The sequence below is a fragment of the Vibrio sp. R10-SG3-ISO3 genome, assembly GCF_059834225.1.
In genome coordinates this window covers 1-57671 of sequence record NZ_JCBDHE010000044.1, presented here as the reverse complement: position 1 = coordinate 57671, position 57671 = coordinate 1, and the positions used below count along the sequence as shown (strand labels likewise).

Annotated in this window: 55 protein-coding genes, 1 pseudogene, 1 riboswitch and 1 other annotated feature (1 of these 58 running past the window's edge); of the genes and pseudogenes, 23 read left to right on the top strand and 33 right to left on the bottom strand. The window is 49.6% G+C overall.

What is annotated here, in order from left to right; translation table 11 throughout:
* The 6 genes from AC6R1A_RS12670 to AC6R1A_RS12645 all read left to right on the top strand — a co-directional run.
* Nucleotides 1-248: the end of a response regulator gene (locus AC6R1A_RS12670; protein WP_500632480.1), read on the top strand. It extends 250 nt beyond the left edge of the window; 248 of the gene's 498 nt are visible here — the last part of the coding sequence; its start codon lies beyond the left edge, outside the window; the stop codon is at nt 246-248.
* A 188-nt stretch (nt 249-436) separates the two neighbouring features.
* Complete coding sequence (locus AC6R1A_RS12665) at nt 437-988, top strand: hypothetical protein (RefSeq protein ID WP_500626877.1); 552 nt, start codon at nt 437-439, stop codon at nt 986-988.
* A gap of 219 nt (nt 989-1207) precedes the next feature.
* Entirely contained in the window at nt 1208-2350 is a 1143-nt protein-coding gene (locus AC6R1A_RS12660; RefSeq protein ID WP_500632481.1) for an ABC transporter substrate-binding protein, read from the top strand.
* Between the two features lie 24 nt (nt 2351-2374).
* Nucleotides 2375-4117, top strand: a complete 1743-nt coding sequence (locus tag AC6R1A_RS12655; RefSeq protein ID WP_500632482.1) for an ABC transporter permease — start codon at nt 2375-2377, stop codon at nt 4115-4117.
* Entirely contained in the window at nt 4083-4721 is a 639-nt protein-coding gene (locus AC6R1A_RS12650) for an ATP-binding cassette domain-containing protein (protein WP_500632483.1), read from the top strand. The genes AC6R1A_RS12655 and AC6R1A_RS12650 overlap by 35 nt, the downstream gene beginning before the upstream one ends.
* A 2-nt stretch (nt 4722-4723) precedes the next feature.
* Nucleotides 4724-5338: a CDP-alcohol phosphatidyltransferase family protein gene (locus tag AC6R1A_RS12645; RefSeq protein ID WP_500632484.1), complete on the top strand. Its 615-nt coding sequence runs from the start codon at nt 4724-4726 to the stop codon at nt 5336-5338.
* A gap of 97 nt (nt 5339-5435) precedes the next feature.
* On the opposite strand, the gene AC6R1A_RS12640 is transcribed toward AC6R1A_RS12645, so the two are convergent.
* From AC6R1A_RS12640 to AC6R1A_RS12630, 3 genes are all read right to left on the bottom strand, one after another.
* Nucleotides 5436-6320: a class I SAM-dependent methyltransferase gene (locus tag AC6R1A_RS12640; protein WP_500632491.1), complete on the bottom strand. Its 885-nt coding sequence runs from the start codon at nt 6318-6320 to the stop codon at nt 5436-5438.
* A gap of 76 nt (nt 6321-6396) precedes the next feature.
* Nucleotides 6397-7089 (bottom strand): TIGR01621 family pseudouridine synthase, encoded by a 693-nt coding sequence (locus tag AC6R1A_RS12635; protein WP_500632485.1) that lies wholly within the window; start codon nt 7087-7089, stop codon nt 6397-6399.
* Nucleotides 7090-7196: 107 nt separating this feature from the next.
* Entirely contained in the window at nt 7197-8624 is a 1428-nt protein-coding gene (locus AC6R1A_RS12630; RefSeq protein ID WP_500631601.1) for a sodium-dependent transporter, read from the bottom strand.
* A 422-nt stretch (nt 8625-9046) separates the two neighbouring features.
* Between AC6R1A_RS12630 and cls the strand changes: the two genes are divergently transcribed.
* Both cls and AC6R1A_RS12620 read left to right on the top strand, forming a co-directional pair.
* Nucleotides 9047-10501 carry a cardiolipin synthase gene (cls, locus tag AC6R1A_RS12625; protein ID WP_500646184.1) on the top strand — a complete coding sequence of 485 codons (1455 nt, stop codon included), beginning with the start codon at nt 9047-9049 and terminating at the stop codon, nt 10499-10501.
* A 77-nt stretch (nt 10502-10578) separates the two neighbouring features.
* Complete coding sequence (locus tag AC6R1A_RS12620; RefSeq protein WP_500632608.1) at nt 10579-11781, top strand: cystathionine beta-lyase; 1203 nt, start codon at nt 10579-10581, stop codon at nt 11779-11781.
* Between the two features lie 87 nt (nt 11782-11868).
* Here AC6R1A_RS12620 and AC6R1A_RS12615 read toward each other — a convergent pair whose 3' ends face one another.
* The 4 genes from AC6R1A_RS12615 to AC6R1A_RS12600 form a co-directional block, all read right to left on the bottom strand.
* A complete protein-coding gene (locus AC6R1A_RS12615; protein WP_487902069.1) occupies nt 11869-12630 on the bottom strand; it encodes an iron ABC transporter ATP-binding protein in 762 nt (253 codons plus the stop codon).
* Between the two features lie 10 nt (nt 12631-12640).
* Nucleotides 12641-13591 (bottom strand): iron chelate uptake ABC transporter family permease subunit, encoded by a 951-nt coding sequence (locus tag AC6R1A_RS12610; RefSeq protein WP_500632609.1) that lies wholly within the window; start codon nt 13589-13591, stop codon nt 12641-12643.
* Entirely contained in the window at nt 13584-14540 is a 957-nt protein-coding gene (locus AC6R1A_RS12605) for an ABC transporter permease (RefSeq protein WP_500631605.1), read from the bottom strand. Before AC6R1A_RS12605 ends, AC6R1A_RS12610 begins: the two co-directional genes overlap by 8 nt.
* A 69-nt stretch (nt 14541-14609) precedes the next feature.
* Nucleotides 14610-15518, bottom strand: coding sequence for a siderophore ABC transporter substrate-binding protein (locus AC6R1A_RS12600; RefSeq protein ID WP_500631695.1), 909 nt, complete (start codon nt 15516-15518; stop codon nt 14610-14612).
* Between the two features lie 270 nt (nt 15519-15788).
* On the opposite strand from AC6R1A_RS12600, the gene AC6R1A_RS12595 reads away from it, so the two are divergent.
* Both AC6R1A_RS12595 and AC6R1A_RS12590 read left to right on the top strand, forming a co-directional pair.
* Nucleotides 15789-16754 (top strand): LysR family transcriptional regulator, encoded by a 966-nt coding sequence (locus AC6R1A_RS12595; RefSeq protein WP_500632610.1) that lies wholly within the window; start codon nt 15789-15791, stop codon nt 16752-16754.
* Between the two features lie 141 nt (nt 16755-16895).
* Nucleotides 16896-18878 carry a TonB-dependent receptor domain-containing protein gene (locus tag AC6R1A_RS12590; RefSeq protein WP_500632611.1) on the top strand — a complete coding sequence of 661 codons (1983 nt, stop codon included), beginning with the start codon at nt 16896-16898 and terminating at the stop codon, nt 18876-18878.
* Between the two features lie 177 nt (nt 18879-19055).
* On the opposite strand, the gene AC6R1A_RS12585 is transcribed toward AC6R1A_RS12590, so the two are convergent.
* The 7 genes from AC6R1A_RS12585 to pspA form a co-directional block, all read right to left on the bottom strand.
* Entirely contained in the window at nt 19056-19628 is a 573-nt protein-coding gene (locus tag AC6R1A_RS12585; RefSeq protein ID WP_500631608.1) for a DNA-3-methyladenine glycosylase I, read from the bottom strand.
* Nucleotides 19629-19662: 34 nt separating this feature from the next.
* Nucleotides 19663-22812, bottom strand: coding sequence for an efflux RND transporter permease subunit (locus AC6R1A_RS12580; protein ID WP_500632612.1), 3150 nt, complete (start codon nt 22810-22812; stop codon nt 19663-19665).
* Nucleotides 22799-23893 carry an efflux RND transporter periplasmic adaptor subunit gene (locus AC6R1A_RS12575; protein WP_500632613.1) on the bottom strand — a complete coding sequence of 365 codons (1095 nt, stop codon included), beginning with the start codon at nt 23891-23893 and terminating at the stop codon, nt 22799-22801. Before AC6R1A_RS12575 ends, AC6R1A_RS12580 begins: the two co-directional genes overlap by 14 nt.
* A complete protein-coding gene (locus tag AC6R1A_RS12570) occupies nt 23893-24924 on the bottom strand; it encodes an efflux RND transporter periplasmic adaptor subunit (RefSeq protein ID WP_500632614.1) in 1032 nt (343 codons plus the stop codon). The genes AC6R1A_RS12575 and AC6R1A_RS12570 overlap by 1 nt, the downstream gene beginning before the upstream one ends.
* Nucleotides 24925-25136: 212 nt before the next feature.
* Entirely contained in the window at nt 25137-25526 is a 390-nt protein-coding gene (pspC, locus tag AC6R1A_RS12565; protein ID WP_334550740.1) for an envelope stress response membrane protein PspC, read from the bottom strand.
* Nucleotides 25519-25752 (bottom strand): envelope stress response membrane protein PspB, encoded by a 234-nt coding sequence (pspB, locus tag AC6R1A_RS12560; protein WP_334550742.1) that lies wholly within the window; start codon nt 25750-25752, stop codon nt 25519-25521. Before pspB ends, pspC begins: the two co-directional genes overlap by 8 nt.
* 90 nt (nt 25753-25842) lie before the next feature.
* Nucleotides 25843-26517 (bottom strand): phage shock protein PspA, encoded by a 675-nt coding sequence (gene pspA, locus AC6R1A_RS12555; protein WP_500631611.1) that lies wholly within the window; start codon nt 26515-26517, stop codon nt 25843-25845.
* A gap of 188 nt (nt 26518-26705) precedes the next feature.
* On the opposite strand from pspA, the gene pspF reads away from it, so the two are divergent.
* The 7 genes from pspF to AC6R1A_RS12520 all read left to right on the top strand — a co-directional run bounded on the left by pspF (nt 26706) and on the right by AC6R1A_RS12520 (nt 33947).
* A complete protein-coding gene (pspF, locus tag AC6R1A_RS12550) occupies nt 26706-27740 on the top strand; it encodes a phage shock protein operon transcriptional activator (RefSeq protein WP_500632615.1) in 1035 nt (344 codons plus the stop codon).
* A gap of 139 nt (nt 27741-27879) precedes the next feature.
* Nucleotides 27880-29493, top strand: coding sequence for an ABC transporter substrate-binding protein (locus AC6R1A_RS12545; protein WP_334550748.1), 1614 nt, complete (start codon nt 27880-27882; stop codon nt 29491-29493).
* The gene (locus AC6R1A_RS12540) at nt 29493-30455 is read left to right on the top strand and encodes an ABC transporter permease (RefSeq protein WP_500631613.1); all 963 of its coding nucleotides are present in this window, start codon (nt 29493-29495) and stop codon (nt 30453-30455) included. Before AC6R1A_RS12545 ends, AC6R1A_RS12540 begins: the two co-directional genes overlap by 1 nt.
* Complete coding sequence (sapC, locus tag AC6R1A_RS12535; RefSeq protein WP_500631614.1) at nt 30442-31329, top strand: putrescine export ABC transporter permease SapC; 888 nt, start codon at nt 30442-30444, stop codon at nt 31327-31329. Before AC6R1A_RS12540 ends, sapC begins: the two co-directional genes overlap by 14 nt.
* A complete protein-coding gene (locus AC6R1A_RS12530) occupies nt 31329-32327 on the top strand; it encodes a peptide ABC transporter ATP-binding protein (protein ID WP_334550754.1) in 999 nt (332 codons plus the stop codon). Before sapC ends, AC6R1A_RS12530 begins: the two co-directional genes overlap by 1 nt.
* Nucleotides 32324-33109, top strand: coding sequence for a peptide ABC transporter ATP-binding protein (locus tag AC6R1A_RS12525; protein WP_500632616.1), 786 nt, complete (start codon nt 32324-32326; stop codon nt 33107-33109). The genes AC6R1A_RS12530 and AC6R1A_RS12525 overlap by 4 nt, the downstream gene beginning before the upstream one ends.
* A 28-nt stretch (nt 33110-33137) precedes the next feature.
* Nucleotides 33138-33947, top strand: a complete 810-nt coding sequence (locus tag AC6R1A_RS12520; protein WP_500632617.1) for a DUF2927 domain-containing protein — start codon at nt 33138-33140, stop codon at nt 33945-33947.
* Nucleotides 33948-33966: 19 nt separating this feature from the next.
* Here AC6R1A_RS12520 and AC6R1A_RS12515 read toward each other — a convergent pair whose 3' ends face one another.
* Together AC6R1A_RS12515 and AC6R1A_RS12510 are read right to left on the bottom strand one after the other, a co-directional pair.
* Nucleotides 33967-34341, bottom strand: a complete 375-nt coding sequence (locus tag AC6R1A_RS12515; RefSeq protein WP_500632618.1) for a DUF2750 domain-containing protein — start codon at nt 34339-34341, stop codon at nt 33967-33969.
* Between the two features lie 73 nt (nt 34342-34414).
* The gene (locus AC6R1A_RS12510; protein ID WP_500632619.1) at nt 34415-35320 is read right to left on the bottom strand and encodes a manganese-dependent inorganic pyrophosphatase; all 906 of its coding nucleotides are present in this window, start codon (nt 35318-35320) and stop codon (nt 34415-34417) included.
* A 191-nt stretch (nt 35321-35511) separates the two neighbouring features.
* Between AC6R1A_RS12510 and AC6R1A_RS12505 the strand changes: the two genes are divergently transcribed.
* Both AC6R1A_RS12505 and AC6R1A_RS12500 read left to right on the top strand, forming a co-directional pair.
* Nucleotides 35512-36237 carry a transporter substrate-binding domain-containing protein gene (locus AC6R1A_RS12505; protein WP_500632620.1) on the top strand — a complete coding sequence of 242 codons (726 nt, stop codon included), beginning with the start codon at nt 35512-35514 and terminating at the stop codon, nt 36235-36237.
* Nucleotides 36238-36400: 163 nt separating this feature from the next.
* Entirely contained in the window at nt 36401-37606 is a 1206-nt protein-coding gene (locus tag AC6R1A_RS12500) for a putative manganese transporter (protein WP_500632621.1), read from the top strand.
* Nucleotides 37607-37693: 87 nt separating this feature from the next.
* On the opposite strand, the gene hisIE is transcribed toward AC6R1A_RS12500, so the two are convergent.
* The 9 genes from hisIE to AC6R1A_RS12455 all read right to left on the bottom strand — a co-directional run bounded on the left by hisIE (nt 37694) and on the right by AC6R1A_RS12455 (nt 46854).
* Nucleotides 37694-38329, bottom strand: coding sequence for a bifunctional phosphoribosyl-AMP cyclohydrolase/phosphoribosyl-ATP diphosphatase HisIE (gene hisIE, locus AC6R1A_RS12495; RefSeq protein ID WP_500632622.1), 636 nt, complete (start codon nt 38327-38329; stop codon nt 37694-37696).
* Nucleotides 38326-39099: an imidazole glycerol phosphate synthase subunit HisF gene (hisF, locus tag AC6R1A_RS12490; protein WP_500631620.1), complete on the bottom strand. Its 774-nt coding sequence runs from the start codon at nt 39097-39099 to the stop codon at nt 38326-38328. Before hisF ends, hisIE begins: the two co-directional genes overlap by 4 nt.
* The gene (gene hisA, locus AC6R1A_RS12485; RefSeq protein ID WP_487902056.1) at nt 39081-39818 is read right to left on the bottom strand and encodes a 1-(5-phosphoribosyl)-5-[(5-phosphoribosylamino)methylideneamino]imidazole-4-carboxamide isomerase; all 738 of its coding nucleotides are present in this window, start codon (nt 39816-39818) and stop codon (nt 39081-39083) included. The genes hisF and hisA overlap by 19 nt, the downstream gene beginning before the upstream one ends.
* Before the next feature lie 13 nt (nt 39819-39831).
* On the bottom strand, nt 39832-40446 hold the full coding sequence (gene hisH, locus AC6R1A_RS12480; protein WP_334550767.1) for an imidazole glycerol phosphate synthase subunit HisH: 615 nt from the start codon (nt 40444-40446) through the stop codon (nt 39832-39834).
* 11 nt (nt 40447-40457) lie between these two features.
* Complete coding sequence (gene hisB, locus AC6R1A_RS12475) at nt 40458-41531, bottom strand: bifunctional histidinol-phosphatase/imidazoleglycerol-phosphate dehydratase HisB (protein WP_500632623.1); 1074 nt, start codon at nt 41529-41531, stop codon at nt 40458-40460.
* 59 nt (nt 41532-41590) lie between these two features.
* A complete protein-coding gene (gene hisC, locus AC6R1A_RS12470) occupies nt 41591-42664 on the bottom strand; it encodes a histidinol-phosphate transaminase (protein ID WP_500632624.1) in 1074 nt (357 codons plus the stop codon).
* 3 nt (nt 42665-42667) lie between these two features.
* On the bottom strand, nt 42668-43966 hold the full coding sequence (hisD, locus tag AC6R1A_RS12465) for a histidinol dehydrogenase (protein ID WP_500626909.1): 1299 nt from the start codon (nt 43964-43966) through the stop codon (nt 42668-42670).
* 5 nt (nt 43967-43971) lie between these two features.
* Complete coding sequence (gene hisG, locus AC6R1A_RS12460; protein ID WP_500631623.1) at nt 43972-44868, bottom strand: ATP phosphoribosyltransferase; 897 nt, start codon at nt 44866-44868, stop codon at nt 43972-43974.
* A gap of 49 nt (nt 44869-44917) precedes the next feature.
* Nucleotides 44918-45053 (bottom strand) — a sequence feature (His leader region).
* 199 nt (nt 45054-45252) lie between these two features.
* Nucleotides 45253-46854 (bottom strand): Na+/H+ antiporter NhaC family protein, encoded by a 1602-nt coding sequence (locus AC6R1A_RS12455; RefSeq protein ID WP_500632625.1) that lies wholly within the window; start codon nt 46852-46854, stop codon nt 45253-45255.
* 111 nt (nt 46855-46965) lie between these two features.
* Nucleotides 46966-47147: riboswitch (Lysine riboswitch) on the bottom strand.
* 622 nt (nt 47148-47769) lie between these two features.
* Here AC6R1A_RS12455 and AC6R1A_RS12450 point away from each other — a divergent pair.
* Complete coding sequence (locus AC6R1A_RS12450) at nt 47770-48177, top strand: H-NS family histone-like protein (RefSeq protein WP_334550775.1); 408 nt, start codon at nt 47770-47772, stop codon at nt 48175-48177.
* Between the two features lie 51 nt (nt 48178-48228).
* Here AC6R1A_RS12450 and AC6R1A_RS12445 read toward each other — a convergent pair whose 3' ends face one another.
* Both AC6R1A_RS12445 and AC6R1A_RS12440 read right to left on the bottom strand, forming a co-directional pair.
* Nucleotides 48229-49533 carry an inosine/guanosine kinase gene (locus AC6R1A_RS12445; RefSeq protein WP_500631625.1) on the bottom strand — a complete coding sequence of 435 codons (1305 nt, stop codon included), beginning with the start codon at nt 49531-49533 and terminating at the stop codon, nt 48229-48231.
* A gap of 134 nt (nt 49534-49667) precedes the next feature.
* Nucleotides 49668-49940, bottom strand: a complete 273-nt coding sequence (locus tag AC6R1A_RS12440) for a hypothetical protein (protein ID WP_487902049.1) — start codon at nt 49938-49940, stop codon at nt 49668-49670.
* Between the two features lie 330 nt (nt 49941-50270).
* Here AC6R1A_RS12440 and mnmA point away from each other — a divergent pair, with 330 nt between their 5' ends.
* The 3 genes from mnmA (at nt 50271) to purB (ending at nt 53583) form a co-directional block, all read left to right on the top strand.
* Entirely contained in the window at nt 50271-51392 is a 1122-nt protein-coding gene (gene mnmA / locus AC6R1A_RS12435; RefSeq protein ID WP_500632626.1) for a tRNA 2-thiouridine(34) synthase MnmA, read from the top strand.
* Between the two features lie 48 nt (nt 51393-51440).
* Complete coding sequence (gene hflD / locus AC6R1A_RS12430; protein WP_500632627.1) at nt 51441-52058, top strand: high frequency lysogenization protein HflD; 618 nt, start codon at nt 51441-51443, stop codon at nt 52056-52058.
* A gap of 154 nt (nt 52059-52212) precedes the next feature.
* Nucleotides 52213-53583 carry an adenylosuccinate lyase gene (gene purB, locus AC6R1A_RS12425; protein ID WP_500632628.1) on the top strand — a complete coding sequence of 457 codons (1371 nt, stop codon included), beginning with the start codon at nt 52213-52215 and terminating at the stop codon, nt 53581-53583.
* Nucleotides 53584-53701: 118 nt separating this feature from the next.
* Here purB and AC6R1A_RS12420 read toward each other — a convergent pair whose 3' ends face one another.
* The 6 genes and pseudogenes from AC6R1A_RS12420 to AC6R1A_RS12395 all read right to left on the bottom strand — a co-directional run.
* A complete protein-coding gene (locus tag AC6R1A_RS12420; protein ID WP_500632629.1) occupies nt 53702-54235 on the bottom strand; it encodes a DUF3833 domain-containing protein in 534 nt (177 codons plus the stop codon).
* Nucleotides 54232-54795: a chalcone isomerase family protein gene (locus AC6R1A_RS12415; protein WP_500632630.1), complete on the bottom strand. Its 564-nt coding sequence runs from the start codon at nt 54793-54795 to the stop codon at nt 54232-54234. Before AC6R1A_RS12415 ends, AC6R1A_RS12420 begins: the two co-directional genes overlap by 4 nt.
* Nucleotides 54779-55303 (bottom strand): DUF2878 domain-containing protein, encoded by a 525-nt coding sequence (locus AC6R1A_RS12410; protein WP_500626915.1) that lies wholly within the window; start codon nt 55301-55303, stop codon nt 54779-54781. The genes AC6R1A_RS12415 and AC6R1A_RS12410 overlap by 17 nt, the downstream gene beginning before the upstream one ends.
* Nucleotides 55304-55306: 3 nt before the next feature.
* Nucleotides 55307-56569 carry a class I SAM-dependent methyltransferase gene (locus AC6R1A_RS12405; protein WP_500632631.1) on the bottom strand — a complete coding sequence of 421 codons (1263 nt, stop codon included), beginning with the start codon at nt 56567-56569 and terminating at the stop codon, nt 55307-55309.
* 100 nt (nt 56570-56669) lie between these two features.
* Nucleotides 56670-57455, bottom strand: a complete 786-nt coding sequence (locus tag AC6R1A_RS12400; RefSeq protein WP_500632632.1) for a DUF1365 domain-containing protein — start codon at nt 57453-57455, stop codon at nt 56670-56672.
* A pseudogene (locus AC6R1A_RS12395) lies at nt 57455-57671 on the bottom strand (FAD-dependent oxidoreductase); the annotation flags it as partial. The pseudogene AC6R1A_RS12395 and the gene AC6R1A_RS12400, both read right to left, overlap by 1 nt.

Genomic DNA, 57671 nt, shown 5'->3' with positions numbered 1-57671 from the left:
CGACGCGAAAATTACTTCTCACCGGACAAGCGGGGCTAGAAGATACCGTGGAAGCGATTAATCACTCGAGCCTCGACTTTTACATCGCGAAGCCCTGGCGCGGAGAGGAGTTGCGAAGCGTGATCAAAGAGCAACTCACCCAATTTGTAATCGACAATGAGCCCAATCCGCTCCACTGGGCATCGACGCTCGATACAGAAGCCATCTTTGCCGCGATAGCGAAAAACCGTTTGGACTTGGGTGAATAAACGACCACGTTAGCCATTCACTGGCTAAATCTTGGCATATCACTTGCTAAATGCTAGATATATCGACAAAACAATGACATTTAGTGTAGTGGCATTCGCTATGATGCATTATTATGTTGACACATCGTCATAGCGACACTCTCGCTAAAGACCAAGGAAATTAACAAGATAAAGGTTTATCGTCCATTATGCGTAAAACAATTTTAGCAGCGGCGCTAGTGCTTGCATCTGGCCAATCATTTGCTGAGGACCCAAACAGCCCAGCGGTTATGAGTAACTTTAGTTACGACTACTTCGAAGCTCGTATCGGCGCAAGCCCAGTGACCTTCGGCGGTGGCGTGAGCAAGTCCATCCACCCTAACGCACACTTTATTGCTCGCATTGACTCAGAGTTTGAAGGCGATTACGACTCAGCGGTCGGTCTTGGCTTTCACGCACCGATCAACAACTGGGCGGATCTGACCGGTTCGATGCTCTTCCGTATGGTGGATTTCAATGGTCGCAACAACAAGAGCACTGAAACAGGCATGCAGCTTAACTTAGGCGTTCGTCAGTGGCTTGGGCCACAACTTGAAGTCGGCGGTGGCGGCGGTTACTTATCGCTCGACGATAAAGACCAATGGTTAGGCTCTGTCTACGCACGTTTCCACTCCACCGAATTGTTCTCTCTCGGTGCAGAAGCTCGAATCAACGACTTCTACGGCGACCAATTGATGTTTACCACGCGTTTCAAGTTCTAACACATCACGCTCATCAACGTGTATTGATAAGCAGCGCTCAAAGCGCTGCTTTTTATTGTCCGCAAGTTTTATTTCCAACGCAGCGCCTTGATTTAACCCACATTTCTCTTTCGCCCGTAAAACTTTTGTTTTTTTTCGTTCATAATGAATGAATCGCAATGCGGCTCCGGTCTACTTGTTTATCGCAACCATTCAATACGTTCATCAGAAAGGATACTCATGACAAGGTTTATCACACTCTTCACCTCGCTTCTTGTGGCGTTTAGTAGCCTAGCGGCCGACAACTGGAATCAGGTAGTTGAAAAAGCCAAAGGGCAAACTGTCTATTTTCATGCTTGGGGTGGCAGCCAGGAGATCAACAACTACTTGCGCTGGGCAAGTTCTGAACTAGAGCGTCAATACGGCGTGACTCTGAAACACGTCAAAGTGACGGACATTGCCGAGACCACGACTCGCCTGATTGCTGAAAAAGCGGCAGACAAAAACAGCGGGGGCAGCGTTGATATGGTGTGGATCAACGGTGAAAACTTTAAATCGATGAAAAACAACGCTCTGCTTTATGGTCCATTTGTTGAATCGCTGCCCAATTGGCAGTATGTCGATAAATCACTGCCCGTTGACAGTGATTTTTCAGAGCCAACACTTGGCCTTGAAGCACCTTGGGGGGTAGGACAGCTGGTGTTTATCCATGACACCACCACACTGAATAATCCGCCCGCCTCTTTTAATGAACTGCTAAGCTACGCTAAGGCCTACCCTAATCGTGTCAGCTACCCTCGCCCACCCGAATTTCACGGCACAAGTTTTTTAAAAGCGCTGTTGATTGAACTGACTAACAATGATCCATCGCTCGCCAAGCCCGTGTCTGAGGCCCAGTTTGATGCAGTGACGGCATCACTTTGGCAATATCTCGATGAGTTTCATACGGTTGCGTGGCGTCAAGGGAAGCAATTTCCATCAGGTACCGCAGAGACTTTGCAATTGCTCGACGACGGACAGTTAGACTTGGCGATTACCTTTAATCCCAATGCGGTTTTTTCCGCTCAAGCAAGCGGAAAGCTGGCCCCAACCACGGCGGCCTATGCGATGGAGAGCGGCGCCTTGTCTAACATTCACTTCTTAGCGATTCCTTGGAACGCCAATGCGCCCGAGGGCGCCAAGGTGGCGATTAACTTCTTACTCAGCCCAGAAGCGCAATCACGCAAAGGAGATTTGAATGTGTGGGGCGATCCGTCAGTGCTTAAGAATGAGGTGTTACAGGGCAGCGCGAAAAATACAACGCTGTTTAAATCTGTGGCGGAGCCGCACCCAAGTTGGCAATCCGCACTCGAAGTCGAGTGGCAGAAACGCTACGGCCAGTAGCCAGCAAACCAATACGAGAGCCAGATGTTTAGAGCGACGTATTTCATTGTTTTACTGATCTGCATCATGCCCATTATGCCCGGCATATTGGGTGTGATGCTCTCTTCTTTGGGGTATATGCCGGTCATCGGCTTTGACCAAATCACATTAGCTGCGTATGACACTGTGTTGCAATGGCCGGGAGTGGGACGCGCCATCGGCAGTACCCTGACCAGCGCACTGGTGAGTACCTATCTTGCCTGCGCCATCACCTTTGCTATCTTACAAAGTTTGTGGATGAACAAACATTGGCGCAAGGTAGAACTGCTGCTCTCCCCCTTATTGGCGATGCCCCACGTCGCGTTTGCCATTGGCTTTGCCTTTCTCTTCTCACCGACCGGCTTGCTGGCACGATGGGCGAATCAATGGTTGATGATGAGCAGTGATACGCACAATGCAGCATGGTTGATCCATGACCCTTACGCCACAGGCCTAACGATAGCTCTCGCACTCAAAGAGGTGCCCTTCTTACTCTTAATGAGTATCCCGGTACTTGGCCAGCTTAACCTTCCTAAGCTCGCCCAGGTGTCTCATTCGCTCGGATATTCGTGCGCACAAATGTGGTGGAAAGTGGTGCTACCACAATGGCTGAGAAAAATGCGCTTCCCTCTGTTTGCCGTGATCGCCTACGGCGTATCCGTAGTCGATTTAAGCCTGATTTTGGGGCCCACCAACCCGCCCACCTTTGCGGTGATGATTTGGCAGTGGTTTAACGATCCTGATCTCAACGTCTTACCTCGCGCCGCTGCGGGCGCCGTCACCCTGTTTGCCATCGCATCAAGTTTGCTGCTTGCCGTGGTCGTGATTGAAAAAGCGATCACGCAATTCTGGTCTGGCTGGCAATATTCTGGCCGCGCCGGATTGGCTTTACCTGGCAAATCTGTGTGTACCCTAAGTGCGCTGCTTGCCGCGTCAATGCTGCCCATCATGCTGGTGTGGAGCGTCGCACAGCGTTGGCGTTTTCCGGACTTATTGCCCACGTCTTGGAGTGGCCGATTTTGGCACAATGAGTGGCAGAACGTGTTGCCAACCATCAGCGATAGCTTACTCCTAGCGCTTACCGCAACCACCATTGCCCTAATAGCCGCCTTGGTGTGCCATGAGTACCGGCTGCGATCGCGTTTGCATGTGCCTGGATTTGTCATCGCCTTGCCGATGTTGGTCCCACAGCTCTCTATCTTGTTCGGCTTACAAGTGGTCACCCTATCGATCAACAGTGACCTCTACTGGGTATGGACAGTCTGGGCACACGTGTTCTTTGCGTTTCCTTTTGTCTACCTCGCCCTCGATGGGCCTTGGAGAAGCTACAATCTCAACTATACCAAGGCAGCGTTGTCACTGGGCAAGTCGCCACTGAGCGTCTTTTTCACCATCAAGGCGCGACTGCTGTTTCCTGCAATCTGTTACGCTTGGGCGGTGGGGGCCAGTGTCAGCCTCGCCCAGTATTTACCGACCTTGATGCTCGGCGCAGGTAGAATCGCGACGATCACCACCGAAGCTGTGGCACTTTCCAGTGGCTTTGATCGCCGTGTCACCGCCATTTACGCAATCTGGCAAGCCTTACTACCCTTTGTCTTTTTTAGTGGTGCCTTGCTGTTGAGCCGCGCTGTCACCCGGAGAACAACACGCCGAGTATCAGAAAGCGCCGTAAGCGCCACTATCACATCCAATGCTGTAAAGGAAGATTCCACTCATGACGCTCTATCTCAAAAACCTCGCCATCCATAATCGACAAGGAGAGGCACTACTGCATGACCTTGATTTAACGATAGAAAATGGTGAAGTCGTCTGTGTCATGGGCCCTAGCGGCTGTGGAAAGTCGACACTACTGAATTTGATTGCGGGTCACCTCAGTGATGACTTTCAGGCGCAAGGAGAGATCATTCTTGATGAGCGAGAGATCAATCAGGTTGAGGCCCACCAGCGAGAAGTAGGGATTTTATTTCAAGATGATCTCTTGTTTCCTCACCTTAATGTTTGGCAAAACCTCGCCTTTGCTCTGCCCAATCAAATTAAAGGTCAGCAACGAAAAAAAGACGCACTGCAAGCCCTTCAGAGTGTCGGCTTGGACGCGTTAGCGAACCAATATCCTGAGCATATTTCTGGTGGTCAGCGTGCTCGTGTCAGCCTGATCCGCATGTTGCTGGCCAAGCCTAAATTGGCGCTACTTGATGAGCCGTTTAGCAAACTCGATCAACAACTCAGAGTCCAGTTTCGTGACTGGGTCTTTTCACAGCTAAGCAAAGCGCGCATCCCCACGCTACTGGTCACCCACGATGAACAAGATGTGCCGCCAGAGGGACGTATTTTGCATTGGCGTTGGGGGAAATAATCATGCTCGATAGAGTGAGTATTCGCGTGATACGCACACCGCTAACCCTTGCGGCTAAGGGATTGGATAAGCTTGGTGTAACGGCCAACCAAACCACACTATGTGGATTTTTACTTGGCGTTTTGGCTTTGCCAGCGCTGATCGTTTCTCGCTACGACTTGGCACTGTTTTTCATCGTCCTCAATCGACTCTGTGATGGCTTAGATGGCGCGCTGGCACGTAGACAAGGGATCACCGATGCGGGTGGATTTTTAGACATCAGCCTCGATTTTCTGTTCTACTCTTTAGTGCCATTTGGTTTTGTATTGGCCAACCCAGAACAGAACGCCGTTGCGGGAGCGTTTTTGATTTTCTCATTCATCGGCACCGGCTCAAGTTTTCTCGCCTTCGCCGTTTTGGCAAGTAAACGAGGTATTGAGAACCCGATCTACTCTCACAAGTCGCTCTACTACATGAGTGGGTTAACGGAAGGTACAGAGACCATCGCCTGTTTTATTCTGTTCTGCCTATTACCTGAACACTTCGCCCTGATAGCCTATGTGTTTGGCGCAGCATGCTGGTTTACCACCTTCACACGGATTTATTCTGGCTTCCATACACTGAAGTCAGCGCCATAAAGCAGGCATCTTGAAGTCATCAACTTACTGCGAACCCTCGCTTGAAAATCAGGGCTTCAATGACCGTTCGATAGCTCTATTATTCGATAACTAGGCGTTAGCGAAAACGCAGTACTTTCAGCGCGGCCTCATCGTCGACATCGGCAAATTCAGGCGGGTTCGCTAGGCGCTCAACAAACGATAGTTGCGGCGCCTCACTTTGCATACCATCAATAAGGAATTGGCTTGTGACTTGCGGTGAGTTGACACACGCCAGCACCTCACCGTCTTGCGCCAATAAATCGGGCAAGCGACGCAAGATCTTTTGGTAATCTTTCGTCAGTGCGAAACTGCCTTTTTGAAACGAAGGTGGATCGATAATCACTAAATCAAACGGACCACTTTTCTTGATTTTTCCCCACGATTTGAAGATGTCATGGGCCAAGAACTTCACTTGATTGAGATTGTGGCCATTGAGTCTATGGTTATCTCGTCCTTTGCTCAATGACGCCTTAGCCATATCGACGTTGACCACGTGATCGGCGCCGCCTTCTATAGCGGCGACGGAGAAGCCACAGGTATAAGCAAACAAGTTAAGCACGTTTTTATGGCGCGCGTTCGCTTTGACCCAATCCCGGCCAAAGCGCATATCGAGAAACAACCCGAAGTTTTGATTTCGACCAATATCGAGCTGATACTTCAGTCCAGATTCCACCACCACAGGGTGACGGTCTAACTCACCGAACAACACTTCCGTAGGCGCACCTTCACTGTATCGGTGTTGAATCACCACTGAACGCCCGCATTTTTCACGCCAAATATCGCGCTCGGCCATGGCGATAAGCGCCGCTTTAAGTGCCTGCAAACTCTCGTCGCTGACAGGTTTAAACAGGTTCACCATCAACTGACCATTGACCCAATCACAGGTGATTTGCTCTAGCCCTTCATACTGACGTCCGCGACCGTGAAATAGACGTCGAACTTCATCGCTCGCCTCTGACATCGCATGGGTCAACTGTGTGATCAATGATTCAATGGGCAGTAATTGCATAGGTCGTTATCCGTTATTTGATTAGCCGTTATTTAATGGTTGGCCAGTTGAGTGTCCAAGGCGTAAGCCAAGCGTCGATAGTTTGTGATACTGGTGCCTCACGCCATTTATTCCCCAGCGTCTCGTGCTCGCGTGGGTCACAGACAAACTGGTAGCGCTCACCTTGATAGTCAAAGCCGAGCGCAAACGCGTGTAAGTAGCCTCTATCGGCTTGGGAGCTGGCATTATAGATTGGATCACCCACAATGGCCGAGCCAATAGATTTTAGCGCTACCCGAATCTGATGAGTTTTTCCAGTATGTGGCTTACACAAAAACAGACGCTCGCCAGGCATCGCCGCGGCAGAGAAAAACTGTGTCAGCGCTGGGTTACACTGTGTATTGATTAACTTCCAACTTGCTCGGCGCGATCGCGTCATGTCACCACTGATCAATCCCTGCTTCTTTTTTGGTTTTTTGCTGCCGATTGCCAGATAAAACTTACTCACCGTTCGTTTCGCAAACAGCGCTGATAGCTCACTCGCGGCCTGACTGTTTCTACCTAGAAGCAATAACCCGGAGGTCATCTTGTCAAGGCGATGGATAAGATAGAGTTTGTCATCCCCCGAGAGACTCGCGATAGCTTGCAGAAGCAGCGTATCACCGTCGTCTTTGTGTACGGAGACACCGGGGTGTTTGTTGATGATAAGAAAGTCTGGGTGAGTGTGTAGAATATCAAACATAGACGGGCCTTTACTTGGAAAGGCGAGTATACCGATTTGAGGCGAAAGCGAAATAGCAAAAAACCTCCCAGAGGGAGGTTTTTGTTTATCAGGTCAACGCTTAGCGATTACAACTTCTTAGAGAAGATACCCGCCAATGCGATGATACCGATACCCAGCAGCATGATTTCGCCTTTACCGCTATCAAAACCAGATTTGATACCCATGAAGGCAACAATCGCGATAGCAACAGGGATAACGAATTTCACTAGGTTGTACCATAGACCGAATAGTGGGAAAGACACTTCGCCATCGTTGGTGATTTCTTTCTTCAGGTCGTCACGGTTCAGTCTCCAGCCTGCGAAGATACAGATCAACATACCACCCACTGCTAGGAAGATTTTATCCGTTAGTAGATCGAAGATGTCAAACGCACCGGTATCAAACAGTGTAGGACCGACGCCACCAAGAGAAAGCGATGCAATGATGCATAGTGTCGCCATTACAGCGCCTGAACCAATTACCGCTGTTGAACGCTTCAGACCTTTTTCATCGATAAGGTAAGACACAACCACTTCAAGTAGAGAAACGGAAGAAGTCAAAGCCGCCACTGTTAGACCAATGAAGAACGCCAGAGCAAGCAATAGACCTACGACACCACCCATTTCAGCAAACAGTTGAGGTACAACCACAAATACTAGACCTGGGCCCGCTGCTGGCTCCATACCGAAAGCAAACATTGCTGGGAACATGGCGATACCGGCAAGGATAGCAACACCGGTGTCCATCGCAGTAACGATAGCCGTGTTCTGTACTAGATTCTCTTTCTTCTTCAAATAAGAGCCGTACGTCAGCATTGCACCCATACCCAAGCTGAGCGAGAAGAACGCTTGACCTAGTGCTGCAAGTACTACGTTGCTGTCAACTTTCGAGAAATCAGGGCTAAATAGGAACTCAAGACCCGCTGTCGCGCCTGGTAGCATAAGGCCACGCACCGAAACCACGATGAGGATTAAGAAAAGCAACGGCATAAGAATTTTGCCTGCTTTTTCGATACCACCAGAGATACCTTTGATAACGATCATGATGTTTAGGAAAAGGTAAACCGCCATCCAAAGGAGAGGCTGAACAGGATCAGAGATGAAACCACCAAAGCTGCTGCCAATCGCGTCCGGTGTGCTCAGTAGACCACCACCGACTTTAAACACGTATGCTAACGCCCAACCACCAACGACTGGGTAGAAGCCCATGATCAATAGACCACTGAACACACCCAATACGCCGGTAAAGGCCCAGCGACGGTCTGTTGACTTGAACGCGCCAACCGCAGAAAGACCCGTCTTACGACCGATCGCAAATTCTGTCAGCATGACGCTGAAACCGATAACAATAACGAACACTAGGTAAATCGCAACGAACGCGCCGCCGCCGCTTTCCCCAGCAGTGTAAGGAAACTTCCAGATGTTACCCAAACCAACAGCAGAACCTGCTGCGGCCATGATGAAGCCTAATTTAGACCCCCACGTATCACGGGCTGATGAACTTGATGTAGCCACGGTTACTCCATTAAAACTTGATTGATGTTGTGTATGCTTCTGTTAGGCGTCTTTAAAAGTTATGTGTATATTATTTTTTACACTTTTAAGAATTTAGAGTGACGCTAACGTTGTGGTAAGTAAACCAGTTTACCAGTAAAATTGGAAGCCCTGCCAAGTACAAATTACCAACATATTTGTAACTTGCGCAGTTAAATGCTGCTTTTTTGACCTAGCGCGCATGCTTGTGTCTTCGTTTTACAATTCTCTAACACAATCGTTCTGTTTCGCTATACGAAACCAGTCTGGTATATAAGCCGTTCTCTACCCTATTACACATTCATAAATGTTATGCATTTGTGTCCATAGCAAACTTTCAAACGCTTGTTGGAAAACGGGGCTCGAAGTAAGATGGACAAGCTATTGCAGTCTTAGGTTAATTGATGGATAAATTTTACCAGTTCCTCACCCTCGCGGGGATCGTACTCTATTGGATACTTGTTGCTGGCGTCACGCTTCGTGTCGTCCATAAACGGCGCGCTGTCAGCGTATCGTTAGCATGGTTGATGATCATTTATATTCTTCCCGTGGTGGGCGTTGGGTGCTATTTCTTGTTTGGCGAACTTAACTTAGGTAGAAAACGCGCCGAACGGGCGAAAGAGATGCTCGCTCCCTTTGCAACTTGGTTCTCAAAACTCAATGATTGCCATGCACACTCCCCTGAGATGTTTGGCCGCCACATCACCCGCATTGACGAACTGTGCAATAATCGCCTCGGTTTGCCCGCCTTATCAGGCAACTCATTATCTCTGCAGAGTTCACCCAATGAGATATTGCGCTCCATCATAGAGGATATCGAACACGCTCAATCGAGCATTCGAATGGTGTTTTACATTTGGCACCCCGGTGGGCTCGCCGACTCTGTCGCCTCTGCCCTTATTCGCGCGGCAAAGCGAGGCGTAAATGTCAAAGTGTTGCTCGATTCCGCAGGCAGCCCGCGCTTTTTTAGCAGTGATTGGCACACCATGATGAAACAAGCAGGCGTCGAGGTGGTTCAGGCGCTCGAAGTGAGCCCGTGGCGTATTTTTCTGCGTCGCCTCGATTTGCGCCAACATCGCAAGATCATCGTTATTGATGAAAAAGTGGCGTATACCGGTTCGATGAATCTGGTCGATCCTGCCCATTTCAAACAAGATTCCGGTGTCGGTCAGTGGATCGACATCATGATCCGCATCACTGGCCCCACCGTCAATGTCCTCTCTGCCATCCATTGCTGGGATTGGGAAGTGGAAACCGGCCAGCGCAGCTTACCCTCCATTCCAGAATGCCGAATAGATGACAGGCAGACCCAGCACCCTGTGCAAGTGGTCCCTTCTGGTCCCGGGATGCCTGAGCATTTGATCTCCCAAGTTTTAACCTTGGCGATCAATCAAGCCAACCAATCCGTGCGCATTACGACGCCTTACTTCGTCCCGAGCGCCGATTTGTTGGAAACCTTGAAGATGACCGCTCAGCGAGGCGTCAAAGTAGAACTCATCATTCCACACAAAAATGACTCACTGATGGTGCAGTGGGCATCTCGCGGCTTCTACGCTGAATTGATGCAAGCGGGTGTGTCGATTTTTGAGTTCTATGGGGGGTTATTGCACACCAAATCGGTCGTGATCGACGAGCAGTTCTGTTTGGTTGGCACCGTCAATATGGACATGCGCAGCTTATGGCTTAACTTCGAGTTGACCCTTGCCATCGATGACGTGGCGTTTACTAAAGAGATGTATTGGTTACAGCAAAGCTACATCGAGAGTGCCTATAAGGTGGAGTTAGAGCAGTGGAACGAGCGCTCTCTCTATTCCCGCTTCTTAGAGCGTATCTTCTACTTGTTTAACCCACTGTTATAAGGCTTGATCATTGCCGCTCGCCATGTTTTAAATAGAGGTTCGTTTCATTGGCAACGCAGCAAAGACAAGGACTTAAGATGTCAGAGGGCAAACAAACAAAATTCGTCACCGCAGGTCGTGACAAAAAATGGACCAACGGCGTGGTCAACCCACCCGTGCAACGCGCCTCAACCGTGGTGTTCGACACCGTTGCGGAAAAACATCACGCCATGGTCAACCGCGCGAACAAAACCCTCTTCTATGGTCGTCGTGGTACTCACACCCATTTTGCCTTTCAAGATGCGATGGTCGAGATTGAAGGTGGCGCAGGGTGTGCGCTGTTCCCCTGCGGTACGGCCGCCATCTCCAACGCGATTCTCTCTTTTGTCGAGACTGGCGATCATATTCTTATGGTGGATACCTGTTACGAACCGACACGTGATTTCTGTAACACCATCATGAAGAAGATGGGCGTCTCGACGACCTACTTTGACCCTATGATTGGCGAAGAGATCGAATCACTTATCCAACCTAACACCAAAGTGCTATTTCTCGAGTCTCCAGGCTCAATCACCATGGAAGTGCAGGATGTCCCGACGCTCGCCGAAATTGCGCATAAACACGATATCATTGTGATGCTCGACAACACTTGGTCAGCGGGCGTCCACTTCTCACCGTTTGAACATGGGGTCGACATTTCGATTCAGGCGGCAACCAAATACATCGTTGGTCACTCGGACGTCATGCTAGGTACCGCGGTGGCAAATGAAAAGTACTGGGATCAGTTACGTGAGCAAAGCTATTTGATGGGGCAATGTGTCTCGCCGGATGATGCTTATCTAGGTCTGCGCGGCATTCGCACGCTGGATGTGAGACTAAAACAGCATGCGCAGAACAGTCTGAAAGTCGCCCAGTGGCTGGCCAATCGTCCAGAAGTGGATCACGTTCGCCACCCTGCGCTCGATACCTGTCCGGGTCATGAGTTTTTTGCCCGTGACTTTACCGGCGGCAACGGGTTGTTTTCCTTTGTACTCAAAACCAGTTACCCAAGAGCCACCACCGCCCTACTCGATGGAATGACGCATTTCAGTATGGGCTACTCATGGGGTGGATTTGAAAGTTTGATTTTAGCCAACGAGCCAAAGAGTTTTAACAGTTTACGCACGGTAGCCAACCCGAACTTCACTGGCACCTTGATTCGTGTCCACATTGGTCTTGAAGACGTTGACGATCTGTTGGCCGATCTGGAGGCGGGTTTTCAGCGCTACAATGCTCTCATTGCCGAAAAAGCGGCTCAGTGACAAATACCAAGCAGCCAATATGACAAAAGCGCCACGAAGGCGCTTTTGTTTTATGGATGATGCAGCGAGAGTGATTCACTAAAAGTGTCATCCTTGATAATACATACAAATACGATTGCCATCGACTTCACGAATCGTGAAAGGCAGCTCGTAAATATCACTTAATACCGACTCTTGAATCACTTCCTGCGTTGGGCCGCTTTTCACCACATGCCCCTTTTTCATCGCAATAATGTTATCCGAATAGCAGGAAGCGAAATTGATATCGTGAATCACAATCACAATCGCTTTGTTATTTTTATGCGCGAGACGCTTCAATGACTGCATCATATCGACCGAGTGTTTGATGTCGAGGTTGTTCAGTGGCTCGTCTAAAAATACGTAGTCGGTATCTTGAGCAACGACCATAGCGATAAACGCCATCTGACGTTGCCCGCCTGACAGCTGATCGATAAAACGATCTTGAATATCAGTGATCTCCAATTGCGCCAACGCATCGTCAATGACCGACTGATCCGCTTTGGTCAACCGTCCTTGTGAGTAGGGGAAACGGCCAAAGGCGACCAACTCACGCACCGTAAATCGCATATTAATGTTGTTGGATTGGCGCAGCACCGCAAGATGCTTAGCAAGCTCTTGGGTTTCCCATTGATTGAGTGGCTTGTCGCCAATCACAACCGTTCCAGCATCACTGTCGGTCAAGCGGCTCGCCATAGCAAGCAGCGTACTTTTTCCCGCTCCATTTGGGCCGATAATGCTCGTCACCTCCCCGAGAGGGAACAAAGCATCAGCATTGTTGACCACATACTGTTCGTCGTATTGTTTACTTAATCCACGGATGGTAATCATTTTGCTCGCCTTAACTGAGTTTTTCTCTGCTCAACAACATTAAGAAATAGGCACCACCGACAAAGTTGATGATGACACTAATCGTGGTTTGAAAATCTAATAGGTTCTCAACCATCCACTGCCCACCTACCAACATGACAATCGACAGCAAACTGGCACCAACCAGTAACACTCGATGCTGATAGGCGCGAAACAACTCGCGCGTCAGTGCCACCACTATCAGACCAAAAAACAGCACCGGACCGACCAACACTGTGGAAATGGAAACCAAAATGGTGATGGCAAACATCACCCTCATCGTCAGCTTTTGGGTATCGACACCGAGACTTTTCGCGTTCGCCTCTCCAAGCCAAAAAACGTCCAACTGTGGAGAGAGATAAAAGAGGTACGCCGCGCTCAAAGAGAGAGGCAACAGACTCCAGTAGACCAAGTCACCGTTGATGTTATTGAAACTCGCGAACATAGACCCCTGAATCATGATAAATTCATCGGGATCGACAATCATAGTGAAGAAGCCGGTGACGCTGCTAAATAGACTGCTCAACACCACGCCAATCAGCAGCAAGGTAAACAGGTTTCGCTGCGCCTTTTTGAAGTAAAAGCCAAACAGCGTCATGGCGAGCAACAACATAATCGACGTGGAGAGCAAAAAGTTGATGCCGCTGTTCACCACCCACACACTCATACTGCCCAACGTCACCACCAGCAAGACCTGAATCATCACATACAACGAGTCGAAGCCGAGAATACTGGGGGTGAGGATTCGATTGTTGGTGATGGTCTGAAACACCAAAGACGACGAGGCAATCGCCACCGCCGCAATCACAATCGCCAGCACTTTAGGGATGCGACGCGACAAGAAAAACTGATAGTTGTCGACGGTCAGCCCTTTCCCCAAAAAGTAACCGATAAACAGCAGTGACAAGGCCGCCAGCAACGCCATTTTTACGCCATTACGCATTGCTCTTATCCCTTAGAATCAGTGTCACGAAAATGGCCCCGCCTAGGATGCTGATGATCATCGAAATCGGTACCTCATAAGGGAAAATGATCACTCGTCCTAGCACATCACAGATCAGCACAAGCAACACCCCCCAATACGCTGTCCAGGGGAGATTGCGGCGCATGTTATCGCCCATAAACAGTGACACCACATTAGGCACAATCAAACCTAGAAAGGGAATCACGCCGACGATCATCACCACAGAAGAGGACAACACCGCCACCAGCAGTACGCCCACAGTGACGATTCGTTGATAGTTGAGACCGATATTTCTCGCAAAGCTCTCCCCAATGCTCGCCGCGCTAAACCGACTCGCGTAGAGGTAGGCCAAGATCGACGTCGGGACAGCAAGATAAAGCACTTCATAATTGCCTTTGAGAACGGACGCGAAATTGGCCACTGTCCATGAGCCTAGGGTTTGCACCAAATCGTATTTGTAAGCAATAAAGGTGGTCATAGAGGAGACGACATTGCCGTACATGATCCCAATCAATGGCACCAGCATAGCGTTCTTAAATTTCAGCTTTTGAATAAAACGGACAAAGATCAGCGTTCCAAGCAGAGCAAAACTCATAATGATGGTGAGATGCAGCCAGCTTTGCGCCTCGGAGAACAGCACTAGTCCGATAATGTAGCCGAGCATAGCGCAGTCAACCGTCCCCGTGGTCGACGGGGCAGCAAAGCGGTTTTGAACAATCTGCTGCATGATCAAGCCCGCCACACTAAGCCCTGCGCCCGCAAGCCCTATCGCCAACAGCCTTGGCAGCCGACTGGTCACAATGATGTCGAGCGTGTGACTGTCACCAACCATCAGAGACGACAAATTGATCGTCGCCACACCCACAAATAAAGAAGCAATACTCAGTGTGCACAAACCAAGTATTGCGAAGAGAATTTTGTTATTCATTACATAAAGTAGACGGATGGCCGACACCATCCGTCGCTGTCTCAAGGATAAAATTTAAACGTCAGAGGCTCAGTGGAACACTTTTTCGACGTCGGCCACCATGGTTTGCGTTGAGTGGTATCCCCCTGCGGTCAAGTACCACGCAGCAGGGTCCAAAAACACAATGCGGTCATGCTGGGCGGCGGGTGTGTTGTTGACCAAAGCATTATCAAACAGCTGTTTAGAGACATTATTGCCCGCGCCAATCGCCTGCTGTCTATCAAGGATAAACATTACATCCGGTTTGGCGTCAGCGATGTATTCAAAGGAGATCAAGTTGCCGTGTGTCGCAGCGACGGTCTCAACATTTTTGCTTTCGTTGGTATGGAAACCAAACTCGTCATACACAATCGAGAAACGACTTTGATGACCAAACATAGAAATGCGATTGCCATTGTTCATCACGGTCAACGCGCTGAACTCACCAGACTGCGCTTTCTTCGCGACGGCATCAAACTGCGCTTGCACGTCTGCGATCATCTGCTCAACACGCTCGGATTGACCAAACACATCCCCCATCACACGCCAGTGATGCTGCGTCGTTGTCCAGTAATCCGCACTGTCAATTTGGTACATATAGGTCGGCGCGATGTCAGACAAAGCAGAGTACATTTCCGCTTGGCGCCCTTCAGCAATGATCAAATCCGGTTTCGCCATGTAAATGGCTTCAAAATTGGGTTCTTTCAAACTGCCCAGCGACGCATATTGCTCCGCTTGATATTGACTAAGGTGCTCTGGGATCAGTTGCTTCACCACACCCACCACTTCAACATTCAACTCATCGAGCAAATCCAACGCGCCGTAACTAAGCACTACCACGCGTTTGGGCTGACCTTCAATCTCAATGCTACCCAAATTGTGTTCGATTGTTTTCGCACTTGTCCATGTACTTGCCAGCGCAACTGCACAACCCAATACGATGTTCCAAGAAAATACCATGTTTAAAGAAAAAGCCTTAAGCCTTGCCATACGGAGGTTCCACCTTTACCTAACCACACTCAATGACAGGATGTATCACTGAGGATTCACGACATCACCACGTTTAAGGTGTTGTTCCATCTTCAAATATTGAATCATTCTTCTCACCAATAGTTGGCAGCTAAAAGGCTATATCGCAAATGGTAACAAGAATGATTCTTGATTATGATTGAGAATATCAGCTAATATCAATCCGTCAATAGGATAGTTTCCATACTGGTTATGCAGAAAATGAATTTAGATAAGGTTGACTTAAACTTGCTGGTGATTTTGAAACACCTGCTGGAGGAAAAACACGTCTCCAATACCGCACTGACCCTCCATATGAGCCAACCCAGCGTCAGCCGCGCATTGAACAAATTGCGCGTACTGTTTAACGATGAGTTACTGGTTCGCACGTCCCAAGGCTACGAACTTACCTCCAAAGCGACTCAGTTGCAGCAAGAGCTTGACGGGTTACTCCAGCGACTAGAACGCTTTGTCAATGGCGGACAATTTATCCCACACGAGTCGGAACAAACGGTGCGGTTTTTCGGATTGGTTCCGCAAATCAACTGGTTACTGCCACCGATTCTACGTCGTATTCGCCGCTTAGCGCCGAATCTGATTGTCGATTTGGATACGGTGCCAAAACGTCATTTTGATGCGCTCAATGAAGGTAACGTCCATTTTGTTCTTTCAACCATCGAACCGAGCAACAGCGAGCAAAACCTGTATCGCATGTTCATCCGTTCCCGTGATTTCCGACTGCTGATGAGCGAAGATCATGAATTGGCGAAGCGCCCTATCACAGTGGATGACCTTCGCCACGCCCATTTCGGTCAAATATCCATCCAGGGTGGTAAAACACTCTCCATCGAGCCCCGATTTAGAGAGCTGGGCTTACTGGCCAAAAACGAAAAACTCTCTACACCAGTGATGTTGACCAACTTTAACGCTGCCGCCAATGTCGCTCAGGAAACGGATCTGATCTTTCATCTTCCGACCCCGTTCGCCGAGGAGGTCGCGGCCGGTAAGCGCTTAGTGACTCGAGAAGTGCCCGATGCCATCAAGTCCTCATACCAAAACATCTACTTGTATTGGCACAAGCGCTACCACTTGGATCCCATGTGTGTCTGGGTACGTGACCTATTTCGTGAGCACTATCATCACGAGCAAAAAAACGTCGCTAGGCGGCATGACGAGCAAGCGAAATAGAATAAAAAACGCACAGGTTATTCATTAGTTGAATAACGAGCATGTAAAAATCGTATGAAACTTTGATTGCACTTTATCACTCATGCATATGTAATGCGAACCATTCTCATTGGTAATTACATTAAGGATAAAGTTCATTCCATGAATCGTTTCACGTTAACCCCCATCGCTCTGCTTGTCGCGTCTTCTCTCCCTACTTTTGCGGCCAGTGGCGAAGAAACGGAAAAATTTGATGAACAAATGGTGATCACTGCCACGCGCACCGAAACCACGCTGGCGAAAGCGCCCGCTTCAGTCTCGGTGATCACCCAAGAGCAAATCATCGCCGAACCTTCTCTCGCATTGAATGATTTGGTTCAGTACGTCGCTGGCGTCGAGAGCCAAATGGACGGTGGGCGCGCAGGCCGTAAAAAGATCTCAATTCGTGGTATGGACACCAAGTTCACCATGATCCTGCTTAACGGCAGAAAACTCAGCTCTTCTAACGCTATTTTCCGAGGTAACGACTTCGATTTAGCGACCATTCCTAAAGAGAGCATTGAAAGAATTGAAGTGATACGTGGACCTATGTCTGCACTGTATGGCTCAGAGGCCCTTGGCGGCGTCATCAATGTCATCACTAAGCAACCAACTAACGACTGGCAATCTCAAATCAACACCGATTATGCCTACCGAGATGATGACAAGGGCAGCGAATACAGTGTTGGCTTTAACACCTCGGGGGCTTTGATTGACGACGAACTTTATCTCGCGTTGTCCATCAATAAAAGCGGCCGTGACGCTTACCACGCTTTCGATGGCACCGCTTCCGGCCGCAGTGGCGAGTATGATCGTGCAGATGCAACAACACTAGAAGAGCGTGAAACCTTGGCCATGAGCGGTAACCTTCAATGGTACATCAACCCCAATCATGACCTCGCTTTCGATTTCGCATTCAATGATGACGATCGTCAAGGCGTGATTGAATCTACCTCGGGATTAACCGAATCAGACGCGACCATCAAGCGCGACATGCAAGCACTCACCTACAATGGCGCCTTCAGCTGGGGTGATGCTCAGCTTAGGTACAACCGTGATTCCGTCACCAGTGAAGACGCGGCCGATACGGATACGGCGGTCAACGATGTCATTGAGACCAATCAACAGCTTTACGGTCACGCTACGACCTTTATCGCCAACCACACCCTAACCATGGGCGGCGAATGGAGCTACGCCGAACTCGATAATCCTGAAAGTTTGACGGTCACCGGTAAAGCAGACGCGCACGAACAAGCGCTCTTCGTGCAAGACCAATGGGCGCTTGGTGACGCATACACCCTCACATACGGCACTCGCTTGGACTTTCATGAAAGCTATGGCAGTCACTGGAGCCCACGTGCTTACTTAGTCAATACCGTCACCGACAAATTGACCCTTAAAGGGGGTGTGGGCTCAGCGTTTAACGCGCCTTCGCTATTGCAAACTTCATCGGAAAACATCATCAATAGCTGTAAGGGCAGTTGCCAAATCAGTGGTAACCCGAACTTGAAGCCAGAAACCAGCGTCAGCTATGAGGTTTCCGCGATTTATAATGAGCAAGATTGGGGCGTCGAAGCGAGTGTATTTAGAAATGATATTAAGAACCTGATTGATCGAGATCTGTCCGATGGCAGTGAAGTCGGCACGGGCCCCGATGGCCAACCGATTTACACCTACTGGAACATCAATAAAGCGATGACTCAGGGGATTGAGTTGTCTGGCCACATTAATCTCACTGAAAGCTTGGAACTGAACGCCGCCTACACCTATCTCGATACTGAAAACAAAGAGACCGGTGAAACCTTGGAGAACCGACCTAAGCACAAAGCCAACGCTCGACTTACTTGGTACGCGACCGACTGGTTGGATACCTTTGCTCGTGTGAATTACATTGGCGATACCACTCTGAGCGTGAGCGATGACATCACACGCCCAGCGGTGACCACCGTCGATTTAGGTATGAATTATCACTTCCAGCAAGAGTGGCGCCTCCGAGCTGGCGTGCGTAACCTCACCGACGAACAATATGATGATTTAGACGTGACGCAGCGCGGTTATAGCGTCGACCCTCGCTCTTGGTACGTGGGACTGACGGCAAACTTCTGATCCCTTGAGTGATCGTTTTGAGTGATTGTTGCTAGCTCGAATTGCATACCAAAGTTTCATCGTGCGGAGCAACAAGCGAAACGTTAAAAGTATACCGATACGATAAAGGGGCTTGATAGCCCCTTTGCTTATTTACGTTACTCCGTTCACTTTTGTACGTTACTGAGTTCACTTGGCTTATGCGTGTTGAATCGTGGTTTTCTCCCGGCAGAAACAGTCCAAATCATGATCGAAGACTACCCCAACCGCTTGCAGATACGCATAAAGCGTCGTACTTCCCAAGAACTTAAATCCACGCTTTTTCATCTCTTTAGACAGTTGATCAGACAATGGCGTGGTGGCCACAGGGAGACGCTCTTCACTGCGATTATCGACGGGCACCCCTTGGACGTATCCCCAAATAAATGCACTGAATGAGCCAAACTCCTTTTGCACCTCAAGAAAGCGCTGAGCGTTGTTAATTGCTGCTTCAATTTTCGGCCGGTGGCGGATAATGCTGGCGTCTTGCATCAGTTGCTCAACCTTTTTGGCATCAAACTGTGCGACCTTCTGCGGGTCAAAGCCTGCAAACGCACGGCGATAACCCTCGCGACGCTTTAAGATGGTGTACCAACTCAACCCTGCCTGCGCGGACTCGAGAATTAAAAATTCAAACAACACCTTATCATCATGGACAGGCACGCCCCATTCATTGTCATGATAAGCCACGTAATCTGGCTTTGATTCATCCACCCAACGGCACCGTTGCATGCGCTCTCCTTTTCTTGGTTGTTCTAACTGCGAGTTACTGAGTCGCCTCTTGCATACCCTGTGCTGAAGGGTCACTTGGCTCTCGACCATTCGGCACACATACTGAGTGGAATAGGCGATACAACACGGGTACCACAATCAACGTCAGCACGGTGGCAAACCCAAGACCAAACATAATGGTCACGGCCATCGGTTTAAAGAAGATGTCCGGTAGCAGCGGTATCATACCTAAAATGGTAGTAATCGCCGCCATACACACCGGACGTACACGACTCAGCGCCGCATCCACCACCGCGACGTAGGGATCTTTACCCAGTTTCATCTCTATCTCGATCTGATCCAGCAGCACAATGCCGTTTTTCAATACCATGCCAGACAGACTCAAAAAGCCGAGTAGCGCCATGAAACCAAACGGTGTATCCAGCAGCAATAGTCCACTGGTGACACCAATCAGGGCCAATGGCACGGTGCACCAGACGATGATCGGCTCTTTGATGGAGTTGAACAAGAACACGGTGATCAAGAACATGAACAAATAGCCCATCGGCATCGTAGTAAATAGCGATGCTTGCGCATCGGCGGAAGACTCATACTCCCCGCCCCATTCGAGCGAATACCCCGGCGGGAACTCGAGCGCTTCTATCTTGGTTTGTAAGCGACTTTGCAGAGTGGCCGCTGTTTCTTCGCCGAGCAAGTCTGGGTCAGCCATGACAGTCAACATACGTTTGCGGTTTTTACGCACAATAATCGGGTCTTCCCAGCGCATGTCATAACCTAGCGTGACTTGCTGCAGGGGAATAAATTCGCTCAGTGCAGGGCTCCATATCTTCATCCCTTCGATGTTGCGAATATCCACCCGCTCTTCCTCAGGCAGTCTTGCGACAATTGGCATCAAGGTCGTCCCATCTCGGTACACACCGATGGAGAGCCCAGAGAACGACATCGAAAGAAAATCGTCAACATCGGATTTTGTGATGCCGTAACGTCTCGCTTGGCTTTCGTTGAACTTGGGCTCTAAAACCTTAGTGCGCTCACGCCAGTCATGACGGATGTTGGTCGCGCCAGGATCGTCACGCATGATGCCCTGCACCTCTGCGGCGAGCGAACGCAGCACCGTTGGGTCGGAGCCAATCAGGCGCGCCTCAATTTTTGCGCCACCGCCCGGGCCGAGCTCAATCTTCTTCAGCTTGTAATTGACTTCCGGAAACTGCTGCTCAACGTGGGCACGAAATTTCACCATCAAGGCATCCAAAGATTCATAGCTGGTGACTCGCGTGGTGATCTCCCCATAAGCTGCGTAGCTTTTCTCCGGAGCATACGTGAGCATAAAGCGCTGCAAGCCTTTTCCGGCGGTCGTGGTGACATGCTCGACGCCATCTTGTTGAGTGATCCAACTCTCTAACGCTTTGAGCTTAGTGTTGGTCGCGCGAATGTCCGTCCCTTCTGGCAACCAAATATCCGCCTGAAACATGGGCGTGGTCGATGAGGGGAAAAACGCCTGCTTAACAAAGCCAAAGCCATACACACTGGCGGCCAACCCCACCACCAAGACGATGACCGTGAACCAAGCTTGGCGCATACACAACTGCAAAAAGCGTCGATAGACGACAAAGATAATCCCATTGTAGGGATCGGCATCCTCACTGCCCGCGGCGTTTTTTTGCCCTTTAAAGAAGATATCAGCAAAAAACGGCGTAATCGAAATCGCGGTAAACCAACTGAGCATTAACGAGATAAGCAACACGGTAAACAAGGTACCGCAATACTCACCGGTCGAGTCTTCAGACAGCCCAATAGGCGCAAACGCAGTAACCGCAATCACCGTCGCACCGAGCAGAGGCCACTTGGTTTGCGTGACGATATCCGTCGCGGCTTGCAGTCGGGTGCGCCCTTTTTGCGTGCCAATCAGTATCCCTTCCACCACCACAATCGCGTTGTCCACCAGCATACCAAGTGCGATAACCAGGGCACCAAGCGAGATGCGCTGCAAATCGATCGCAAAGTACTTCATAAAAATAAAAGTACCCAACACGGTCAGCAGTAATATAAGACCAATCAAGAGCCCGGAGCGTAAGCCCATGAAAAACAGTAGCACCACAATCACAATCGCGACCGCTTGGCCCAAGCTGACCACAAAGCCACTCACTGACTTGTCGACTTCCTTCGGCTGGCTGTAGATTTCTGCAATCTCGACGCCTACCGGCTGCTGATATTTCAACTCAGCCAAACGGCGATCAAAACGCTGCCCTACTTCGACCACATTCACCCCTTGCGCAAAAGAGACGCCGAGGTTGAGCGCCAAATGGCCGTTAAAGGTAATAATGTTGCTTGGGACTTCGATGTATCCGCGCGTAATCTCGGCGACGTCCCGCAGATAGATAAGTCCTTGTGCGCCCGATTCTGTCAAAATCAAGTCGCCCAACTGGTCGACATTTTGAAACTCACCCGTCGGCTGAATGCGAATGTATTCGCTGCCAATGCGCACCGCGCCGGCATCCGAGACCACATTTTGTGTCGAAAGCAAGTTAAACACCGTGCTCGGTGATAACCCGAGGCTACTGAGGCGCTTCATGGAAATTTCGATAAACACTTGCTCTTGTTGCTGACCACTCACCGAGACTTTGCTGACACCGTCTATCAGTTCAAGCTCTCGACGCAGATAGTCGACGTAATCAAGCAGCTCTTTGTAACTGTAACCATCTCCGGTGACGGCGAGCAAAATGCCATACACATCACCAAAGTCATCAATCACTTGTGGATCATTTACCCCAGGTGGCAGCGAGCCTTTGAGGTCGTTGACTTTGCGGCGCAACTCGTCCCAAATTTGCGGCAGATCATCCGGCCCGTAGTTGTTTTTCATGGTGACGGTGATTTGCGATAAACCTCGACTGGAAATGGAGTTCACTTCATCGACATAGGTCAGTTGCTGAATCGCCTTTTCTAGTGGGTAAGTCACCTCTTCTTCCACTTGCTGCGGTGTGGCACCGGGATAGGAAGTGACGACCATAGCATCTTTGATGGTAAAGGCAGGGTCTTCCAAACGGCCCAAACCAAAGAACGCCGCCGCTCCACCAATCAAAAAGATCAGTGAAATCATCCAACTGATGACTCGATTGCGAATAAAGTACGCGGCGATGCCTGTAATGTCGTCGTCTGCGCGTGGCGTTTGATTAGAGTTCGTCATGCTGCGCCTCCTTGGCGATGACTTCAACTCGCATTCCCTGTGTCAATTTCCCGAGCCCTGCGATTACGACTTGTTGACCCGCTTCCAGGCCTTCAAGGATCTGCACCGATGTTTTGGTCGCCTTGCCAGTCACCACGGCTTGCTTGCTAACCGTACCGTCATCGTCTAGACGCCAGATGAAGGTTTCGCTACGCGCCAGTGCGTCGCCATCGGCATTAAATATCGCTTCAATCGGTACTTGTACCCCTGCTGATAAATTCAAGCCTGCGTTTTCCCCACGTGAGGTCACTTCGACCGCCATGCCGTCCAAAATGTACTCCTCTTCTGGCATGGGCATTGATAAGGTCACGGTGAAAGTGCCCGTTGAGGGATCGGGCTCAGTGGTGAACGCCTTGATGGTTGCTGAATATTCGTTGCCACTAGGCACACGAACCACCGCATCGATTTTTTCCAGTTTGGCTTGCTCTGGTTGGCGGGCGTAGAGTCTGTCTGGCAATTGAATCACCACTTCGACGTTGTCTAAGCTGTGAATGTTCACCACTTGCTGACCCACTTGAATATTTTCGAACTGATCCACCGCCACACGTGAAATCACCCCATCGACGGGTGCCAATAATTGGGTAAACGAGAGCCGCAACTTAGCCAGTTGCAGTTCTGCGAGCGCAATTTGGCGGTTCGCGGCAATTTCATCAAACTGAGACTTCGCCAACAGCCCTTTATCCACCAAGGGTTTTGAGCGGCGATATTGACTGTCAACCACGGTGTATTTGGCACTGGCGTTGTCGACATCCAACTGGTAGTCGGTTGGGTCAAGCACGGCGATGACGTCACCTTTTGCGACTTTATCCCCTTCTTTGACATTCAATTGGCTAATTTCGCCAGCGACACGAAAACTAAGATGAGCTCGGTCAGCGGCATTGGCCACCGCAGGAAAAAAGAGGCTATCACCGCTGAACTCGCTGCCGACGCTCGCCACTTTAACTTTAGGCAAGCCAAAATCTAAGTAGTCCGCTTCTCTTTCACAGCCAAACAATACGCTGGTGCACAGCAAGGCGACCGATGTGGTCCATATTCTGTTCATCACAACCCCCGCTCTTTAATCCATTCACGCACTTTGATACCTGCAGTCATGCTGTTGACCCCAGAGGTGACTATTTGGTCGCCATCACTGAGCCCCGACACCACATAACGGCGCTCATCCAATGTGACTGGCGCTTTTTCCACTAGACCTTGGTCATCGACTCGCCATACATAAGTGACACCGTCTTGTTCAAGCAGTGCTGATTTCGGGATGGTTGTCGCTTCTCCGCTGCCCGCGGTGACACTGACAATGCCAGCCATGCCAGGCAAAATCCCGACATCCGTTGGGCGCTCCATAATCATGGTCACTTTGTACGATCCGGTTTTGGGGTCCGCTTCCGTATCTAACTCTTGAAAACTCAGCGAATATTGGTACTCAGGAAAGGCGTCAAAAGTCATGACGGCTTGGGATCGTGCCCCTCGCGCAAAATGATTGAGCAGGTAGTCTGGCAGTTGGAACACCACTTTCATTAATTGATTGGTTTGAATATTCATCACTGCTTGCTTAGCAGCGACATATTCAAAGTTTTCAGCGGGAATCAACGAGATGGTGCCATCATAAGGCGCAAGTAAGCGTGTGTAGCCCAGATTCGCGTTGGCTTGATCAAGCTGTGCTTTTGCCGAATTGTGGTTGGCTTGCGCTTGGTCAAAATCTTGCTCGGAAACGACTTTATCTTCACGCAGTTTTTTATAACGGCGATATTGCACGTCAGCCAGTGTGAACTGCGCGTTGGCTTGCTCGGCAAGTAAGGCATATTCATCGGGGTTGAGGGTGGCTAACACTTGACCACGCGTGACATTTTGCCCCTCGCGCACATCAATGGTTTGCAGCTGCCCAGGCACGCGAAATGCAAGAACGGCGCGATCTCCGGCTTCAGAGACTGCCGGGAATTGACGTTCAAATTGCGTGTTGCCAACCGAGACGGTAAATAATTTCGCCGGACGAGAGTCTGGCTCAGGGACAGGGGCAGGCTCTTTTCCGCAGCCACTAATCAGCGCGGCGCCCACCACGAGCGTTAAGGAAGTTCGCATAGTCACAGTTCCATTGTTCGCTATTCATCTATTTAATCCAACTATTAATAAAGGTAGATGATAGCGATGCACGCTTCCATAACAGGGATAATAAATTATTATGAAAATTAGGGATTTGGCCGAGTTTTAGACATCAGTCTCAGTGATGAACTTTCACGCTTTGATGATAAAGGCATGAAGTGGGCGCCCCATCACTGTTTGCCGCCGCCCCGTTAGAGCGAGCGAAACTCCCGCTCGACACTAAACGTATCTGAGGTGACGTAGGCTTCCATATCTCTGATTTTGCCTTCGAGCTGATCAAACTCTTGCTCAATATTATCGAGTAATGCGCTTGGCGCTTGACCCTTTTCCCAAGGCTTACTCTTGAGTTTATGTCCTTGCTCGCTCTCCATTTCCGCTTGATAACTGGCGGGCATTTTTTCCAACATAAAGCTGAGAGCAACATAGGCTAGCAGCACCAGAAACGAGCCGCCCAACAGCGCTGCAGAGATGACCAAAATACGTACTAGCCACACTTCTAGTGAGAAGTAGTTGGCCAGCCCAGCGCACACGCCCGACAACTTACCGTTGGCAGGATCTCGATACAGTTCACGTTTACTCATAGCGACGTCTCCAGTTTGGGGACTGCTCGTCAAGGATCCGCTCTAAGGTTTCTACTCGTTGCTGCATCGCATCGGCTTTGTTGGATAAGCTTTGCAGGCGCTGGTAATCCTCTTGAGATAAGCCACTGCTGGTTCTTTTTTTGCTGCGATAGTGCAAGAAAAGCCACAAGGGGGCGACAAAAATCAAAAAGACAATTAATGGCCCTGTAACCATAAACGATGACATACATGACTCCTTTTAGGCGGAGAAGCTGATCGCTTCTCCCTATTGTTGTGGGGCGAATGTTCTGCGGCGAAATGATTTTTCACAGAGGGATTAAGAGGATTTTTTCTCTTCCATCTGCTGCTTTAGTTGCGCGAGTTCTTTCTCAATTTCATCTTGAGCTTGCAACTCAGCAAATTCTTGGTCAAGTGATTTACTCTGGCCAGATTGCGCAAACACATCTGCTTCCGCTTCCAGTTCATCAATCTTACGTGAATATTGATCAAACTTCGCCATCGCTTCGTTGGTTCGGGCCGTGTGCAGATGTTTCTGAACATCACGACGATTGGAGGCGGCTTGGCTGCGAATCGCCAACGCCTGTTGCTTGGCGCGAGTCTCGGTAATTTTACTCTCTAGCTTACTGATTTCACCGGTCAGCTTCTCGATGGTTTCTTCCACTAAGGTTTGCTCTGTGTGAAGACCTTTGAGTACGTCTTGTAATTTCTGTTTCTCAATCAAGGCAGCACGGGCGAGATCCTCGCGCTGCTTAGTCAATGCTAAAGAGGCCTTCTGCTGCCAATCATGCACTTGCTCATCAATGGCTTCCACTTTGCGCGCCAGCTCTTTTTTGTCCGCTATCGCTTTGGCGGAGTTAGTGCGCACTTCGACAAGTGTATCCTCCATCTCTTGGATAATGAGGCGGATCATCTTCTCGGGATCCTCGGCTTTATCAAGCAGAGCACTGATGTTGGAGTTAACGATGTCGGCGAATCTTGAAAAAATACCCATGATGAGGCTCCTTAATGGTTGTCGCTACGAGTGTGAACAATACAAGTGTCGTGCCAATAAATAAGCGCATTTAAAACAATCACTTAGATTTTAGCTCTTGATTGAAAGACACGCATGTGATGAAAATAACCAACATAAGGTAAATTTTACCAACCGCCCATAGGGGCGATATTGAGTGAGCCGCGACTATGCAACAAAATCTGATTGGCGAGTCACCCGCGTTTCTTGCGGTGCTCGATAAAGTCTCCAAATTGGCTGCGATAGAGCGTCCGGTGTTAATTATCGGCGAGCGAGGAACGGGCAAAGAGCTGATCGCACAGCGCCTTCACTACCTGTCCAAGCGTTGGGACCAACCTTTAATTTCACTTAACTGCGCGGCGCTTAGCGAAGGCTTGATAGATTCCGAGCTATTTGGGCATGAGCAAGGAGCCTTTACCGGCTCCAAAGGGCGTCATCAAGGCCGATTTGAGCGTGCGGAAAATGGCACGCTGTTTCTAGACGAGCTGGCCACTGCCCCGCAAATGGTGCAAGAAAAGCTGCTGCGCGTCATCGAGTATGGTCACTATGAGCGAGTCGGAGGGCAAAAACCACTGACGGCCAATGTCAGGCTCATCTGCGCCACCAACGCCGATTTACCCACCATGGCGAAAGACGGGCATTTTCGCGCTGACTTGCTCGACAGGCTCGCCTTCGATGTCATTTACCTCCCACCGTTACGAGCGCGTCAACAAGACATCCTATTGCTTGCCCAATACTACGCCATCAAGATGTGCCGTGAATTAGGGCTTAGCTATTTTGCCGGCTTCACCGAACATTCGGAGGCAGCGTTGCTCGATTACGACTGGCCTGGCAACGTGCGCGAGCTGAAAAATGTCGTCGAACGTGCCGTGTACCTTCATGGCGAGCAAGAAACGCCGATTGATGAGTTGACCTTTAACCCTTTTAAGCCGCAGTGGAGTGAGCCTCTCGAATCCGCTTCTCATGACACTATAGAGAAGGCGTCCAATGCTGAAGGTGCGCCTGTGTTTACTTTTCCGATGGATTACAAACGCTGGCAGGAAGAGCAAGACATCGCTCTGCTTAACCAAGTGCTGGCAGAAAGCAAATACAACCAGCGAAAAGCCGCACAATTGCTCGGTCTTAGCTATCATCAGCTCAGGGGAATGGTGAGAAAGTATCAATTAAATACGCCAAACCTTGAGTCTTCCGCAGACGATGAGTAAATCGGCTCTTGATAACCCAACACTTGGGTTATCAAGAGGTTTAATGATAAATTACCCTTATCTTTTATGGTAAATCACTCAGATATTGAGGCATAATGTCCAATCGCTTTGTGCTTTATCTCAGGCAATCGCTCTTTCTATGAAAGCATTACTACAGTTAACATTCGGTCTCGTTGGCCTCGGTTTGCTTAGCGGCTGCGGAGACGACATCGACCACAGCAAAATCCGCCAAAGTGGCTTCGTCTATTGTGGCCAAGGTGGCCCCGGGACCTTTAACCCGCAACTGGTCGACAGCGGCATCACGTCTGAAGCGCTCAGCCCTCAGATTTTCGATACCTTACTGGTCCTCGATCCAGATACATACGAACCCATACCCAGTCTCGCCACCGCATGGCAGGTCGATGCAAGCGGCACGGAGTACACGTTTACGCTTCGTCCCAACATCCAATTTCAAATCACACCGTGGTTTACGCCCTCTCGAGCACTGAATGCACAAGACGTGGTGTTTAGTTTTAAGCGTATCATTGACCCACAACATCCGTTTCATCACGTCGGGGGCGGTATTTACCCTTGGTTTAACAGCATCGACTTCCCCAATTTAATTGAAGATGTCGTGGCTACCTCAGATGACCAAGTCCGCTTTATTCTCTCTCGTCCGGATAACACGTTTTTATCCAACATCGCCACCAGCTACCCGGTGATTCTCTCCAAAGAGTACGCGAGTGAACTGGAGATAAAAGATGAAAAAGCGCGCTTAGATTCTCACCCCGTCGGCACCGGACCCTTTTATTTGGCAGAGTACCAAGTCAACGACCTGATTCGCCTTAAACGCCATACACGTTACTGGAAACAGCCCGCCTTGATGGAGCAAGTTGTGTTTGACATCTCCCATCGCGGTACTGGCACACTGGCTAAACTGCTGCGTAACGAATGTGATGTACTGAGCTCGCCTCTGTCGAGTCAACTGCCCATCATTCGCGAGCAAGATAACATTGAGCTGATTTCCAAGCCCGCAATGAACATCTCCTTTATTGCTGTCAATACCGCCCACCCTGCGCTCAAAGATGCGCGCGTGCGCAAGGCACTCAACTTTGCCATTAACCGACAAAACATTTTAGATTCTGTCTACTATGGTACGGGTAGCCAAGCCTATTCGGTTCTGCCGCCTAGCTCTTGGGCGTACCAAAAAGACGCCAACCAAATTCGTTACGATCGCAACTATGCTTTGGCACTGCTGCGAGAATCTGGATTCAGCGAAGGTTTGGAGCTCAGTATGTCGGTACCTCTTGAGCCTCGCGCATTCAACCCAAGCCCGCGCAAAACCGCGGAGTTGATTCAAGCGAACTTGGCAGACATTGGCATCACCTTAAACCTCATTACTGATGAGCGCTTCGAGCGAACCAACCTCACGAGCAACATCGATCTCTACCTCACCGGTTGGATCGCCAGTACGGGTGATCCGGACAACATTCTGCGTCCACTCTTGTCGTGTGATTCCGATCGCGTTGGACTGAATGTCTCCAGTTGGTGTAACCCAGATTTCGACTTTTTGCTCGATTTGGCGCTGGAAGTGGATCGTCCTCGCTATCGCCTCAACCTCTATAGGCAAGCGCAGAATATTTTGAACGAAGAATTTCCCGTGATCCCACTCAATCACGGCGTACAGTTGCAAGCGCATGATCGCTCGATTCGTGGTTTTCGCATGAGCCCATTCAATGCACAACCTTTTGATAAAGTGGAGAGGGTGAACTGATGCTGCTGTATACCCTAAGAAGACTGAACCTCTTCATCATCACCTTGCTTATCTTGACCATGGTGGGCTTTAGCTTACTTCGTTTAGAGCCCGACTCCGCCTGGAGCCAAATGAGCTACTGGTCAGGATGGACGACTTACGTCGGAGAGTTGATGCACTTAAACTTTGGCGTTAATAAGCAAGGCGTGGCGATTATTGACGAGCTGGGAGTGGTCTTCCCTGCCACCATTGAGCTGTGCTTTATCGCGTTTGTCATCTCCCTGATGATTGGTATTCCGATTGGCACGTTAGCGGGCATGCGCCAAGGTAAGTGGATTGATACGGCGATCTCCTTTACCTCGATGTCGGGCTATTCTGCGCCGATATTCTGGATTGCACTATTAATGATCATGGCGTTCTCACTGCACTTTGAGTTATTTCCCGTTGGCGGCCGCTACGATCTTCTGTATCAAATTGAACACGTGACCGGCTTTGCCTTAGTTGACGCGTTTTTTGCCAAAGGTGCGTACCGAGCGCACGCGCTGCAAAGTGTTATCGAACACCTGATCTTGCCCTGCTTGGTGCTGGCACTCGCTCCGACCACACAAGTTATTGGCTTGATGCGCGCCTCGGTTGCGGAAGTGATGGGGCAAAACTACATTCGCGCAGCGCGGATTAAAGGCCTCTCAAATCACGAGATCGTAACTCAACACGTGCTGCGTAATGCCATCCCACCCATCATCCCCAAAATCGGTATTCAGTTATCAAGCATGTTGACCTTGGCCATCATTACCGAGTCTATTTTTAACTGGCCGGGGATTGGTCGCTGGCTACTGGATGCTTTATCAAACCGTGACTACGTCTCTATTCAAGCGGGTGTCATCGTAGTGGCAACACTGGTACTCACCGCCAATATTGTCTCGGATCTGTTGGGTGCTATGGTTAATCCGCTGGTAAGGAAGGAGTGGTATGCTAAGCGATAACATCTATCAAGAAGAGTTGATACCCACTCAGTTTGAGCGTTTTTGGCGCAGCTACAAAGCCAATAGCTTGGCGATGTTTGGTTTGTGGTGTTTGATTCTGCTAATCGTCATCACGCTACTCTCTCCGTGGATCACACCCCATGACCCGCAAGCACAAACCGGTGAATTGCTGATCCCCCCTTCTTGGGATCCGACCGGCACCGTCGAATACTTCCTTGGCACCGACGATTTAGGCCGAGACATTCTCTCGCGCTTAATCGAAGGTTCACAGCTGACGTTCGGCGCCGCCATCATCATCACACTCATCGCGGCCCTCATAGGTTGCTCAATCGGTATTTTGGCCGGAATGACCAAAGGCCTGCTCTCCAGTACGCTCAACCACTTGCTTGATACTGTGATGTCGATCCCTTCCCTGCTGTTGGCGATCATTTTCGTCGCCTTTCTGGGCTTTGGCGAATTCAATATCTTACTGGCGATCGGTCTAGCGCTTATTCCGCGTTTCGTGCGCTCTTTGTATATCGCGGTGCACGCAGAAGTGGAAAAAGACTACATCATGGCCGCAAGACTCGATGGTGCCAATGATTTCTACCTGCTGTGGAACTCCATTCTGCCCAATATCTTAGTGGTGATCGCAGCCGAAATGACCTACGCGTTGTCATTGGCCATCTTGGACATCACCGCACTGGGCTTTCTAGGCCTTGGCGCTCAAACGCCAAGTACCGAATGGGGCGCGCTACTCGGTGACTCCGTCGAGCTCATCTATTTAGCGCCTTGGACAGTGACGTTGCCGGGCCTTGCCATTATGTTCACAGTCATCGTGATCAACCTCGTTGGCGAAGGGGTTCGCCAAGCATTAAATGCGGGGATTGAATAATGCCGCTGTTAGATATCCGTCATCTCACGATCGAGATTGAAACGCCACAAGGGCTGATGAAAGCGGTCGATCGAATGAGCCTGACTCTCAACGAAGGCGAGATTCGCGGGCTTGTGGGCGAATCTGGCTCAGGTAAAAGTCTGGTGGCGAAAGCCATCGTTGGTGTGTGCAAAGAGAACTGGAAAATCACCGCCGACCGCATGCGCTTAGGCAATATAGACCTATTGCAACTCACGCCGAAAGAGCGTCGCCGCGTTATTGCGCGCGATGTGGCGATGATTTTCCAAGAGCCCTCCACCTGTTTGGATCCATCGGAAGAAGTGGGCAAACAGCTGATTGAATCGATTCCAGCCAGCGCCTTTGAAGGCCGCTGGTACGAGCGCTTTAGTTGGCGTAAGAAGCAAGCCATTGGCCTACTGCACAAAGTGGGCATTAAAGATCACAACCGTCTGATGAACAGCTACCCTTATGAGCTGACGGATGGGGAGTGCCAAAAGGTGATGATCGCGATGGCGATCGCGGCCAAACCCAAGCTGTTAATTGCAGACGAACCCACCAATGACCTCGATCCGATCACGCAATCGCAAATCCTGCGTTTGCTCAGTCGAATGAATCAGATCAACAACACTTCAATCTTGCTGATTGGTCATGATCTCACCACCATCACCCAGTGGGCCGATCGCATCACCGTGATGTACTGTGGTCAATCAGTGGAGTCGGCAGATACCGAGCAGTTGCTTGAAAAGCCAAAACACCCCTACACCGTGGCGCTATTGAAAGCGATGCCCGATTTTAGTGAGTGGATTCCTCACAAAGAAAAACTGCAATCCTTGCCCGGCACCATTCCACCGTTGCAACATTTGCCAATTGGCTGTCGCCTTGGACCCCGCTGCCCATACGCGCAGCGTCAGTGTGTTGAGATCCCCATGACCAGACGGATTAAAAACCACAAATTTGCCTGTCACTTTCCACTCAATACGGAGAGAAAAAAAGCATGAGTGCGCTACTTGAAGTCGACCAACTGTCGAAACAGTTTGTCACGCGTTATGGCTTGTTTCGAAAGAAAATCCAACAGGCTGTCAAGCCCGTGAGCTTTAGCTTAGAAGCAGGGCAAACTGTGGGGTTTATCGGCCAAAATGGCTCTGGTAAGTCCACGTTAGCGCGCATGTTGGCCGGTGTGGTTGAACCCAGCTCTGGCGAAATCCGAGTGAATGGCGAAGCGCTGCGCCATGAAGATTACTCGACGCGTTGTAAGCTCATTCGCATGATTTTCCAAGATCCGAACACCTCGCTCAATCCAAGAATTCAGATTGGCCGTATCCTTGAGGGGCCATTGAAGCGAAACACCAACATGCCACCCGAAGCACGCATTAAGCGCGTGAAAGAGACCCTACTTCGAGTGGGATTGTTGCCTGAGCATGCGTACTTCTATCCGCAAATGTTGGCAACAGGTCAAAAGCAGCGCGTCTGTCTCGCGCGAGCGTTAATTTTGCAGCCTTCTGTCATCATCGCCGACGAAGCGCTCAATGGTCTTGATATGGCGATGCGCTCACAGATCATTAACCTGTTTCTAGAACTGCAAGAAGAGATGGGCGTATCGTTTGTCTATGTGTCGCAGCATATTGGCACCGTCAAACACATCACTGACAAAGTGATGGTGATGCACGAGGGAGAAGTGGTCGAGGCGGGTGATACCCACAAGGTGCTGACTGACCCACAACACCCGATCACTCAGCGCATGGTTGAAAGCCACTTTAACAAAGCGCTCTGCTTTCGCTAAATCGCCATTTCAATCAGGGATGTCAGCAATGGACCAGCGAATCTATCTATTCAAACGGGGCAAAGCGATTCTACTTAGCCCCTTGCTGCTCTTTGCTCACCTCACCTTCGCCTACCCTAGCCAGACGACCTGGCTTGACCCAAACTTTGTTGAACGCGCTTTTCTCGATGTTGCACTAAAAAACGAATACCGCCCTGGTGACAAGCCACTGACAAAATGGCAGGCACCGATTCGTATTTGGATCGATCACCGCGTGGCTGATCACGTGCTTCATGATGAGCTGACCAATGCACATCTGCGCGACTTATCCGCGATGACTGGCCATGACATTCGGCGCGTTTCACGCCGAGAGGACGCCAACGTGGTGTGGATATTCACCCGTCAAAGTCAGTGGCAAGACGAGATCGCCGAGGAAATAGGTCTTTTTGCTCTTGAGCACATCAAGGGGGCCATCTGCAAAGCGAGCTTTAGTTATACGAACAGCAGCGTTATCGACAAAGGGGTCGTCATTATCCCGGTGGATCAAGCGCGCAGTCACGGCAAGCTGCTGGCATGCATCGTCGAAGAGATCACCCAAGTGCTTGGTCTGCCCAATGACGCAGAAAGCGCCTACCCTTCGATTTTTAATGACGAAACGCCTGAAGATCTCCTCTCGCCTCTCGACGTCATTTTATTAAAACTGCTCTACGAACCTCAGCTGCGCCCCGGTATGAGCCGAGAGCAGGCCGCGCCAGTGGTGCGTAGACTGCTGCAACGCTATCAGCAACAAGGCATCTTACGCGATGCTGCAAAGCAGGCAAAAAACAACCAGCTATTTAAGCTGGTTGGTGGCTATTAATCACGTTCATCGGGCACGATTAGCCGCGCTTTTTCAGCTCAAATTCAAACTCGTCTGGAAACAGCACGACGCCCTCTTCATTGCTGTCAGGAAAGACAACGACAGAGAGCTCATCTTGCTCAAGTCCGACGGTCCAACGGCTGAACCATTTTGCCGTGGAAATGGATTGCGGCTCGCATTTAGACCACTCACCGGTCGCCCACTCACGCGCAAACTCTTCAGAGGGCCACACAGGCACGCAATCATCATCTTCGGTGTTGAGCATCACGCAGCCATGCTCATCGGTTAAGATCCACACTTTGCGCTCTTTTGCGATCGCATTTAAGCAGTAATTAAAACGCTCATCCGGACGCATCTTGTTAATGCTTGTCTTTTGCTCTTCACTGAGTGACATGTTACCCCCTTAAACAAAGAAAAAAGCGCTCACAGGCGACCCTGTAAGCGCTTGAAAATGATCACTGTTTGGATTACGCCAACTCAGTTTGTAGCCAAGGCCAGCCTTGCTTCTTACGGCTCAGCGTGTTTTCCATCATCAGCATGCCATCTTTCTCATGCTTAACCAGCTTCTGCGCCCACTCACCTTTATAGAGTAGACGAGTTTGCGCTGTGGTGATGTCTGTCAGCATCACAGCTGCAAACGCAAGACCTTCTTCATCGCAGCGACGCTCAAGATCCGATTCCAGCGCATCAATCATGCCATCAACTTGCTCTAGGGTTGCAAGCTCAACCTGACCCACCACGACATCACGACCGTTGAATGGATAACCTTTAAGATCTTTCTCAACCAATTCCGCTGCCGACAGACCTTCAATGTTCGTCTTAGCAATCAGAAGGTCTTTGATGAAGGCATCAATGTCTGCCACATCTGCGATCTTCGCTAGCTCTTCAACCGCGTCTTTGTCTTTTTGCGTACACGTTGGCGAAGCAAAGCCCACAGTGTCAGACAAAATAGCCGACATCATCAACTTGGCAATCTTAGGCGTGATTGTGTGGCCTTCGATTTTAAACATATTGAATAGAACCGTGTTGGTACAGCCTACTGGCCAGATCCACGCTTCCATCGGGTTGGTGGTCATCACATCACCTAGACGGTGGTGATCGACGATACCTAGGATTTCTGCGTCTGCCACATCATCAGGTGCCTGAGCGAGATCTGAATAGTCAACCAACCAGATTTTCTCACCGGCCACAGACGTACGAAGCTCTGGCGTCTCTGCACCAGCAACGTCAAGGATGTGTTGAGTTTCACGGTTGATTTCACCTTGGCGGATAGGCATAGCTTGCTCGCCACGTGCCTTCAGCAGTTCAGTTGCCACCAAAGCACTACAAATACTATCACTATCAGGGTTCTTGTGACCTACGACTAGAATCATCTTATTTCCTATACGACTATTACGAGCCCGATCTGGGCGATTACTCACGAAGCCCGATACTTTACCTGATTTTGAGAATTTGTCATCGCCTAACGGTGCCAAAAGCGCCAATTAACCCCTATCGGGTGTTTTGGCTGTCGGGCAAAAGGTGTCTACACTCAAAGGACAATAATCATAAATGAGTCAATGCCATGCGTTTTTGTTTTTATGCTCTGCCGCTGCTTCTCCTTAGCACAGCGCTTTGGGCCAGCCCTCCCGTGATACGCGCCACTCAAGCGCAGTGGCCTCCCTATGTGTTTGAACGGGTCAACTCCGGGCTAGCGATAGAGATTGTTCAAGAAGCGTTTGCCACGCAGGGCTATGACATCGATTTGGAAATTTTGCCTTGGCTGCGCTCACTTAAAGAAGTGCGAAACAGTAAAAAAGATATGTTGGTGTCGCTTTGGTGGTCAGACGATCGTACCCAAGAGCTAGAATTTAGCGTGCCCTATTTGATGGTCCACCTAAAGTTTATTGTGCTAAAAGAAAACGCCTTTGAGTACCGAGACTTCACCTCATTAGAAGGCATGACGGTCGGCATTATTGAAGATTATGGCTATGGAGAGCGCTTTAATGAATCCACCTACTTTACTCGGGTAGTCGCGAGCGATCTCGCCACCAATCTTCGAAAACTGCGCGCAAAACGCGTTGACGCCATCATCGCCGATGAGCGAGCCGCCATTCATACCATGAAGGAAATCGGTTTAGACTCAGACCACTTTTACTTTGTCGATAAAAGCTTGATGATAAAACCCGTGCATCTCGCCATCGCCAAAGATCATCCCGAAAAAAACACCCTAATGGTCCGTTTTATGATAGGGCTGCACCAGCTAAAACAGAGCGGACGCTATGATGAACTCGTGATGAAGTACCGATAGCCTTCATGCTCTTGTCAACCATCAGCGTTTACCACTTTTAAATCAAGGGGTTTAAGTGGGCTCGTTTTAACCATTGAATCGATAGGTGAAATCGATTCAAATGCATTTGCAAATCATTATCATTTTCATATAATCAAAGAAATGCTTTACGATGGTTTGCACTATGAATCACTTCGACGCCCAAACTGCCACGCTTGACTCGCTGCAATTTAGACCCGCGTACAAACGCTTGCTGCTACCAGTAGGGCTGTTGGCGCTGTTATTAAACGACTCAACACGCGCGCTCACGGTTTCGACCCTCTCTGATGCCTTCTGGGCCGTATCTTGTTACGTGGCAATGACACTCGCTCTCTACCACTCGATTGCGAAGATCACTAGTTCGGACAACCGAGTCGTAGCGCTGTATCAGCACTCGCGCCACTACCAAGTGATTTTTGCCGCTCTGCTCGGCGCGCTGCCAGGTTGTGGTGGCGCGATTGTCGTCACCACCCAATTTGTTAGCGGGCGAGTCGGATTTGGCGCCATCGTCGCTGTGCTGACCGCCACCATGGGTGATGCGGCCTTTCTGCTCCTCGCCAGCCAGCCAAATGTGGGATTGGGTGTGATTGCACTGGGTGTTGTCGTGGGTACTGTCAGTGGCTTGGTGGTTAACGCAATTCACAAAGACGACTTTTTGCGTCCCGCACTTAAGCAAGCCCGAACGTTACAGACGCAGCAACACGCAGCCAATAAAGAGACGAGTAAAGCGATTGAAATTCAAGCCATCAATCTGCAAGGGACATTCTGGAAGTGGCTGCTGATCCCCACCGCTCTTGTCGCCATACTCGGTTCCTTTCAAGTTGATGTGAATCAGTGGTTAAACGTGCCTGACATGACCATGGAGTGGCTTGGGACGGGTTTGATTGTCATGAGCATGCTACTGTGGTCTCTGACTCGTGAGATCAAAGACTATGAGTCAACGGTGGCGGAAGATTGCAAAATCGTCTCGTCACACCCGATTCAAAAAGCCGCGCAAGATACCAACTTTGTGACTGCTTGGGTGATTGTCGCCTTCCTCGCCTTTGAGCTCATCCAACAGGCTGCGCATATCGATATCACTAATAGTGTGGCTCAACTTGGGGTTTGGATGCCTCTAATGGGGGTTGCTGTGGGTCTGCTTCCCGGGTGCGGGCCGCAAATTTTGGTGACCAGTTTGTATATCTCTGGTGCGGCGCCCCTATCGGCACAATTGGCGAATGCCATCTCTAACGACGGCGATGCCTTGTTCCCGGCGATTGCACTGGCGCCAAAAGCCGCCTTAGTCGCGACCGTCTATTCAGCCTTACCGGCGTTACTGGTCGGTTACGGCTACTTCTTTTTGTTCGAATAGACGCTCAAAAAAACGCCCTCGGTATCGCCGAGAGCGTTTTTCTGTCAGCAAGCGATGTCATGCACCACTCATTCATCAATAATCACGTTACTTATGACGCTCTCTAAGCTTATTGATCACATCGTTCATCGATAGACCTTGGTCTTGAAGCAGCACCATCAAGTGGTAGATCAGATCGGCCGATTCACACACTAGCTCCGCCTTGTCGCCCGACGTCGCCGCAAGCGCGACTTCAACGCCCTCTTCGCCCACTTTCTGCGAAATACGTTTGGTGCCACGGGCATAAAGGCTGGCAGTATAGGAAGAGTCTGGGTCGGCACTCTTGCGGGCAGCCAATAGCTGCTCAAGTTGATGAAGCCACACCATTTGCGACTCTTCTTGCTTGTCAGCGTCCCAGCACGTCGTGGTACCTGTGTGGCACGTCGGTCCGATAGGCTCCACTTTGACCAACAAGGTATCGTTGTCGCAATCAAGCGCCATGTTTTTCAGTTGAAGCACATTCCCTGAGGTCTCACCTTTCGTCCACAGACGTGATTTCGTACGTGAAAAGAAGGTCACGTGTCCTGTCTGCGCGGTTTTCTCTAGCGCATCTTGATTCATGTAGCCCATCATCAGCACTTGGCTCGATTGGAAATCTTGGACAATCGCAGGCACTAAGCCATCCACTTTGTCCCAATCGATACGCTCAGCAAGTGCGCTCACTTGCCCGCTAGCAAAACTCATACTCGTACCTCTACGCCTTGTTGTTTCAGGTAGTGTTTTAATTCACCAATATTGATGATTTGCTTATGGAAAACGGAAGCCGCTAATGCACCATCGACGTTAGCTTGATGGTAAGCGTCTGCAAAGTGGACCATTTCACCGGCTCCGCCAGAAGCAATCAGCGGTACCTTGCACACTTCACGCACCATGTTGAGCTGTTCGATGTCGTAGCCGTTGCGCACGCCATCTTGATTCATCATGTTAAGGACAATCTCACCGGCGCCTCGTTTTTGAACTTCTTGTACCCAGTCGCGTGTTTCCCACAGTGTCGCTTTGGTACGTTGTTCGTCACCAGTGAACTGGTACACCTGGTATTTGCCTGTCTCTTTATCGTAATAAGAGTCAATGCCTACCACGATGCACTGCACACCAAATTTATCCGCAAGATCGGTAATCAGCTGTGGATTGGCTAAGGCCGGCGAATTAATCGACACCTTATCAGCACCGAACTCGAGAATGCGCGCCGCATCTTCAGCCGATTTGATACCACCAGCCACACAAAAAGGAATGTCAATGACCTCAGCAACGCGGGCCACCCAGCTCTTGTCGACCACGCGACCATCACTGGATGCGGTAATATCGTAAAACACTAATTCGTCTGCGCCTTCCTCAGCGTAACGCTGCGCGAGGGGCACAATGTCACCGATAATTTCATGGTTGCGAAACTGAACCCCTTTCACCACCTGACCATCTCGAACGTCGAGACAGGGAATTATTCGCTTTGCCAACATGCAAACGCCTCCTCTGCAGTAAATTTGCCATCGAGTAACGCACGACCAACAATCACGCCAGACACACCGCTACCTTTGAGCGCCTCGATGTCAGCCAGCGACCCAATGCCCCCTGACGATTGAAATTGCACTTGCGGGTACTGCTTGCAAAGGTCGACGTAAAGCTCAACGTTAGAGCCCGTCAACGTACCATCACGTGAGATGTCCGTGCATAGAACATGCTGTAATCCGACAGTTAGATAATCGTCAATTAAGGCTTCAATCGTCACGCCTGAATCTTCTTGCCAGCCGGAGATCGCCACCTTGCGTACACCTTGATCATCGATATTGATGTCGAGCGCTAAGACAATTCTCTCCGCACCGTATTTTTCCATCCAACCTTTGACCAGTTCCGGTTGCTTCACCGCTGTGGAACCAACCACGACGCGCTCAGCGCCGGCTTCAAGTAAATCCACAACGTCTTGCTCACTGCGCACGCCGCCGCCAATTTGAATTTTTGCAGGGGTACTGGCTAACAGTTTGGCAATCAGGTCTAACTGACGCGCACTGGTATCTTTAGCACCAGTCAAATCCACCAGGTGCAGCCAGTTGGCGCCAGCTTGGTGATACAGATTAAACTGCTCAGCTGGATCCACTTTGTATTCGGTCACTTGGCCGTAATCGCCCTGATAAAGACGAACGACCTGACCTTCTATTAAATCGAGTGCTGGAATAATCACGAAGGTTATGTCCCTATAATGCTAAAAAGTTTTCAATCAGTTTTGAGCCGGCTTTCGATGAGCGCTCTGGGTGAAATTGCACCCCGTAGTAATTGCCACTTTGCACCGCAGCGGTAAAGGGTTGGCCATACTCACACTGAGCGATGGTGTAGTCGCCGACAGGCATCGCAAAGCTATGGACGAAATAGAAATACTCTCCCTCTTCAATCCCCTTAAACAGTGGGTGATCTGGGGTGGCCGATACCGTATTCCACCCCATGTGCGGGAGCGGAAGATCACCCGTCTCCATCAAGCGTACTTCGCCATCACAAAGACCGAGACACTCAACCGCATTTTCGCCTTGCGTGCCTTTCTCTTGGGAGAGTTTGCCAAGCAGTTGCATACCTAAACAGATACCAAGCAGTGGCTTTTCGACCCGTTTCACCAAATCAATCAAATCACGCTCAGCAAGGTTTTTCATTGCTTCGCTTGCCGTGCCAACACCGGGTAAGAACAGCTTATCCGCAGCGAGCACCACATCAGGATCTTTTGAAATCGTCACGGATTGACCTAGGCGCTCAATAGCGAACTTGACCGATGAGACGTTGGCACAGCCAGTATCGATGATAACGACGTTTTGCTTTGTCATAGTCTCTCTCCTTACAACACGCCTTTACTGCTCGGCAGTTCATTGCCTTCCACTTTAATAGCTTGACGCAGAGTGCGACCAAACGACTTAAACAAGCTTTCGATGATATGGTGATCATTATCGCCGGCTGAAGAGAGGTGCAAGGTACACGCCAATGTATCGGTCAATGAGCGGAAGAAGTGCACCACCATTTCAGTGGATAAATCGCCGACCTGATCGCGGCTAAACTTGGCATCAAACTTCAAGTAAGGTCGACCAGAGAGATCCAACGCGCACTGCGCCAGACACTCATCCATCGGCAAGCTGAAACCAAAGCGGCCAATCCCACGTTTATCGCCCAACGCTTCTTTTAGTGCTTGGCCCAACGCCAGTGCAGTGTCCTCAATGGTGTGGTGATCGTCGATGTGCAGATCGCCTTCCACCTGACATACCATTTGGAAGCCGCCGTGCGTCGCAATTTGGTCTAGCATGTGGTCAAAAAAGCCAAGACCAGTGCTGATGGCGTTGCCACCTTGCTCATCGAGATTAACCTTCACTTTGATGTCGGTTTCTTTGGTGGTTCTCACCACTTCAGCAACGCGAGCATTCACGGTGAGCTCTTTTAAGATTTTCGGCCACCCCATGGTTGCTGGGTGGTATTGGATGCCGCGAATCGCCATGTTTTCCGCCAGTTGAAGGTCGGTCGCGCGATCGCCAATGACCACAGAGTGCTTGAAATCCACTTTGCCGCCTTGAAGGTACTCTTTGACCATACCCAATTTCGGTTTACGGCACGAACAGTTGTCCTCTTCAAAGTGAGGACAAATCAATACATCATCAAACTTCACACCCTGAGAGGAGAAGATTTCCATCATCATGTCGTGCGGCGCATCGAAATCCGCTTGCGGATAGCTGTCTGTGCCTAGGCCATCTTGGTTTGTGACCATCACCAAGCGATACCCTGCGTCTTGCAGCGCAAGCAAACTTGGGATCACATACGGCTCTAGCTTGAGTTTGTCTAAACGATCGACTTGAAAATCAACCGGCGGCTCGACGATTAAGGTGCCGTCTCGGTCAATGAAAAGAATTTTTTGTTGTGTGCTCACTCGAACTTCCTTATCTCAATCTTAAAGGCGCCCGCCACAGCCAGCGCCCATTTGTTTCTTTATTGCGTGTCATCACGCGCTGTAGTAGTTGCGGATAAATAGTAGTTACGGATAAAACCGAGTGTCTTCTCGCACTCATCTCGACTACCAATACTGATGCGAACGCAATCCTCAATCGGCGAATTGCGCAAAATAATGCCAGTGTCCCACGCCGCTTTAAACAGTGCATCACCATCGGGGAATTTCACCAACAGATAGTTGCCCCACCCCTCGAACACCGTTAAACCAGCAATGGTCGACAGGCCCGCTTGCAAATACGCGCGATTGGCATTGAGGTCAAGCACTTGGAACTTGGCTCTAGCAAGCCCTGCCTCTGAGAGAGCTTGGGTGGCAATTTCCGCCACTGGCACAGGCACTGGGTATGGCGCGATCACTTTCAGCAAGACGTTGATCAACGCCTCATTCGCCAAGGTAAAGCCACAGCGCAGACCGGCAAGGGCAAACGCCTTGGACAAAGTGCGCAAAATAGCCAAATTGGGGGACTGAGCCAGTAAATCGACCGTCGATGCTTCTGGACAAAAATCGATGTAAGCTTCATCCATCACAACAATAGCGCGGTCTTGGGTCATCTCAAGCAGTCGGACGATGTCTTCACGCTTAACCAAATTACCGGTTGGATTGTTAGGGCTGCAAACAAAGACCAGTTTTACCTTGTCTAAGTTGGCTTCAATGGCGCTGAGATCCAGTTGCCAATCTTGAGTCAACGGCACCACTTTTTTCTCCACACCAATGGTTTCCGCTGAAATAGCGTACATTCCGTAGGTAGGTGGACAATATAAAATGGCGTCTTCGCCCGGCTCACAAAATGCGCGAATCAGAAGCTCAATACCCTCATCCGCACCGCGCGAGGTCAGCGTTTGTTCAGGTTTCACCCCCGCGTAAGCGGCGTAAGCGTTAATCAACTCAGTAGGTTGGCACTCACTGTAGCGATTCAGGCGGGCGAAATCCATCTTATACTCATTGTTGAACGGCGACTCGTTGGCATTGAGCCACACATCGCCACTGCCGCCAATACGACGTGCTGACAGGTAAGGGGTCAATTGCTGAACTTGTTTGCGTGCTAGCTTTTCCATCTCTTACCCTTGCTTCTGAGCCAATTTTTCTACACGAATGGTAACGGCGCGTTTGTGCGCATCCAGTCCTTCTGCTTCCGCCATGGTCACGACGGTCGGCGCAAGATTTTTAATCCCTTCCTCTGAGAGCTCTTGCACCGTCATACGCTTGGAGAAATCCGCCAATCCTAGACTTGAATAGGTGCGAGTGTAACCATAGGTAGGCAGAACGTGGTTGGTGCCCGACGCATAGTCGCCCGCTGACTCAGGAGACCAATCACCAAGGAAAATCGATCCAGCGTTATCAAGAAGAGGAAGCAGTTCACGTGGGTTCTTGGTCTGTACGATCAAGTGCTCTGGGCCATAGTAGTTCGAAATAGAAACCGCCTGAGTGATGGAATCAGAAATGATGATCAAACTCGACGCCAGTGCTTTTTCTGCAATAGAAGCGCGAGACAGTACTTTGAGCTGACGCTGAACGGCATCCGTCACTTGATCGGCAATCACTGGCGATGGCGTGACCAGCACCACTTGTGAGTCTGGGCCGTGCTCAGCTTGGCTCAAGAGATCCGCAGCAATGAAATCTGGGTCGGCGGTCTCATCAGCGATCACTAACACCTCAGAAGGGCCCGCTGGCATGTCGATCGCGGCACCGCGAAAATCGTTGCTCACTTGGCGCTTAGCTTCTGTGACGTACGCATTACCAGGGCCGAAAATCTTGTCCACTTTCGCCACGGTTTCTGTTCCGTAAGCCATCGCAGCAATCGCTTGACCACCACCAACATTGTAAACTTCATCGATACCACACAGCTTCGCCACGTAGAGGATTTCATCTGCGATCGGCGGTGGTGAGCAGAGTACCACTTTACGACAACCCGCAATCTTAGCCGGTACGCCGAGCATTAATACGGTCGATGGCAGTGGCGCACTGCCACCTGGAATGTAAAGACCGACTTTCTGAATCGCTCGAGTCACTTGTTCACACACAACACCAGGTTGCGTTTCAACTTTAATAGGCTGTGGCTTTTGGGCTTTGTGAAACTTAGCGATATTGGCGTACGCTTGCTCAAGCGCTTGCTTCATGGTTTCGCTTAAGCGCTCTGACGCCGCCTCAATCTCTTGAGTTGAGACTCGAATCGACTCTGGTTTGACGCGATCATACTTTTCCGTCAACGCCAATAGAGCAGCATCGCCTTGCGTTTTTACTTGTGCGATAACCTCAGACACCGCAGCGGTAATATTCGCCCCTTCGGTAATGGCAGGGCGCTCTAAAATGGAGTCTTGCTGAGATTCACTCAATGATTGCCAAACAACTGTTCTCATCGCCCTTACTCCATCATTTTCTCAATTGGCAGTACTAGGATTGAGCTAGCACCAAGCTCTTTGAGTTGTTCCATGGTTTCCCAGAACAAGTTTTCGGTACTCACAAGGTGAACGGCCACTTTTTGTTTATCAGCAGAGAGCGGCAAAACGGTTGGATCTTCTGCGCCAGGAAGGAGCGATTTGATCTGCTCAAGTTTGTCTGCTGGGGCGTGCAGCATGATGTATTTCGACTCTTTCGCTTGCTGAACGCCTTGCATACGAGTCAATAGCTTATCAATCAGTTTGGTTTTATCTTGTGCGAACTCACCTTTGCGCTGAATAAGGGTCGCTTTTGATTGGAAGATGACTTCCGCTTCTTTTAAGCCGTTCGCTTCTAAAGTAGCGCCGGTAGACACTAGGTCGGCGATGGCATCAGCAAGGCCAGCACGTGGCGCGACTTCAACAGAACCGGTCAGCATACAGGTTGAGAACGGTACGCCTTGCTCATCCATGTAGGCTTTTAACAATTGTGGATAGGTGGTAGCGATACGCTTACCGGCCAAATCTTGCGGGCCGTTGTACTCTTCATCCTTATCGATCGCAATAGAGAGGCGGCAGCCACCAAAATCGAGACGGCGCAATGTCACAAACTCACTAGGCTCACCCAATGCTTTGCGGTCTAGGCGGACTTCTTCCAATTCGTTTTCGCCAATGAAACCAAGATCAACCACACCGTCCATGATCAAACCTGGGATATCGTCGTCACGCACAAGCAGCAAATCGATTGGCATGTTCTCTGAGTGAACCACCAGCTTTTCACCCATGACGTTAAATTTCACACCGCACTTTTTCAGCAGTGCTTGGCTCTCTTTACTTAGACGACCTTTTTTCTGAATGGCGATTCTTAGGCGTTGTGTTTGCATGACTCTTGTATCCCTGTGTTCGAAATCTTTCAAAACTTTAGACTTAAAAACTAAAAAACCCTCGGAAGGTTTGTCTCCCGAGGGTCATAAATCATTATATTTGCGATTTTTACCTCCGGGAGTTTCCTATCTCCCGGGTATGCGCACATCTCCCGAAAGACTAGATTGGGTGATGGTGATGATGAATGTTCATTACAAAATTGCGCATACTGAAAAAGCTCTCTTAGCTCGCTTGGTTGATACCCACACTAACCAAGCTCAGGGATCTTTTCAACCTTTAATTTCAACTTTTTCTTATTTGTCTAATACAAATAAGAAAGGAGGCCAAAGCCTCCTTAAAATAATCAATAGAATCTGTCAGTTAGATACGAACTGTCTATCGTTTTAGGACGTCGCACAGCTCGCTAGCTTCGACTTAGACATCATTGAAAGCACCGCGCACACGGCCACAAACGCCACGCTGGCGACCGCAAATGAGAGACCGACCGACGCTGTCATACCGAGAGTGATAAAGCCGACACAAGAGATCGCTGCTACAGATAACGCATAAGGTAACTGAGTCGAGACGTGATCAATATGATTACAACGAGCACCCGTCGAAGACAAGATCGTGGTATCCGAAATCGGTGAGCAGTGATCACCAAAGACCGAACCGGCGAGCACCGCACTCAGCATTGGCAACATCAAGGCAATATCTGTCGCCCCAGCCATATCACCCGCAATCGGCAACATGATACCGAATGTCCCCCAAGAGGTACCGGTTGAGAACGCCATTAGACCCGAGAGCAAGAACAGGATAACCGGCAACCAATGCGGGTTGATGCTACCTTGCGCCAGCGTTGACAGGTATTTACCCGTGTTCATGTCACCAATCACGCTACCAATGGTCCACGCGAAGACTAGAATGAGGATCGCACCAAACATTGAGCGCGCACCAATCCACAGTGTACGAGCAATTTCGATGGTCGCAATGCGTTGCTTAACCACCGTAAACAGCGCGGTTGCCAAACCCACAATACCACCGTAGATCAAAGACAAACCCACATCGGTATTTTCAAAAGCGCCCAGCAGATTAAACGCTTCGCCATCCGCTTTGAGCGCTTGACCACCGGTGTAAAGCATGGCCGCGACCGTTGCAATGATTAACAGCACAATAGGCAAAACCAAATCAAGGACGCGTCCGCCTTCGCTTTCACGAATATCCAGCTCTTCATTGAGCTCGTGCGCTTCTTTGGTGTCGTTCTCTGCATCTTTGTCAAAACCACGGCCTTGAGACGCCGCAATTTCATGGCTGCGCATCTTACCGATGTCGAGACCAAACCAAGCCACAGCAAACACCATCAACAGCGCAAATACCGCATAGAAGTTCATCGGAATCAAACGCACGTAAGCGCCCAACGCGGAATACTCTGTGATGCCATGAGACACTAAGATGCCACCAATGATGGTCATAATGTAGGCACCCCAGCTTGATGCGGGCATCAAGACACACATAGGGGCAGCGGTCGAATCGAGAATATAAGCCAGCTTAGAGCGAGAGACGTAAAAACGGTCCGTGACTGGGCGAGAAATCGCGCCCACCGCCAAGCTGTTAAAGTAATCATCGACAAAAATGAACACGCCCAAAAACGCAGCAAGCAGTTTTGAACCGCGTTTACTTTTCACACGAGACTGCGCCCATTCAGCGAACGCGCGAGTGCCGCCTGAGAGCGTCAGCAGTGCTGTCATCATACCGAGCAAAAGCAAGAAGCCGACAATACTCATGTTCCAAGTATTGAGGCCACCGTCTTCTACGAAAACGCCCGATACGGTTGACGCAAGATAACCCGACGCACTCGAAAACGAATAGTCGTTAAGCAATACGGCACCTAAAACGATACCCACACCGAGAGACACAAGAACGCGACGCGTAATGATCGCAAGACTCAACGCCACGAGTGGTGGCAAAAGAGATAAAGGAGATGAGGCAAAATCAATTAAATTCATGATCTTCAAAAACCAGTAATAAATGGTTAGAGATCTACTGCAGATTAGTCAACCGCACGAGGCCGTTGATAATGTTGAACTTAGCGACAGGGAAGTAGACACTTCACCCAACCCTACAGTAGCGCTCCATAGTTTTACACATTATAGACTATGGCAGTGTTAGCCCTTTCGAGACTAACCCCAGCGAACTCCTTTGATATGGAAGCCCACTTCGGCGAGATAACCTTTCACGCATGCTCATTGGCATCACCCCAACAAACGCTAATATTTTATTCCGCTCCTCTACCGCACAACCAAAATAATCAACCAATGAAACATCAAATTAACAAAGGTTTTACTGTAGTCATGCATTAGGTGGCGCCATTGTACCCATCTAAAACTGCATTTCAACAATTTGGCTCGTTTTGTTGTCACTTTTATTGCTTAGCGATGGTACAAACAGGAAGCCAACTCTCAATTTGATGACAATTCACACTGTGCTGACGTTCAACGCCCGGGACATTAAAAACTCGGTGTTGACTGCAATGCCAAATAGATAGCACTTTCTCCAAGTCGAAATATGTGCTGTGATCGAAATCGTAAAAGAAAACGTATTGAGGTGGTTCATTTGAACTATATCGACATTATAATGCCAACTATTAGGCAAATTCGTTCTCATGCTGATTTCGGCGACTTTTATCTAAACAGTACCATCAGGATAAGAAACGTTTAATAATAGATATGAAACTCTATTATTAAATCTGAGCGTCAAAACAAGACTTAGCCGAATGATCGCTCCAATAAAGTAAAGAAAGGTAAATTTGGCTGACAGTAACAATAAATTTATCGCATTCTGCTAAGAATGGATTGTAATGTTTAAATATCAGGATTAGTATTTAAGAAATACTCTTAAATAAGATAACAATGAGAGATGTTATGTCTGAACTAACAAAAACACTATTAAATATTCGTAGTCTTCGTGCAGCAGCACGTGAACTGACTCTTGAGCAACTGGAAGACGCCCTAAGCAAATTAACGACAGTCTTTACTGAGCGTAAAGAAGAGGAAGAAGCGCAGCGTGCAGCAGCGGCAGAGCAAGAAGCCAAACTGGCTGCCATTGCTGAGCAAATTTCTAAAGAAGGTATCGATATTGATGCCCTTTACTCTGCGCTTGCTGGTGAAACAAAAACCAAAACAAAATCGAAACGTGCACCTCGTCCACCAAAATATAAATACGTGGATGCAAGCGGAGAAACTAAAACTTGGACAGGTCAGGGTCGCACCCCATCTGCTATTCAACAGCAATTGGATGCAGGCAAGAGCCTAGAAGAGTTCCTGATCTAACTTTCGATGTAAGTTAGTTCAAAAAAAAGCGCCTTTCGGCGCTTTTTTCGTTTATCGTTCCCAGTAGGCTTCTTCCAAGCTATCTTCTCGCTCTGGTAAACCTTTCGAAAGACGTGGAGAGTGCTGAACCAATACCTCATAACTGGCACGGTTGGAATACTTACATACTTGTGAAAAGGAAGAGTAAGTTAAAAACGCATGCGCGTGTTTACTCGAGTTGGGCACATTTTCTTTGTGGTATTTATTCGCGGCCATATCGTGCAATAACGCAGACAATGCCGCATCACCGGCGCCATTGGTGTTTTTAATTTTCTCCGGACCACCCATGTATGGTGAAATATGGGAATATACTTTGATCGCTTGATCGCAATTATCTTTTAATGCAGGGCGGCTAAATTCATAACGATTGAATTCCGCAATACTACCTGGCAACAAAGGCAATGACGTTTCACGTTTGGCCGCGTCTTCGGTATAACCGGCCATAAACAAGCCAAGTGGCCCAGCAGTACACAGCACCAAATCGACCCACTCCAAGGCTTTGTCTGATGCCGCAAGCGGGTCGCTCTCCCCAGTGAGCGCATGCGCCTCATCTTCATTCATCGCTACAACGGTGACATGATCGCGCAAAAATTGCTGCCAAAACTGCGGGTCATCTTGGATGACAAACTTAGTCCCTAACGTGAGAACGACCGGTACATCGTGCTTTTTCGCGTACTCAATAGCGCGCATGGTCGCTTCTGGCATCGGATCGCCCGCTTTGCAGCGCACCAAATACGCAGTCAGCACCAGTGCAGAAGCATTTTTAAAGATTTTTTCTGGAATGCTCTCTGGTTTAAGCTGGTTCATCTGCCCTTCACTAATGGCAAAAGTGCGCTCCCCGTCTTCGGTGATCAGCGCGAAGCAGCGTCCAATCGCGCCGTCGACACCTTGCAGATAATTCAAATCCATTCGACTGGAGGTATTGCACAAATAACGATAACCGTAACTGCCGATCTTGATGTCCTGACTCATGACACCAAGCAGCGTCGAACGGTCATCCGCCAACACAGAATAGTTGTGCAAGGTATTGCCAATCGTGCCACCCGCGTATTCATTGGTGATCAAATCATCGCGCTTAAGTTCGTCGTATAACGCTTCGGCCGTCGCATCATCAATCACCAGTGAGTGTCCCTTACTTAACTGGTATTTTTCGATGAGCGTGCTACACACTTTGGCTTCAATATCCACTAAGGTTTGGTCGATACCAATAATGTGGGTGCGGGACATTTTCTTGCTGTCCTGCGCTTGAGTCACTAAAGGATCGCGAGCATGAACCGGGAAGTAATGTTTGGATTTGCGTTGGCCGGGAAATTTCATAATCAGAGTAAAGTAAGGGATAAAAAGTGGCGCGATTCTACCGCGCCCTTATTGGCGCGGCAACTCCCGCTAGCATAGCAAACGTTTGCTCGCACATTTAACCTGGCACAACGTCGATAACGATTAGCGGCGGCTTATTCACCTTCCATAAAACTCAAATCTGGCAATAAATCCAAGTGCTCGGAATAGCGTTTAAGATTAAACTCACCATCGTTTTTCATCACATCAAAAATTTCGATTGAGACTGCGCAAGCCATCATGGCAATTGCTTCGTCTCTTGCTGTGCCCGTCATCATCAAACGCATTAACGTTTCTTTCACTTTGATGGGGTTGCCATCTTGGAGTTGGTTTTCAATCACTTCAATAAGTTGCGTTTCTTGCAGCAGTTCGTCTTGGTGTTCAGTCATGAGGGGTTCACTTAATAATGAGATAGATGAGCCTAGGACTCTTGAATTTCGCCCACTATGCCACAACTAACCCTGCATTACCCAATGATATCCGTGCTAACTGTCGACGTAATGACCATCAACGCAATCAACCGATATGTTGTGATATTTACGCGAGGTACATTGCCGTGTTTAGCAGATAACTTGGGCTCTATTTGTCGAACTATGGGCTGCATAACAACCTAGCGAGAACAAGCTGAAAAGCATGGGTGTGATTTCGATCTCGGATCTGTCACCGCTACCGGCTTTCTGCTAGAATTTGCATCCAGTTAAATTGAGTGGTGTGACCTAATGTCTGAAAACTGTACTGACAACAGTAAAAAGAAAGTCATCGTCGGTATGTCTGGCGGTGTAGATTCGTCCGTTTCTGCCTACCTGTTAAAGCAACAAGGCTATCAGGTTGAAGGCTTGTTCATGAAGAACTGGGAAGAAGACGACAACGAAGAATACTGTACAGCAGCAGAAGATCTCGCCGACGCGCAAGCGGTGTGTGACAAGTTGGGCATCCACCTGCACACCATTAACTTTGCTGCCGAGTACTGGGATAACGTATTCGAATACTTTTTGGCGGAATACAAAGCGGGCCGCACGCCGAACCCGGATATTCTCTGCAACAAAGAGATCAAATTTAAAGCATTCTTGGAATTCGCCGACGAAGTCCTCGACGCCGACTACATTGCGATGGGTCATTACGTGCGCCGCACCTTCCCTGACAATGGCGAAGCACCTAAGATGCTGCGTGGATTAGATGGCAACAAAGATCAAAGCTACTTCCTTTATACACTAAGCAGTGACCAAGTAGCGCGTAGCCTATTCCCTGTTGGCGAGCTTGAAAAGCCGGAAGTGCGACGCATCGCCGAAGAGCAAGATTTGATCACCGCCAAGAAAAAAGATTCCACCGGCATCTGTTTTATTGGTGAGCGCAAATTTACCGATTTCTTATCTCGCTATCTACCTGCGCAACCCGGTAAAATCGAAACACCGGAAGGCAAAGTGATTGGCGAGCACCAAGGTTTGATGTACCACACGCTAGGCCAGCGCAAAGGACTACACATTGGTGGTCAAAAAGGCGGCGGCGGTAATGAAGACCCTTGGTACGTGGCAGACAAAGATCTGAAACGCAATGTGTTAATTGCTGTGCAAGGTGCAGATCACCCTCTGCTCAAGTCTGAGGGTTTGGTGGCTTCACAGTTACATTGGGTCGATCGCACACCGATTCGCGAGTCAATCAAATGCACGGTAAAAACCCGCTATCGCCAAACCGACATCCCTTGTACCATCACACCTATCGATGATGAGAACATCAAGGTTACCTTTGATGAGCCTCAGGTGGCGGTGACCCCAGGGCAATCTGCGGTATTTTATGATGGTGATGTGTGCTTAGGTGGCGGTATCATCGAACAGCGTCTGTAATGGACAGTGTGTCTGTAATCAACAGTTTATTGATAGGAGTACGATTCGGTGGCTAATGCACTCTATGACCGCACCATCGCCTTTGCCGGTATTTGCCAGGCTGTCGCTTTGGTTCAACAAGTGGCGAAGAACGGTTACTGCGACAATGACGTGTTCGAAACCTCGTTAAAAGCGGTCTTAAACACCAATCCAAGCAACACAGTGGCGGTGTATGGTCGTGAATCCGATCTTAAACTGGGGCTTGAGTGTTTAGTCAAAGGGATCGATAGCACGCCAGCAGGCAGCGAAATCACACGCTACATCATCAGTCTCATGGCGCTTGAACGTAAACTCAGCGCCCGCCGCGACTCGATGTCTCAGCTTGGCGATCGCATCCAAATGTTGGAGCGCCAACTCGAGCACTTTGACCTACACAGCGAGCAGATGATCAGCAACCTTGCCAGCGTCTACCTGGATGTCATCAGCCCGGTGGGTCCACGTATTCAGGTCACTGGCACACCGTCCGTATTACAGCAGACTAGCAACCAGCACAAAGTGCGTGCTTTATTGCTCTCTGGCATTCGTAGTGCCGTGCTATGGCGTCAAGTGGGCGGCAAACGTCGCCACCTTATTTTTGGACGCAAGAAGATGGTGGAGCAAGCACAAATTTTGCTCGCCAGAATGTAAGATACACCACAGAGAATCTTGGCTCGCCACTCGGCGAGCTTATTTTTTCTCTGTCGGATAAGAATCGCGCAAACGTTTGCGCAATATTCGTGACAATTGCCACAGTTATTGGTATAAAGCTCACCAGATTTAAAACCCAATTCAGGAGAACATCATGGAACTGTCAGCACTGACTGCTGTTTCACCCGTAGACGGCCGTTACGGTAGCAAGACAATTGCACTTCGCAGCATCTTTAGTGAGTTTGGTCTACTAAAGTACCGCTCTATCGTTGAAATTCGTTGGTTACAAAAGCTCGCAGCGACCGATGCCATCGCAGAAGTTCCTGCCTTCAGTGCAGAAGCGAACCAGTTCCTTGATGACCTAGCGGCCAACTTCTCAGAAGAGGACGCGGCTCGCATCAAAGAGATTGAGCGCACAACCAACCACGACGTCAAAGCCGTTGAGTATTTCCTTAAAGAGAAAGTCGCTGGCGTTCCTGAACTGCATGCCGTGAACGAATTCATTCACTTTGCATGTACATCAGAAGACATCAACAACACTTCTCACGCTCTTATGCTTAAAGAAGCGCGTGACAGCGTGATTCTTCCTGAAATCAAAAATATCATTGATGCGATCAAAGCACTGGCTGTCGAGTACCGCGACATCCCGCTACTCTCTCGTACTCACGGTCAACCAGCATCACCGACCACTATGGGTAAAGAGATGGCGAACGTGGCGTACCGTATGGAACGTCAATACAAGCAGATCGAAAATGTTGAGATTCTCGCGAAAATCAACGGCGCAGTGGGTAACTACAACGCGCATCTTTCCGCCTACCCTGAGCTTGATTGGCACCAGTTCTCTGAAGAGTTCATTACGCAATCTCTTGGCGTAACGTGGAACCCATACACGACGCAGATCGAACCGCACGATTACATCGCAGAACTGTTTGATGCCATCGCACGTTTCAACACCATCCTTATCGATTTCGATCGTGACGTTTGGGGTTACATCGCACTGGGTCACTTCAAGCAAAAAACCATTGCTGGTGAAATTGGTTCTTCAACCATGCCACACAAGGTGAACCCAATCGACTTTGAAAACTCAGAAGGCAACCTAGGTTTATCAAACGCGGTATTTGGCCACCTAGCACAAAAACTGCCTATCTCTCGTTGGCAACGTGACCTAACGGACTCTACCGTGCTACGTAACCTTGGTGTGGGTGTGGGTTACGCAATCATTGCGTACACGTCGACCCTAAAAGGCATCAGCAAACTGGAAGTGAACCGTGAAGCCCTGCTTGCTGAGCTAGACAAAAACTGGGAAGTGCTTGCGGAGCCTGTGCAAACCGTTATGCGTCGTTACGGTATTGAGAAGCCATACGAGAAGCTAAAAGAGCTCACTCGTGGTAAGCGAGTTGATGGTGAAGCAATGCGTCATTTCATCGACGGTCTAGAGCTTCCAGAGCACGAAAAAGCGCGTCTGAAAGAGATGACACCTGCGAACTACATTGGTCAAGCCATCGAGCTGACTGACAAGCTGTAAGCGAGCGTTCTCGCAGCAACAATCAAAAGACTTTGCCTCGGCAAAGTCTTTTTCATTTGTGGCGTTTTCATTTCAGGTTATGTGAGCCTCGCTTAGAGATGAGGACTGTTTAAGGCGCCTACTGCTTTTGGAAAAAGAGCGTGATTTGCCCCACTTCCATCCCCCATTTCTTTATCTTGGTCAGGTTGAACACGTGCCGTTCATCTTGTCGATATAGCCAATCATCAAAACTGACCGACACACTGCCGTCATCCAATTGCAGTTCAAAATCATATTGCCATTGCAGCGCATTGCCGACTTCTCTTCCGCGGGCGGTACCGATGATGTCATCGGCTTTTCCGGTGTAGCGACCAGCGTCACTGCGTGTTATCGTCCAGATGCGCTGACTCAACTCGCCATCATCAAAACGAAAATCTTCCACCAGCGTTAACGTGTCACCCTCTACGTTTCCGTCAATAGTGACGAAAAAACGCCGAGTCTGTTTATCTGTATAGTCTTGCACCATACCCCACGCGTGGGTTTCGCCTTGAAAATAGTCGAACAAGTCAAAAGCTGGACTGCTAGTTTGGTAGTCATCAATATCGGCGCTACACCCCACTAATACGACACTCAAAAGTATCGCCGCGAAACGAGCACCTAAACGAGATATCATCGCTGCTTTCCTATCAGTTGTTGACGCAATCTTGGGTAGTCAGTGTTGGGGGAAAGCCATATTGAGACAAACGCATCATTAAAGGCTTCATCGTCGATAATGCCAATGCGCTGCGTATCCGACTGACGCGTATAATAAAACTCACCCACTTGACCGTTGGTCACATAGGTTAAGTTGTGCCCCTGTTCGATATTGGGGAAAACCTCGGCCAAACGAGTCAACCAACCTTGTGCAACCTCTTCTCTGTAGCCGAGTTTTTGCCACTGCTCCATCGTGGCATTGAGTAACTGACCTTGACTGATGTTACGCTGATAAGTAATGGAGAGCGCGAGTGGATGAGGCGTCACGTCGTCACTTTCCCGGTATTGACCATTGGGCGCGCGTAACTCCGACTGGTAAATATCAAAAAAGAGCATGGAGAGCTGCGCCTGACCGACCACCGGCCAGTGTGACCATAGCGCGTTCTGCGTCTGTTCATTATCTCCCCCTGAAACGTGTCCCGCTGAAATGGAGGCGTGCGCGTATTGAGACAAGCACAGCACGCTAATCAGGAATGTCATGACCTTTTTCATTGCCGTATATCCTTAACATCAAACCTATCACCACCATCCACTGACCAAAAAGAATCAGTAAACTGAGTGTGGGAGAATAGCCGAATTCAACCGCACCAAGCCGCTCTCCCGCCCAATAACTCAAAGCGCCCGAGAGCCCTCCTATCACTGTTACGATCCAACTGGGGTATGTATTCACCAAGGGCAACAAAAAAGTGCTGTACCAGATGAATATCGCCCAAAGCGCCGATAGCCAAATCGGTATCAACCAAGTTGAATGCATCGCGTACTCGAACCGCAGTACCCCCGCAAGCATATTGACACTGTCGATGCCAATACCAACAGCGAAAACGATACCAACAAAACTCAAAGGCAACGGCTTAGCTGACACCCCTATGGTGACCGCATAAGTCGCCACCACCAGCGCAACCAACCACCATTGCCACGCCTCATTGCCTAATACTGCGAGCAGCCAAAGCGCTTGAAACCAGCTCGATATCAGCAGTAAACGAATCATCAGTTATGGTCGCTGAAATGTCATATGAACGGTGCTGATGCTCTTGGCTTTAAAGCCCCCTTCGCAATAGCAGAAGTAGTAGTTCCACATGCGAATAAAACGCTCATCAAACCCTAAGTGTTTGACGCGCGCCAGCGAACCATTAAAGCGTCGATGCCAGTGGTTGAGCGTTTGCGCGTAGTCCTGACCAATATCGAATAGGTTTCGCAGCACCAAGTCACTGTGTTTGGTGGTGGTTTGTGTCAAGGCCGTGATGGATGGCAGAAATCCTCCCGGGAAGATGTATTTCTGGATAAAATCCACATTGTCGCTGTAATAGTCATAGCGCTGATCGGCAATGGTGATCGCTTGAATGGCCATCAATCCACCCGGGCGCAGTAGAGACTGACACTTCTCGATATAAGAGCGCAGATACTGTTTACCGACGGCCTCTATCATCTCGATAGATACCAATTTATCGAACTCCCCCTCAAGCAGACGATAATCTTGCTTGAGCAAAGTAATATTATCCTGCAAGCCAAGTGCTTCTATCCGGCTCGCGGCGTATTGATATTGTTGCTCAGAGATAGTGGTTGTGGTCACATGGCACCCGTAGGTCGTCGCCATGTAGATGGCCATCGCGCCCCAACCCGTGCCGATTTCAATCACTCGGTCTTGCTCGTTGAGCTGCAATTCCTGACAGAGTCTCTCCATCTTATTGATCTGCGCTTGTTCTAATGAGTCACTTGGGTCAGTAAACAGCGCCGAAGAGTAGAGCATCTCTTTATCGAGGAAGGTTTGATATAACTCGTTGCTCAAATCATAGTGCGCTTCAATGTTCTTCTGCGCCTTCTCAACCGTATTGCGATTTAACCAATGGCCGAGCTTATAGAGGATTTTAGAGAGTAAGCTGCTGCGACTTTCCAAGGCATCCAACGCGGATAAGTTCTTCGCCATCAATTCCATCACTTGGGTCAGATTCGGGCTGTCCCACCAGCCATCCATATAGGCTTCACCTGCTGCAATGCTGCCCCCCTTGAGTAGACGCGCGTAAAAGCCGGGGTGCTTAACTTCAACAATGGCATGGGGTCCATTATCTAAGTGCTGATTGGATCCGTGATGCTGACCAAACGTCTCTTGTCTTTGACTGCCATCACTGTCACTAAACACTTCTCGTATGGTCAGTGTCCCGACCTGCAGATGGGACAGAGTCGAAAAGGCGAGATTACGCGCCGTTTTTTGCACAGTGGTCAGCGCTCTTGGTATGGGCATTACTTGCGAATTCATTGTTCTCTTTGCTCCTTGCAACATGTCCGGCGGACTCTGTTTTGTGCGTACATTTGTCTTTGTTTTAGGTGCTAGGGTTTTAGATGGCTATACGCCTTGGCTAGCTGTTGGTCTCTTTGTCTTGGTAGCCGGGTTCTTGGGAACCGGGATGGGAATAAAAAGGCGCCCCTTTCACCCACAGTTTCAACGCGTGCCAATAAATACCTATCACCACTTTTACTGCCATAATCGGCGTTGCGATCAATCGCTTAGCGAGTTGAGTGGAGGTAAGAGGCTGTTTGCGCATCGCCATCGTGGCATCAAACACTTTGGTTCGCGTTGTCTCCTCCGCATTACTATGACATTCAAGATGGACAAACAGAGACTCAGTGAGCGGTTTGAGGCGCCATACGTAAGTCTGTTTAATTGGGTTAAACGGTGACACATGAAAAGCCTTATTGTGACGCCAAGTGCTGGCATCATTGGCATCCACCGCATAGTAATGGCGCTCGTTCCAAGGCGTGTTGGAGACCTCTGCCAATAAGTAGCGCCATTGCCCTTGTTCATCATAAAGGTAGTAAAAATTGACCGGGCTGAAGTAAATCCCGAGGTACCTAAGATGGAGGACGGCTTCAACGCGGCCTCGCAGGGTAACACCCGTCAGCGCTTCGACCTTGTCTTGCACCGCGACCTTGAGACTGCCCTCGCCAACATAGTCACTGCGTTTGAATCTCGCCCAGTGCCACCAGCGTGTACCAAATGCCCAGACTCTGCTCTCCAGCGCCTCTAGCTCATCCAAATCGATGCACGGCATAAAGAGCGGATAATTGAGACTGTGCGAGATGGGCGAAAAACGCCGATGTCTCACATCCCCCACCAGCAGTGCACTGCGCAACGCGTCTGTCATTAGGCGGCTCCTCGTGTCGTCTGCGCGAGGGCTTCGATACCGCGAACTACATCCAGGGCGCTGCGTACACCGTCCTCGTGGAATCCGTTGTACCAGTAAGCGCCGCAAAACCAGGTTTGACTTTGCCCGTTGACTTCCTCTCTGCGGCGCTGGGCGTTGAGAGATTCGGTATTGAACACAGGGTGATGATAGTTGAAGGTACGCAGCACTTTACTC

Bases quoted from the DNA above. Each gene is read 5' to 3' on its own strand.
- AC6R1A_RS12665 (WP_500626877.1), top strand. From the start codon at position 437: ATGCGTAAAACAATTTTAGCAGCGGCGCTAGTGCTTGCATCTGGCCAA.
- AC6R1A_RS12660 (WP_500632481.1), top strand. From the start codon at position 1,208: ATGACAAGGTTTATCACACTCTTCACCTCGCTTCTTGTGGCGTTTAGT.
- AC6R1A_RS12655 (WP_500632482.1), top strand. From the start codon at position 2,375: ATGTTTAGAGCGACGTATTTCATTGTTTTACTGATCTGCATCATGCCC.
- AC6R1A_RS12650 (WP_500632483.1), top strand. From the start codon at position 4,083: ATGACGCTCTATCTCAAAAACCTCGCCATCCATAATCGACAAGGAGAG.
- AC6R1A_RS12645 (WP_500632484.1), top strand. From the start codon at position 4,724: ATGCTCGATAGAGTGAGTATTCGCGTGATACGCACACCGCTAACCCTT.
- AC6R1A_RS12640 (WP_500632491.1), bottom strand. From the start codon at position 6,320: ATGTCAGAGGCGAGCGATGAAGTTCGACGTCTATTTCACGGTCGCGGA.
- AC6R1A_RS12635 (WP_500632485.1), bottom strand. From the start codon at position 7,089: ATGTTTGATATTCTACACACTCACCCAGACTTTCTTATCATCAACAAA.
- cls (WP_500646184.1), top strand. From the start codon at position 9,047: ATGGATAAATTTTACCAGTTCCTCACCCTCGCGGGGATCGTACTCTAT.
- AC6R1A_RS12620 (WP_500632608.1), top strand. From the start codon at position 10,579: ATGTCAGAGGGCAAACAAACAAAATTCGTCACCGCAGGTCGTGACAAA.
- AC6R1A_RS12615 (WP_487902069.1), bottom strand. From the start codon at position 12,630: ATGATTACCATCCGTGGATTAAGTAAACAATACGACGAACAGTATGTG.
- AC6R1A_RS12610 (WP_500632609.1), bottom strand. From the start codon at position 13,591: ATGCGTAATGGCGTAAAAATGGCGTTGCTGGCGGCCTTGTCACTGCTG.
- AC6R1A_RS12605 (WP_500631605.1), bottom strand. From the start codon at position 14,540: ATGAATAACAAAATTCTCTTCGCAATACTTGGTTTGTGCACACTGAGT.
- AC6R1A_RS12600 (WP_500631695.1), bottom strand. From the start codon at position 15,518: ATGGTATTTTCTTGGAACATCGTATTGGGTTGTGCAGTTGCGCTGGCA.
- AC6R1A_RS12595 (WP_500632610.1), top strand. From the start codon at position 15,789: ATGAATTTAGATAAGGTTGACTTAAACTTGCTGGTGATTTTGAAACAC.
- AC6R1A_RS12590 (WP_500632611.1), top strand. From the start codon at position 16,896: ATGAATCGTTTCACGTTAACCCCCATCGCTCTGCTTGTCGCGTCTTCT.
- AC6R1A_RS12585 (WP_500631608.1), bottom strand. From the start codon at position 19,628: ATGCAACGGTGCCGTTGGGTGGATGAATCAAAGCCAGATTACGTGGCT.
- AC6R1A_RS12580 (WP_500632612.1), bottom strand. From the start codon at position 22,812: ATGACGAACTCTAATCAAACGCCACGCGCAGACGACGACATTACAGGC.
- AC6R1A_RS12575 (WP_500632613.1), bottom strand. From the start codon at position 23,893: ATGAACAGAATATGGACCACATCGGTCGCCTTGCTGTGCACCAGCGTA.
- AC6R1A_RS12570 (WP_500632614.1), bottom strand. From the start codon at position 24,924: ATGCGAACTTCCTTAACGCTCGTGGTGGGCGCCGCGCTGATTAGTGGC.
- pspC (WP_334550740.1), bottom strand. From the start codon at position 25,526: ATGAGTAAACGTGAACTGTATCGAGATCCTGCCAACGGTAAGTTGTCG.
- pspB (WP_334550742.1), bottom strand. From the start codon at position 25,752: ATGTCATCGTTTATGGTTACAGGGCCATTAATTGTCTTTTTGATTTTT.
- pspA (WP_500631611.1), bottom strand. From the start codon at position 26,517: ATGGGTATTTTTTCAAGATTCGCCGACATCGTTAACTCCAACATCAGT.
- pspF (WP_500632615.1), top strand. From the start codon at position 26,706: ATGCAACAAAATCTGATTGGCGAGTCACCCGCGTTTCTTGCGGTGCTC.
- AC6R1A_RS12545 (WP_334550748.1), top strand. From the start codon at position 27,880: ATGAAAGCATTACTACAGTTAACATTCGGTCTCGTTGGCCTCGGTTTG.
- AC6R1A_RS12540 (WP_500631613.1), top strand. From the start codon at position 29,493: ATGCTGCTGTATACCCTAAGAAGACTGAACCTCTTCATCATCACCTTG.
- sapC (WP_500631614.1), top strand. From the start codon at position 30,442: ATGCTAAGCGATAACATCTATCAAGAAGAGTTGATACCCACTCAGTTT.
- AC6R1A_RS12530 (WP_334550754.1), top strand. From the start codon at position 31,329: ATGCCGCTGTTAGATATCCGTCATCTCACGATCGAGATTGAAACGCCA.
- AC6R1A_RS12525 (WP_500632616.1), top strand. From the start codon at position 32,324: ATGAGTGCGCTACTTGAAGTCGACCAACTGTCGAAACAGTTTGTCACG.
- AC6R1A_RS12520 (WP_500632617.1), top strand. From the start codon at position 33,138: ATGGACCAGCGAATCTATCTATTCAAACGGGGCAAAGCGATTCTACTT.
- AC6R1A_RS12515 (WP_500632618.1), bottom strand. From the start codon at position 34,341: ATGTCACTCAGTGAAGAGCAAAAGACAAGCATTAACAAGATGCGTCCG.
- AC6R1A_RS12510 (WP_500632619.1), bottom strand. From the start codon at position 35,320: ATGATTCTAGTCGTAGGTCACAAGAACCCTGATAGTGATAGTATTTGT.
- AC6R1A_RS12505 (WP_500632620.1), top strand. From the start codon at position 35,512: ATGCGTTTTTGTTTTTATGCTCTGCCGCTGCTTCTCCTTAGCACAGCG.
- AC6R1A_RS12500 (WP_500632621.1), top strand. From the start codon at position 36,401: ATGAATCACTTCGACGCCCAAACTGCCACGCTTGACTCGCTGCAATTT.
- hisIE (WP_500632622.1), bottom strand. From the start codon at position 38,329: ATGAGTTTTGCTAGCGGGCAAGTGAGCGCACTTGCTGAGCGTATCGAT.
- hisF (WP_500631620.1), bottom strand. From the start codon at position 39,099: ATGTTGGCAAAGCGAATAATTCCCTGTCTCGACGTTCGAGATGGTCAG.
- hisH (WP_334550767.1), bottom strand. From the start codon at position 40,446: ATGACAAAGCAAAACGTCGTTATCATCGATACTGGCTGTGCCAACGTC.
- hisC (WP_500632624.1), bottom strand. From the start codon at position 42,664: ATGGAAAAGCTAGCACGCAAACAAGTTCAGCAATTGACCCCTTACCTG.
- hisD (WP_500626909.1), bottom strand. From the start codon at position 43,966: ATGAGAACAGTTGTTTGGCAATCATTGAGTGAATCTCAGCAAGACTCC.
- hisG (WP_500631623.1), bottom strand. From the start codon at position 44,868: ATGCAAACACAACGCCTAAGAATCGCCATTCAGAAAAAAGGTCGTCTA.
- AC6R1A_RS12455 (WP_500632625.1), bottom strand. From the start codon at position 46,854: ATGAATTTAATTGATTTTGCCTCATCTCCTTTATCTCTTTTGCCACCA.
- AC6R1A_RS12450 (WP_334550775.1), top strand. From the start codon at position 47,770: ATGTCTGAACTAACAAAAACACTATTAAATATTCGTAGTCTTCGTGCA.
- AC6R1A_RS12445 (WP_500631625.1), bottom strand. From the start codon at position 49,533: ATGAAATTTCCCGGCCAACGCAAATCCAAACATTACTTCCCGGTTCAT.
- AC6R1A_RS12440 (WP_487902049.1), bottom strand. From the start codon at position 49,940: ATGACTGAACACCAAGACGAACTGCTGCAAGAAACGCAACTTATTGAA.
- mnmA (WP_500632626.1), top strand. From the start codon at position 50,271: ATGTCTGAAAACTGTACTGACAACAGTAAAAAGAAAGTCATCGTCGGT.
- purB (WP_500632628.1), top strand. From the start codon at position 52,213: ATGGAACTGTCAGCACTGACTGCTGTTTCACCCGTAGACGGCCGTTAC.
- AC6R1A_RS12420 (WP_500632629.1), bottom strand. From the start codon at position 54,235: ATGATATCTCGTTTAGGTGCTCGTTTCGCGGCGATACTTTTGAGTGTC.
- AC6R1A_RS12415 (WP_500632630.1), bottom strand. From the start codon at position 54,795: ATGACATTCCTGATTAGCGTGCTGTGCTTGTCTCAATACGCGCACGCC.
- AC6R1A_RS12410 (WP_500626915.1), bottom strand. From the start codon at position 55,303: ATGATTCGTTTACTGCTGATATCGAGCTGGTTTCAAGCGCTTTGGCTG.
- AC6R1A_RS12405 (WP_500632631.1), bottom strand. From the start codon at position 56,569: ATGAATTCGCAAGTAATGCCCATACCAAGAGCGCTGACCACTGTGCAA.
- AC6R1A_RS12400 (WP_500632632.1), bottom strand. From the start codon at position 57,455: ATGACAGACGCGTTGCGCAGTGCACTGCTGGTGGGGGATGTGAGACAT.